Consider the following 55,726-nt stretch of genomic DNA (forward strand, 5'->3'; position numbering starts at 1 on the left):
CTCTCAAACGTCAGGCGCTCGGACCAACTCGGCTCATGAACTTCGCCTCATCGACCACCACGCGGGTGACCTCGCCGGTGCCGATCACCTTGCCGCCGACGTTGCGGGCGCCGACCGTGAAGCGGTGCAGCCGGCCGTCGACGTACGACGCGCTCGCGGTCACCTCGACGTCCTGGCCGACCGCGCTGGCCGCGACGTGCTCGAGCTCGATCCGGGTGCCCACGCTGGTCGATCCCTCCGGCAACGTGGGGTCGATCGCGGCGCAGGTGGCCGCCTCGCACCAGGCGAGCAGCCGGGGCGTGCCGAGCACCGGCAGGCTGCCGGAGCCGACCGCGGCCGCGGTGTCGGCGTCGGTGACGGTGAACGTGAGCGTCGCGTCCATCAGGGCCTGCCCTCGAGCTCCACCCGGAACGCGATCAGGTCGACGCCGGGCACGGGGGACCAGTCGCGCTCGGGGAGCCGAGCGAAACCGAGCCGCTCGTAGACCCGGTGCGCGGACGTCATCTCCGCCAGGCTGGACAGCACGATCGCGTGGGAGCCGGCCTCGCGGAACCGGTCGAAGACCAGCTGCATCAGCGCCTCGCCGACGCCGCGCCGCCGGGCGGCGGGGTCGACCGCGAGCATCCGGAACTCGCCCTCGCCGGGCCGGCCGATCTCGCGCCACGGGGACCCCTCGGGCGTGATCGTCACCGTGCCGACGACCGCGCCGTCGAGCTCGGCGAGCCACAGCTCGGCCTCCCGGTCGCGGGTGGCCGCGTCGCGCAGCTTCGCGATGTAGCCGTCCTCCGGCCCCTCGGTGAACTCCTCGTACGCCGCGACCGTCACCGCGCCGACCGCGTGGTGGTCGGCCGGCGTCGCGCGGCGCAGGCTGACGTCAGACACCGAAGCTGTTCCGGGGGTACGTCGCGTTCACGTCGGTGATGACGTTGACGAGGTACGGCACGCCGGAGGCGAACGCGCGGTCCAGCGCCGGACCGACCTCGCGCGGGTCCGTCACGGTCTCGCCGCCACCGCCGAGCGCGCGCACGACCGCGTCGTACCCGGTCTGGGGCGCCAGGTCCGCGATCACGTCGTACCCGTAGAGCATCTGCATCGGACCCTTCTCGAGGCCCCACGCGGAGTTGTTGCCCATCACCATCACGACCGGCAGGTTGTGGCGCACCAGTGTGTCGACGTCCATCAGCGAGAAGCCCGCGGCGCCGTCGCCGAGGAGCAGCACGACCTGCGCGGAGGGCCGCGCCAGCCGGGCCGCGATCGCCGCGCCGAGTCCGGCGCCGAGGCAGCCGTACGGGCCGGGGTCGAGCCAGCCGCCGGGCCGCTTGGGCTCGACGAACTTGCCGGCGAAGCTGACGAAGTCGCCACCGTCGCCGATGACCACGGCGTCGTCGGCGAGCCGCGGGACCAGCTCTCCGTAGATCCGGGCCGGGTGGATCGGGTCGGCCTCCGCGCCGAGCAGCGCGGCGTCGCGCTGGACGGCGGCCGCGACGGCGCCCTGCAGGTCGCCGGTCCACGCGGACCAGTCCGGAGCCTGCAGCGCGTTCAGCAGCCCGTCGAAGACCGACGTGAGGTCGCCGGACACCGAGCCGGCGAGCGCGGCGTGCGTCGAGACCTGGCCGGGGGAGTCCGCGACGTGCACGACCTTCGCGTCCCCGAACACGCCGTACCCGAGACGGAAGTCCAGGGGCGTGCCGACCACGACGACGAGGTCGGCCTCCTTGAGTGCGTGGCTGCGCGCCTTGGTGACCAGCAGCGGGTGGCCGCCGGGCACGATGCCGCGACCCATCCCGTTGGTGATCGCGGGGATCCTGGCGGTCTCGACGAAGCGGAGCGCGGCCTCCTCGGCCCGGTCGGCCCACACGTCGGTGCCCAGGATCATCACGGGACGTACGGCGGCCGCGAGCAGCCCGGCGACCGTGGCGATCGCGTCGGGGTCGGGGTCGGCGCCGCGCTGCGGGGCGACTGCGGGGAGGGTGCCGGTCGCGGAGTTGAACAGCTCGTCCATCGGCACGTCCACGAAGACCGGGCCGCGGTGCGACGAGCCGGCGGTCACGAACGCCTCGTGCATGCCGTCGAGCACGACGTCCGCGGTCGGGATCGTGCGGGCCAGCTTCGAGACCGGCGCGAAGATCGGGGGCTGGTCCAGCTCCTGCAGCGCACCGGTGCCCCAGCGGCTCTGCGGCGCGCGGCCGCCGACGACCACCATCGGCGAGCCCGCGAACTGTGCCTGCGCGACCGCGCTCAGCCCGTTCGTGGCGCCCGGGCCGGCGGTGAGCACCGCGAGACCGGGCACCCGGGTGAGCTTCCCGGTCGCCTCGGCGGCGAACGCCGCCGTCTGCTCGTGGCGCACGTCGAGCAGCCGCATCGGGGTCTCGGCCTTCACCGCGCCGTCGTACAGCGGGAAGACGTGCGCGCCGGAGAGGGTGAACATGGTCTCGACGCCGTGGGCCTGGGCCACGGAGACGGCGAGCTCGCCGGCGTGACCGGTCAGTTCGGAGGACATGCCCGCAGGTTACTCACCCGTAGGGCGGAGGAAGGCGGCGTTCGACGACTTCAGCGCGTCGACCACGACCAGGAGCAGGTCCGAGCGCATCTGCGGCGGCTGCGAGCCGAGCGAGAGCTGGAGGTAGAGCGCCCGCAGGAAGGCCTCGGCGTTCCCGCCGGCGAGGTACGGGTCGCGCTCGTCGTACGACGCCCGGGTGCTCGCGGACGCGGCGAGCCGGGCGATCCACGGCTCCAGCACCCGCAGCGGCACCACGTTGCGTCGCAGCACGGCCATCGTGGCGTGCGCGAGCCGGTCCGGCTCGCCGCTGGTGAACAGCTGGTCGACCGGCAGCAGCACCCGGTCGGCGACGACGTCGAGGATCACCGTCAGCTCGGGCGTCGCCAGGTGCGGGGAGCCGGCGAGGGTCGCCAGCGTGTCCGCGCCATGGGCCACCGCGTGCGCCCAGCCCTTGCCGGGCACGAACCCGCGCAGGTCGCGCTCGCGCAGCAGCCAGGTCGACAGCCGGTCGCCCCACTCGAGGATCTTGCCGCCCGGCAGCAGCGGACGCCGGTTGTCGCGGGCGATGCACTCGCCGAGCACCAGCGCCGAGAAGCTGCGGCGGAACACGGTGTCGGTGCCCTGCTCGCCGAGGCCGATCCCGAGGCCGATCGCCATCCCGTCGCCGAGCCCGGCGAGGAGGTCGTCGTACACGCCGCGGTCGACCCAGGTCGTCAGCGTCGGGTACGCCGTCCCGTCGCGCTTGGCGGGGTCCGGGTCACCCAGCATCCGGGTCAGCTCGGCCGTCAGGTCGTCGAGCGGGCGGTCCGTCGGGACCGCCAGTCCGTCTGCGTGCACCTGCTGCCAGTACGCCCCGGACATGGCCCCAGCATGCCAAATGCTGCCCACGTGTCCAGAAGGGGAGGGTCAGCACCTAGCCTTGCGAGCGTGCCGACGATGACCGACCTGGTGCGCAGCCACACGGATCTGGACGACGAGGACGTCGCCTGGCTGCAGCTGCTCCAGGCGGACTGGCAGATCATCGCCGACCTGTCGTTCGCGGACCTGGTGCTGTGGCTCCCGGACCGTGAGGGCAAGGGCTTCTGGGCGGCCGGGCAGATGCGGCCGACGACCGGGCCGACGGCGTACGTCGACGACGTCCTGGGCACGTTCGTGCCGATCGGACGCCGGCCGCTGATCGACGCGGCGTACCTCCAGGGCCGGCTGGTCCGCGAGGGCGACCCCGAGTGGCGCGACGACGTGCCGGTGCGCGTCGAGACGATCCCCGTGCGCCGGGCCGGGCGGATCATCGCCGTCGTCGCGCGCAACACGAACCTGCTCGGGGTGCGCACCCCGAGCCGCCTGGAGCTGTCGTACCTCCAGACCGCCGCGGACCTGACCCAGATGATCGCCCACGGGCACTTCCCGGCGGCCGGGCAGCGCAGCGACCACGCGGACACGCCCCGGGTGGGCGACGGCTTCCTGCGCGTCGACAACGTCGGGCGAGTCGTCTACGCGAGCCCGAACGCGCTCTCGGTCTACCGGCGCCTCGGCCTCTCCGGTGACCTGGCCGGCCTGTCGCTGGCCGAGCTGACGCGCGACCTGGTCCCGCCGCGGCGCCGGCCGGACGAGGAGACGCTGAGCGCGGTGCTGGGCGGCCGCGCGCACCGCGACACCGAGATCGGGACCGACACGGTCTCGCTGATCGTGCGCTCGATCCCGCTGCGGCCCGCCGGCGACCACATCGGCGCGCTGATCCTGGTCCGCGACGTCACCGACCTGCGCCGCCGCGACCGGGAGCTGGTCACCAAGGACGCGACGATCCGCGAGATCCACCACCGGGTGAAGAACAACCTCCAGACGGTCGCCGCGCTGCTACGGCTCCAGGCGCGCCGGATGGACTCCGAGAGCGCCCGGCTGGCGCTGGAGGAGGCGGTCCGTCGGGTCGGCTCGATCGCGCTCGTGCACGAGATGCTCAGCCAGTCGGTCGGCGAGCGCGTCGACTTCGACGAGATCGTGGACCCGCTGGGCCGGATGGTCACCGACGTGAGCGACCAGGGCGGCCGGATCCGGGTACGCCGCGACGGCGCGTTCGGCGAGCTGCCCTCGGAGTCGGCGACCGCGCTGGCGATGGTCCTCACCGAGCTGCTGCAGAACGCCGTCGAGCACGGCTACGACCCGGGCGAGCCCGAGCTGGCCGGCGAGATCGTGCTGACCGTGCGCCGGATCGTCGGCCGGCTGCACGTGACCGTCGACGACGACGGCAAGGGGCTGCCCGAGGGCTTCGACCTGGACGGGTCGACGAACCTGGGCCTCTCGATCGTCCGCACGCTCGTGGAGTCGGAGCTGGGCGGCCAGCTGGAGCTGGGCCCGGTGCCGTCAGGGGCGGGGACCCGAGCCGCCCTCGACGTACCGATCGACTAGATCAGCCCGGGATCAGCCGGGATCAGGCGGTGCGGACCCGCGAGCGGGCGTTGCGGCGCTTGAGGGCGCGACGCTCGTCCTCGCCGAGCCCGCCCCACACGCCGTGGTCCTGGCCAGCCTCGAGCGCCCACGCGAGGCACTGCTCGCGCACCTCGCAGCGTCGGCACACCTGCTTGGCCTCCTCGATCTGGAGGATGGCCGGACCGGTGTTGCCGATCGGGAAGAACAGTTCCGGGTCCTCGTCGAGGCACGCAGAACGGTGGCGCCAATCCATGGCTGGGGAATCCCTCTTTCCTACACTTGCGCGGGCAGATCAGGGTCGAATGAAGACCTGCGTTGGAGCTAGATGGCGCCCCGAAGTGGACTCATTCACGAGCGCTCACCAAGCCTCGCAACTATTGGACCGTTAAACAACCCTTTCGATGGTTCTGTTCGTCACAGAGGTTACCGACGGGTTACCGCCCGGTGACCTGGCTCTTCTGGTCTCTTCTAGGCTCCATCCGTGACCGTACGCCCCCTCGACAACCCGGCCCCGCTCGTCGTGGCCGCCTCGCTGACCGCCGTCGAGGGGCTCGTGCTCCTCGGGTACGCCGTGCTCGAGCTGGCCAGCATCTCCTCCGACCGGCTGGCCGTCGCGCTCACGACCTCGGTGTTCTTCGCGGTGTACGGCGCCCTGCTGCTGGCCGCGGCGTGGGCACTGACCCATCGCCAGTCCTGGGCCCGCAGCCCCGTCGTGCTCGCCCAGCTGATCCAGCTCGGCGTGGCGTGGAGCTTCCGGGGCGGGGAGACGACCGCCGTGGCGGTCGCGACCGCCCTGGTCGCGGTCGTGGTGCTGATCGGGCTGTTCGTGCCGGCCAGCATCGCCGCGCTCTCGGACGAGTCGGGTGACGAGCCGGTCTAGCGCGACTCCTCCTCCATCGCGGCGCGCAGCTGCTCCAGGGTGCGGTTGAGCAGCCGGGAGACGTGCATCTGGGAGACGCCGATCTCCTCGGCGATCTGCGACTGGGTCATGTTCTTGAAGAACCGGAGCAGCAGGATCTTCTTCTCCCGCGGCTCGAGGCGGTCGAGCAGCGGCTTGATCGACTCCCGGATCTCGACGTGCTCCAGACCCTCGTCGTCCATCCCGATCGCGTCGAGCATGGTGGCCGTGCTGTCGTCGCCGTTGTCGGTCGCGTCGAGCGACAACGTGGAGTAGGCGTTGCTCGACTCGATGCCCTCGACGATCTCCTCGACCGAGCAGCCGATCGCCTCGGCGAGCTCGCGCGGCGTGGGGGAGCGGCCCAGCGACTGGGTGAGCTCGGCGGTCGCCGAGCCGATCTGCATGCGCAGCTCCTGGAGCCGGCGCGGCACCCGGATCGCCCAGCCCTTGTCGCGGAAGTAGCGCTTGATCTCGCCGATGATCGTCGGGGTCGCGTACGTCGAGAACTCGACGCCGCGCTCGGTGTCGAAGCGGTCGACGGACTTGATCAGGCCGATCGTGCCGACCTGGACGAGGTCCTCGAGCGGCTCGCCGCGGTTGCGGAAGCGCCGGGCGCAGTGCTCGACCAGCGGCAGGTGCAGGTGCACCAGCGCGTCGCGGGCGGCGTCGCGGCTCGCCTCGGAGGCGCCCTCGTCGCGGAAGACCGAGAACAGCTCCGCGCTGCGGGCGCGGGTCAGCTCGACGCCGGTGAGCCCGTCCGGATCGTCGTCCACATCACCCTTCAGCAGTGACATCTCAGCGACCGTCGGTCTGGCCGGGCGCCATGGTGACGCTGACCGTGAACCGACCGTTGCTGCTGTCCGCGGACGCGTCGGTGGCCAGGGTCGCCAGGACCGTCCACGCGAAGCTGTCGTAGCGCGGGTCGACCGGTGCGTCGACCTCCACCCCGACGCTGACCGTCAGGGAGCCCGGGCTCATGAAGAACTGGCACGTCAGGTCGGCGTCCCCGGCCGCGGCGGGCAGCACCATCGCGCTGGCCTCGCTGACCGCGATCCGCAGGTCCTCGATGTCGTCGATCGGGAAGTCCAGGCGCGCGGCCAGGCCCGCCGTCGTGGTCCGCAGCACCGACGCGTAAGCGCTGTCGGCGGGGACCCGCAGCTCGACGTCGGCGCGTCGGCCGTCCTGACCGATCGATGTCATGGGTTCCGTCCTTGAGGGGCTCGGGGTGGGGTGCCGGGAAACAGTATCCGTACCCGGCTCCCGGTCGCCCCTAACTGCCCGGCGAGCCGCTGGGCGCCTTCGCCTCGTCCAGGCGGACGAGGGCCGCGCGCAGCAGCGCGTCGTCCCGGTCGACCGCCGGGACCAGCACCTCGGTGACGACGTCGATGAGGTCGGAGAGGCGTTGGTTGAGCCGCCGCGTCTCCTGGATCTCCAGCTCGAGCTCCACGACGCGGCGCCGCAACGACACCGGTCCCAGGCGCAGCTTCACCTGACGTCGATCGGACCTGTTCATGACCACCTCACTACGAGACGACAGATGCGTGGGTTCTCGCCGTCGAACGGCGCCAGCCCCTTCCCGACCTCGCGGTGCAGGACGGTGCCGCCGGCCGCCTCGATCTCGGCGACGACCTGCTTCGGGTCGAGCAGCGTGCGGTAGTGGAAGGGGAACGCGCGGGCGCGCAGCGTTCCCTGCCACGTGCGGAACTCGAGGTACGTCGTACCGCCGCGACGCTGGACCATCCGGGCCCAGCGCCAGAACGTCTGCCGGGTGTCGGGCTCGATGGCGTCGAGCAGGAAGCGGGCGTAGACCACCTCGGCCCGCCGGGGTGCGTGCGCGAGACGCGCGCCGGTGGTCAGCGCGGAGTGGAGGTCGTTGAGGTTCAGCCAGGTCGGGCGGACCCGGACGCCCTGCTGCCCGGCGAGCCTGCGGCTGAGCTGCAGCGCCCGCGGGCTCCCGTCGAGCGCGGTGACGCGGTGGCCCTGCTGCGCGAAGAACACCGCGTCGCGACCGTTGCCGCAGCCGACGTCCAGCACGCGCTGGTCGGGCTCGAGCCGGTCGGCGACCCAGGTCGCGAACGGGCTCGGCGTGGTGGGCACCCGGTCCAGCGCCCGGGAGATGTAGAAGTCGCCCCAGTACCGGAGGTGCTTGCGGTTGTTGCGCAGCCACCCGTTGAGCCGGCGGACCGTCGCGCGGGTCGGCTCGAACTCGAACGCCGGGTCGGGGACCTGCCAGTTCGGCCCGTACGTCGTCTCCAGGAGCGCCTCGGGCAGGGCCGGCGCGGTGATGCTGCGTCCCTCGAGCGAGACCTTGCCTGCAGGCAGCAGCGCGGAGCGCGGCAGGTCGCCGGCGACGGACGGGACCATGTAGAACCGGTCGTCCACGTGGAACGCCGCGAAGACGTCGATGCCGACCCGGCGGCCGCCGCCGGGGCGGGTCCAGATCTTGAAGTCACCGGCCGACATCCGGGTGATCCGCCAGCCGAGCGACCTCATGGTCTCCGCGGCCCGCCGGTTCTCGCGGATGACGTCGAACGGGTGGGTGTGCCGGCTCAGGTACGACACGTCCGCGTCGCAGTCGTGGCCGATGACGTGCCCGTCGCGGACCGCGCCGAGCAGGCAGCCGAAGGACAGGAACGCGTCGAGCCCGCAGGCCTCGCGCAGGTCGTGCAGCACCTGCTCGACCGAGTCGAGGACGTCCGAGGTCAGGTCGTCGTCAGTCCTGTCGAACATGCGCTGGAGGTGGCCGGCCTTGTCGACGGCGACCGGGTGCCCGCTCTCGTCGACGACGCTGACCGGCCCGGCGCCGGCGCCGAACGCGACCTGTTGCCGGTGCACGGTCTCGCCGCTCGCGTGGCGCACCAGGCTGACGTCGGCCACCCCGTCCAGGTACGGCGCGAGAGCCGTGGGCCAGGGGACCGGGCGCAGGCCGAACCGGGGCCGCTCGCGCTGCGGGTTGAACGACCACACGCGCTCGCCGGCGATCTTCACGTCGACGACGTCCCGGACGCCCGCGGGCACGCGGATGCCGTGACTACTCACCGCGAAGCGGTGGCGCACGGCGGCTCCGCTCAGTGCCGGCCCTCGGGGAAGTGGGCGACGATCCGGGCGACGTGCGGGTCCTCGGTCTTGTAGACCGCAAGCCCGCAGCCCTCCTCGCGGTAGGTCACCGCTCCGCCGAGGTCCTCGATCTCGAGCTCGACGACCATCGGGTCGATGAACTGGCGGAAGTGGTCGTCACCGAACAGGTGCTCCTGCCCGAGGTCCTTGCCGGTGCGGAACTCCAGGAACAGCTCGCCCCCGCCGCCGCGCAGCACGCTCGCGGCCAGCCGGATCAGGTTGGCCCGGCCGGCGTCCTCCAGGGAGTGCACCAGGAACCGGCCGTACACGGCGCGGACGGCGGGGGTCGCGGTGAGCGTTGCCGCGACGCGGGTGACCGCCTCGTCGTCGTACAGGTCGAGGAGGGCGAACTCCGAGCTCAGCCCGCGCGACCGCGCGAGCGCGTTGCCGTTCGCGACCGCGGACTCCGCGAAGTCGAAGCCATGCACCTGGCGGCCGGTGCGGGCGAAGTAGAGCGAGTCGCGCGCGGTCCCGAAGCCGATCTCGACGACCTCGTGGCCGGCGGGCAGCTGCTGGTCGACCCACTCGGCGAACGCCGACGGCTCCTCGGGCACGCGGTCGCGGTCGGCTCCGGCGTAGAAGCCGTTCCAGTAGTCGTGGTGCCGCGGCGCGGTGGTGGGGACGATGGTCGGCTCCTCTGAACAGTGATCGAACTGTTGAACAATATCTCCCAACTTACTCGACTTTGATGACGACGTGCCGGAAATGAGAATCGACCCGCACCGGGACGGCAGGTGGACTAGGACGGCAGGTCGAGGCGGCGCTGCAGTGCGTCGGTGACGGTGAGGGCGTACGTCTCGGTGATGTGCTGGCGGTCCTGGAACACCACGGTCCCGTCGACGGCCATCGGGCAACGGAGGTCGGCGCAGACCAGCCGGGTGGTCCTGATGAACCGCGCCGCCGTTCCGCGCAGTCCCAGCTCCGTGCGGTCGTTGATGTCCTGGGTGCTCTGGCTCAGCGGGACCGTGCACGAGGCCATGGTGGCGTCGTGCTTCGACAGGCACTCGGCCGGGCTGTCCGGGAGGACGACGGTGTCGCCGAGGAACCTGACCTCGTCGGTGACCGTCGCGAGCTCCCCGACCAGGCGACCCACGCCGTCCTGCCACGCGTCCATCGCCGCCGCCTCGTCGAGCACGGTCTCGTGGTCCTCGGCCAGGAACGAGTAGACGGTCTGCGTGGCCGAGCCGACCACGACCACGGTCGGGTCGAGAGCCCGCACCTGGTCGAGGGCCCAGTCGCGCCACTCGTCGCACTGGCGGTAGAACCCGCCCATGTCGCGGTCGTGGATCGCGATGTCGACCGGGCTGCAGCCGAACTTGATGATCGGTACGACCTGGAACCCGGCGCGTTGCCCGATCCGGTCCAGCGCCGGGAGCCACATGTTGGCGTGCGAGTCGCCCAGCAGCACGATCGATCGCGTCGCCGACGGGTCGCCGACCGGGCAGATCGCGCTGCTGCTGTCGTCGGGCTGCGCCGCGCACCTGCGATCGCCGTCCCAGCGGTCGTCGGCGATGGCGGTGAGGTCCTGGGCCAACGGGAACGGCAGCGGTGAGTCGAGGGTCGCCCGGTCCAGCGCCTCGGCGACGCTGTTGTGGGCCACGCTCGTGGTGCGGGGCACGCGCTCGCTCGCCGGCACCAGCGACAGGTCGACGTCACGGTAGCCGGCCGCAGCGGCTTCCTGCTCCTGCTGGATCTGCGCCGTCGTCCAGACGCTGCAGGCCAGGACGACTCCGGCTGCTGCCGGCCAGAGGAGCAGGGTGCGCCGCGGCCGCAGGCGGAGCAGGCGGGCGTGGCGGACCGGGTTCTCGACGGCGTGGTAGGTCGCGACCGCGGCCGCCAGGGCGACCGCCACCACGACCAGGCTCTCGACCAGGCTCAGGCGGTGCCCGGCGTACGCCGCCGCCAGGACGAGCATCGGCCAGTGCCAGAGGTAGAGGGAGTACGACACGTCGCCGAGCCCGCGCAGCGGACGCACGCCGAGGACGCGGGCGGCCCCGGCGGGTGCCCCGCTCGCGCCGGCGACCAGCACCAGGGCGGTGCCGAGGACCGGCAGCAGTGCCGTCCAGCCGGGGAACGCGGTCCGGGCGTCGTAGCCGACCGCGGCCGCGACGATGGCGCCGAGGCCGATCCAGCCCAAGGCGGCGCCGACGCGACGGTGGACCCGCGTCAGCGCGTGGCCGAACAGGGCGAGCAGGGCTCCGACGCCGAGCTCCCAGCCCCGCGCGAAGGTCGAGAAGTAGGCGCTGACGGGCGCGTCGCTGGTCAGGTGGATCGACCACGCGAGCGAGGCCAGGCAGAGGGCGGCGACGATCGCGGTGAGGACGGGAACCCGCCGGCGCACCGACTGGAGCCCGCCGGCGCCGAGCGTGAGCACCAGGATCAGCAGCACGGGCCAGACGAGGTAGAACTGCTCCTCGACCGCGAGCGACCAGAAGTGCTGGACCGGCGACGGCGGCAGGTCCGCCGAGAAGTAGTCGGTGCCCTGGTCGCCGAAGTGGATGTTGGCGGCGAAGAACGCCGACCAGAGCACGTCCTTCCGGATCAGCTCGGCCCGCACGAACGACACGATGAGCGTCGCCGCGACGGCGGTGGTGACCAGGACGACGGTGGCCGCGGGCAGGATCCGTCGCGCCCGTTTCGCGTAGAAGCCGACCAACGACACCCGGCCGGTGACCGTGGCCTCGCGCAGCAGGATCGAGCTGATGAGGTAGCCCGACAGCACGAAGAAGACGTCGACGCCGACGTAGCCGCCCGCGAGCCCGGGCACGCCGGCGTGGTCCAGGACGACCAGCAGGACCGCCAGGCCGCGCAGCCCTTGGATGTCGGCGCGTTCGACGAGCTGGGGCAGGGGTGGGCGTGCCGTTCCAGCCCCCGAGGGCATGCGCATGCTCCGGACTGTAACCCGCGGGTCGGGCCAGGCTTGGAAACGACGAACGACCCGCCCGTTCCTGGGCGGGTCGTTCGGTGGAGCTTGCTCAAGCCTTCTTCGCGGTCGCGACTTCGTTTCGGCGCGAGGTGTGGGACGAAGAAGGGCGTGACGAAGTCACGCCTTCTTCGTCTCCCAGAAGATCTCCGCGATCTCGTCGATCTTCGCGAGCAGCTCGTCGGCCTTCGCGGCGTCGAGCTCACCCTTCGTGCCGGAGGCGCCGGCGAGCTTGGTGGCCTCGTTCACGAGGGTGTGCAGCTGGGGGTACTTCTCGAAGTGCGGCGGCTTGAAGTAGTCGGTCCACAGCACCCACAGGTGGTGCTTGACGAGCTCCGAGCGCTGCTCCTTGATCAGGATGGCGCGGGTGCGGAAGTCGGGGTCGTCGTTGTCCGCGACCTTGCCGATGAGGGCCTTGATCGACTCGGCCTCGATCCGGGCCTGCGCGGGGTCGTAGACGCCGCAGGGAAGGTCGCAGTGAGCGGAAACCTCGAGGGTGGGGGCGAACAGTCGCGCGAACATGCGGGTCCTCTCGTCTTCGGTTGTCTTTCGTGCTGCTGCGACACTACTCCGCGTGGCGACGTGGGGCTTCGCGGTGGTCGGTGGTCGGTCGATGCTCCCGGTCCTGCGCCCCGGCGACCGGCTGCTGGTGTCGTACCGCCGCGCGGTGGAGGAGGGCGACCTGGTGGTCGCCCGGCTCGCCGACGGCACGGTCGCGGTGAAGCGGGCGGTCGAGCGACGTACGACGGCGTCGGGCCGCCCGGCGTGGTGGCTGCTGAGCGAGAACCCGGACGAGGGCGTTGACTCGCGGCACCGCGGGCCGGTGCCCGCGGACGACGTGATGGCAGTCACGCTGGCCAGGGTCTGGCCGCGCCCCCGCAAGCTCTGACCCTGTGCCAGACTGCCGATGAGGGAGACCCCCTGCGGTCCGTCGATCGAATCCGCGCACCACCCCGCGCCCCGATCCGGACCCCTCTTCGCGCACGCTCTCACCCTTGGAAAGCACCCTCCATGTCTGCTCCTCATCCTCATTCCGGCGACCCCGTCTTCGACCTGCACGTCGGAGGCAAGATGGCCGTCGCCGCCACCGTCCCGCTGTCCGGCCGCGACGACCTCTCGCTCGCCTACACCCCGGGTGTCGCCCGGGTGTGCGAGGCGATCGCCGCGGACCCGTCCATGACGCAGCACTACACCTGGGTACCGAACACCGTCGCGGTCGTCAGCGACGGCACCGCGGTGCTCGGGCTCGGCGACATCGGCCCGGCCGCGGCGATGCCGGTGATGGAGGGCAAGGCCGTGCTGTTCAAGCAGTTCGGCGGCGTCGACGCGATCCCGATCTGCATCGACACCACCGACGTCGAGGAGATCATCGAGACCGTCGCCCGGCTGGCGCCGAGCTTCGGCGGCATCAACCTCGAGGACATCTCCGCGCCGCGCTGCTTCGAGATCGAGGACCGGCTCAAGGCGCTGCTCGACATCCCGGTCTTCCACGACGACCAGCACGGCACCGCGGTGGTCGCGCTCGCCGCGCTCTGGAACGCCCTCAAGCTCACCGGCCGCGACGCCGCCACGACGCGGGTCGTGATCTCCGGCGCCGGTGCCGCCGGCGTCGCGATCGCCAAGATCCTGCTCGGCGCGGGCATCGCGGACCTCGCGGTCACCGACCGCAAGGGCGTCGTCCACTCCGGCCGCCACGACCTCACCCCGGTCAAGCGCGAGCTGGCCGAGATGACCGCGGACAAGACCGGCCGGACCGGCACCCTGGCCGACGTGCTCGACGGTGCGGACGTCTACCTCGGCGTCTCCGGTGGCACGGTGCCCGAGGAGGACGTGGCGCGGATGGCCCCGGACGCGATCATCTTCGCGATGGCGAACCCCAACCCGGAGGTCCACCCGGAGGTCGCCCACCGGCACGCTCGCGTGGTCGCCACCGGCCGGTCGGACTTCCCGAACCAGATCAACAACGTGCTGGCGTTCCCCGGGATCTTCCGCGGCGCGTTCGACGTGCACGCCAGTGCGATCACCGAGGGCATGAAGCTCGCCGCGGCCCAGGCGCTCGCCGACCTGGTCGGCGACGACCTGGCCGAGGACATGGTGATCCCGTCGCCGTTCGACCCGCGGGTCGGGCCGGCGGTGGCTGCTGCTGTGGCGGACGCCGCACGGCGGGACGGAGTGGCGCGGCTCTGACGGTGGTGTGGAGGCTCGCTCCGCTCGCACCACGACCACCGGTAGGTTCGGTCGCATGTTCGCCGTCTACGCCGACAGCTTCTCCAAGGACGACCCGCTCGCCGGGCTGCAGGTAGGGGAGCGCCCCGACCCCGACGTGCCCGACGGGTGGACGACCGTCACGGTCAAGGCCGCCTCGCTGAACCACCACGACCTGTTCTCCTTGCGCGGCGTCGGCCTGCGGGAGGAGGCGCTGCCGATGATCCTCGGCTGCGACGCCGCGGGGTACGACGAGGACGGCAACGAGGTCGTCGTGCACGCGGTGATCAGCGACCCGGCGTGGTCCGGCGACGAGACGTTCGACCCGAAGCGGTCGCTGCTCTCCGAGCGCTACCAGGGCACGTTCGCCGACAAGGTCGCCGTACCCCGCTCGAACGTCGTGCCGAAGCCCGCGTCGCTGTCGTTCGAGGAGGCCGCATGCCTCCCGACCGCGTGGCTGACGGCGTACCGGATGCTGTTCACCCGCGGCGAGCTCAAGGCCGGCGAGACCGTGCTGGTGCAGGGCGCCGGCGGCGGTGTCGCGACGGCCGCGATCATCCTCGGCCGCGCGGCCGGGCTGCGGGTGCTGGCGACCAGCCGCGACGAGACGAAGCGTGCTCGCGCGCTGGAGATCGGCGCCCACGAGGTGTTCGAGTCGGGCGCCCGGCTGCCGGTGAAGGTCGACGCGGTCATGGAGACGGTCGGCAAGGCGACCTGGTCGCACTCGATCCGCGCGCTGCGTCCGGGCGGACGGATCGTGACCTCGGGCACGACGTCCGGCCCGAACCTCGACGACGCCGAGCTCACCCGGATCTTCTTCCTCCAGCTCAGCGTGATCGGCTCGACCATGGGCACCCGCGGCGAGCTGGCCTCCCTCGTGTCCCTGCTCGACGCGACCGGTGCGCGGCCGCTGGTCGACCGCACGGTCCCGATGACGGAGGCCCGCGAGGGCTTCGCCGCGATGCTCGACGGCGAGCAGTTCGGCAAGATCGTGTTCACCCGCTGATGGCCCAGCACTCGGCCACCCACCTGGTCACCGGCGCCGGGTCGGGCATCGGCGCGATCGTCGCCGAGCGGCTGCACGCGCGCGGCGACCGGCTGGTGCTGCTCGCGCGGTCCCAGGAGCGGTCGGCCGAGCTGGCCGCGCGGTTCCCCGGGGCCCTGGTGCTGGTCGCCGACCTCGCCTGGCCCGAGTCCGTCGAGTCGCTGACCCTGCCCGACGGGCTCGACTCCGTCGTGCACTCCGCCGGCGTCGTCGAGCTCGGCACGGTCGGTGAGCTGTCGATCGACGACTGGGCGACCCAGCTGCGGGTCAACCTGGTCGCGCCCGCCGCGCTGACCCGGGTTGCGCTGCCCGCCCTCCGCGCTGCCCGCGGCACCGTCGTGTTCGTGAACTCCGGCGCCGGCCTCGCGGCACACCCGGGCTGGTCGGCGTACGCCGCCTCGAAGCACGGGCTCAAGGCGCTCGCCGACTCCCTGCGCGGCGAGGAGCCGGCACTCCGCGTGACCACCGTCTACCCGGGCCGCACCGGCACCCCGATGCAGGCCAAGGTGCACGAGCAGGAGGGCAAGGAGTACGACGCCGCCGCGTGGATCCGTCCCGAGACCGTCGCGGACGCGATCCTGCACGTCCTCGACCTGCCGCGCGACGCGACGATCCCGGACGTGACGGTGCGGCCGACGGCGTAGCCGACCGCCGTAGCCGACCGCCGCAGGTTCACCGCCGCAGGTTCACCATGTTATGTCGGTGATCCGTCACTTCTCATGGCGTGCAGACCATGTGAAGTGCAGGTTCGCCTGCATCACATGGTGAAGCAGCGACGGAGGCGCCCACGGACCAAGGTCACGGCTTCGAGCGCCAGTTCAGCGCGCCGATCAGCACCATCCGCAGCTGGGTGCGCGCCTGCTCGACGAGCTCCTTCTCCGCGTCGGGGCGACCGGCAGCGCCGAGGATCGCCTCGGCGGTGGAGACCATCGCGGTCACGATGAGGTTCGAGAGCACGCGCAGGTCCTCGCCGGACCAGGCGTCGGTGCCGGGCAGCTTGGCCAGGTCGGTGGCGAGCTCGCGCTCGAACAGCTCGATCTGGTGACCGATCGCCTCGCGCACGGCCGGGGGACCGGCGGCGCGCTCGCGGGCGATGAACAGGAAGTGTGCGCGGTCCTGGTGCACGTGCGCGACCAGCACGGAGACCGAGCGGTCGACGACGTCGGAGAGCGCCGGGTCGCCGCGGCGCAGGTCGCGCATCATCGTGCGCAGCGACACGAACGACTCGTCGACCAGGGCCAGCCCGAGCGCCTCGATCGAGTCGAAGTGCCGGTAGAACGCGGTCGGCACGATGCCGACCTCCTTGGCGACCTGCCGCAGCGACAGCACCGCCAGCGTGCTCTCGTCCGACAGCTCGAGCGCCGCGTCGAGGATCGCGCGCCGGGTGCGCTCCTTCTGCTCGACGCGGGTGCTCATGCGCTCAGCGTAGACCTGGAGCACGGCTGTGCTCCGACTCACGAACGCGGGTCTTGACCGTACCGACGGTATGCGGGCATCGTTTGAGTGTACGAACGTGCACTGAAAGGAAGGAGTGGCCATGAACCGGATCCTCCGATCCCGGGCGGTCGCGGCGCTCACGTCGCCGCACGGCGTGGACCGCTACCTCGAGCAGCTGAACCCGATGTGGGCCGCGCACGAGGTACGCGCCCGCGTCGTCTCCATCCACCGCGAGGTCGACGTCGCCGGGCACCCGGCCGTCGCCACGCTCACCCTCCAGCCCACCTCGACCTGGCAGGGCCACCGCGCCGGCCAGCACGTCCAGGTCGGCGTCGAGGTCGACGGCGCCCGGCGTACGACGCGGGTGTTCTCGATCTCCAGCCCCGAGTCCCGCACCGGCGACCGGTTCACGATCACGCTCCGCGCCAACCCGGACGCCCCCGAACGGCAGGGTGTCTCCCGGTTCCTCGTGGAGCGCGCCCGGCCCGGCCAGATGCTGCACCTGTCGCAGGCCGCGGGCGAGTTCGTGCTCCCGGACCACGTGCCCGAGCACCTGCTGATGATCAGCGGCGGCTCCGGCATCACCCCGGTGATGTCGATGCTGCGCACGCTGCAGCGCCGCACGCACCGGGGCCGGGTCACGTTCCTGCACTACGCGCAGAGCCCCGAGCACCAGATCTTCGCGGCCGAGCTCGACGACATCCGTCGCTCGGGCCACGGCATCGACGTGCACCTGCTGCATCCCGAGCTCGGCGACCCCAACCTGTCGCCGGCGTTCCTGGAGCGGCTCGTGCCGGGCTACCGCGAGGTGCCGACGTGGGCCTGTGGGCCGGCGCCGATGGTCGAGGCCGTGCGAGCGGCGTACGACGGCTCGGACGCGCTCCGGGTCGAGTACTTCAAGCCGCCGCTGACCAGGAGTGACGGAGCCACGGGGGCGGGCGGCGGCGACGTCGCGTTCGAGCGCTCGGGCGTGAGTGGTGAGAACACCGGCGCCACCCTGCTGGAGCAGGCCGAGGCGCTGGGGCTGAAGCCGGAGTACGGCTGCCGGATGGGGATCTGCTTCTCGTGCACGTCCCGCAAGACCGAGGGCACCGTCCGCAACGTGCTGACCGGTGTCGAGTCCTCGCTCCCTGGCGAGGACATCCAGATCTGTGTCAACGCTCCCGTCGGCGACTGCGCCGTGGAGCTCTAGGAGGACACCATGAACACGACGACGCTCACCGACGAACAGCTCGAGAGGTTCGGCGAGGAGATGGACGCGATCCGCCGGCGCATCATCGCCGACCTCGGCGACGAGGACGCGGCGTACATCCGCAAGGTCGTGAAGTCCAAGAACGGCTTCGAGATCGCCGGCCGCGCGCTGTTCTACCTGCCGCCGGCCTGGCCCCTCGCGGTCGCCGCGCTGTCGATCAGCAAGATCCTCGACAACATGGAGATCGGCCACAACGTCATGCACGGCCAGTACGACTGGATGGGCGACCCGGCGCTGAGCTCGCGGATGTATGAGTGGGACAACGTGTGCCCCAGTGAGCAGTGGAAGCACAGTCACAACTACATCCACCACACGTACACGAACGTCCTCGGCAAGGACCGCGACATCGGGTACGGCATCCTCCGGATGGACGAGGACCAGAAGTGGCACCCGTACTACCTGGGCAACCCGGTGTACGCGCTCCTGCTGATGATCTTCTTCGAGTGGGGCGTCGCGATGCACGACCTCGAGGTCGAGAACCTCGTCAAGGGTCGCCGCACGATGGCGGAGAACAAGGCGCTGCACGCGGGGATCATGCGGAAGGTGAAGCGCCAGGCGCTCAAGGACTACGTGCTGTTCCCGGCGCTCACCGGGCCGTTCTTCCCGCTGACCCTGGCCGGCAACGCGACCGCGAACCTGGTCCGCAACATCTGGGCGTTCAACATCATCTTCTGCGGTCACTTCCCTGCGGGCGTCGCGACGTTCAGCCAGGAGGAGTGCGAGGACGAGACCCGCGGCCACTGGTACTACCGCCAGCTGCTCGGCTCCGCGAACATCACCGGCGGGAAGCTCTTCCATGTGATGACCGGCAACCTGTCGCACCAGATCGAGCACCACCTGTTCCCGGACCTGCCGGCCCGCCGGTACCCCCAGATCGCCGAGGAGGTCCGCGAGATCTGCGAGCGGTACGGCCTCGCCTACAACACCGGCCCGCTGGGCAAGCAGCTCGGCAGCGTGGCCCGCAAGATCTGCCGGATGGCGCTGCCCGATCGACCGCGACGTACGCCGGAGCCGGTTGTCGCGGAGCCCGTTGCCGCCTGAGGATGGACGACATGAAGGACGAGCTGACTCGGGCAGAGATCCGCAAGGACGCCGTGCAGGGCACCGTCGAGGCTGCAGCGTCCGCGGTCGGGCAGGTCGCCACGATCGTCACCGGCGCCGTCCGCGACGTCGCTGGTGCGGTCGGTGGCTTCGCCACCGAGGTCTTCGAGATCCGTGACGCCGCCCGCCGGGCGGCCGCGGAGCACGCCGTCGATGACGAACTGCCCGCAGCCGACCCGGACCAGGGCGGGGACTAGCAGCGCACGTCGACCTGGAAGCCGGTGGTGGTGCCGGACAGGGAGTTCTCGAGGGCGTTCGCCAGCTCGGTGAGGTCGATGCCCTTCTCCTCGAGCAGGTCGGCGAGGCCGCCCTCCTGGATCGCCTCGGTGAGCTCCTCCTCGTCCATCTCGAGCAGGCTGCTGAGGACGTCGAGCGTGGTGCTCTGGTCCTCGGTCAGGTTGCCCGACATCACGCCGCTCGGCGGCGGGCCCGGCGGGGGACCACCAGGCCCGCCCGGGCCACCCGGGCCGTGAGCGCCGGTCTCGGACGCGATCCTGGTGACGATCTCGCGGAGGTCGGAGCGATCCTTGAGGTCGGCCGGCGCGCCCCCCTCGAGCGCGGTCAGCAGGTCCTCGGAGGACACGCCCTTCTGCTCGGCGAGGTCCAGGAGCGACGTACCGGACGTCACGGCCGCGGCGATGTCGTCGGCGGCCATGCCCAGGACGTCGGCGACCGCGTCGAACGCGCCCTTGCCGCGCGGGGGCTGCGCGCTCGTCGTGGCTGTCAGTGCTGAGGCGGAGGCGATGCTCCCGATGGTGTTGGTCATGCCGGACTCGTCGTCCGGGGCCGGCTCGGGCTGAACGGATGACACGGTATTCACAGCAACCAGGCCCCGATTCACAGCGTCCTGACAGGCGGCGGACCGGTGTAGTCCACCGGTGCCAACCGCGGCATTTCCTCCTACGGTCCGTTCCATGTACGGACGGGTGCTGGCGGCCGGCGTGGTGCTGGCCCTGTCGCTCGCGGGCTGCGCCGCGACCGGCGGGTCGCAGGGTGACCGGGGGAGCCGGCCGAGCGCGGCCCGGACGAAGCCGGTGTCGGCCCAGAAGTCCGGGACGCGCACGGTGAGGAAGCGCGAGTCGATCCCCAACGGCACGCAGACCCACCGGACGACGAGGCTCGACAGGGGCGAGCGCCGAGTGACCCGGCGCGGCCACGATGGCCTGCGCGTCACGACCTGGCGGGTGACGACGAAGAACGGCAAGGTCACCGATCGCGTCAAGGTGAGATCGGTGGTGGTCCGCAAGCCGGTGCCGCGGGTGGTCTTCGTGGGCACGTACGCCGCGCCCGCGCTCGCCGGGGGCTGCGACCCGAACTACTCCAGCGGCTGCGTGCCGGTGGCCAGCGACGTGGACTGCGCCGGCGGCAGCGGGGACGGGCCGGCGTACGTCTCCGGCACGGTCCGGGTCGTCGGCAACGACCCCTACGGCCTCGACGCGGACGACGACGGCTGGGGCTGCAACTAGGGCATGTCGCCCACGTCGGTGGCCTGCTACGCGCCGCTCGCGACGGCCCCGCGTGAGAGACCTGCCCTAGACGAGCCTGGCCAGCTTCTGCGGCGCGCAGAACCGGTACGACTCGGTGAGCAGCTCGGCGACCTCGGTCCAGTCGGTGTCGTCGTCGATCACCAGGCCGACGATCGTGGGAGACCACGGCGGTTGGTAGAACGGCAGCCCGGCATGGGTGAGGGCGAGCAGCTCGTCACCGGTCGCCCGGAAGGTCAGCACGGTCCGCTCGGTGTCGTCGCCGGTGATGTCGCGGTACGACGACTCGTAGCCGCGCTGCGCGACCATCACGTGCGCGAACGTCTTCTTGCGGATCCGCCAGCGGACGCCGGTCCAGGCATCCTCCTCGTAGGCCTCGGGCAGCGCCGTGGCGATCGCCCGCAGCCGGAGGACGATCTCCTCCGCGGGCTGGATCCGGTCAGCGCCCACTCAGCCGAAGGACATCTTGAAGTCGGCCTGGCGGAACGACGCGAGCTGCCGGGCGCCCTGCATCCAGCCGAGCGGGCCGTCGACCGCGAAGTCCCACCGGCCGCGGCACGGGAGTGCCTTCGACGAGCCCTGGAGGATCGCGGTGCGCTCCTCGCCGTCGGTGTCGTCGATGCCGGGCTGCCAGGTGCCGCCCTTGAACGGCAGCCGCACCATCGCCTTCGAGACGTCGGTGAACGACGCGCTCGCGATCGGCCGGCGGTCGAACGACGCCGACCACTCGGTCGTCGAGATCGGGCCGCGGCGCTGGGTGTCGAGCTCGAAGTCGCAGAGGCCCTTGGGGATCGCCCACAGCTCGCGGCCCCCGGCGACCGACGCGGGTGAGTCGACCCAGATGTCGGTGATGCTGACCCGCCGGCCGTAGGAGTCGGTGTCCGCGAGCCGCGCGACGAGCAGCTCGGAGTAGGTCAGCGGGCTGCCGGGCTCGTAGCTGACGAACGCCGCGCCGTAGATGCCCGCGGGACGCAGGTCGTCGACGGGGGTCTTCAGCTTGAAGATCGAGAGCCAGAGCTGGCCGACCATCGCCCAAGGTGTCGCCGGGTAGGCGACGTCGCCGTTCGGGCCGGTCGAGGTGATCCACTCGGTCTGGGTCATGGCGGCATCCTGCCCTACGGCGGGTCTCCACAAAAGTGTCAGTCAACTGACACAATCGCCCGCATGCCGACCCAGCGCATCACCGACCGCGTCGCCACCTCCGAGCCTCGCTTCGTGGAGTACCCGAAGCCCGGCCCGGACGCCCCGAACGTCCTCGTCGTCGTGCTCGACGACATCGGGTTCGCCCAGCTCGGCTGCTTCGGCGCCGGGTTCGACACCCCGAACATCGACCGGGTCGCGGCCGGCGGCCTGCGCTACAACCGGTTCCACGTGACCGCGGTGTGCTCGGCGACCCGAGCGGCGCTGCTCACCGGGCGCAACCACCACGCCGTGGGCATGGGCGTCACCGAGGAGGCCGCGCTCGGCTTCCCCGGCTACACCGGCCGGATCCCGTCGAGCGCCGCCACGATGGCGCGCACGTTGCGCGACAACGGCTACAACACGATGGCGGTCGGCAAGTGGCACCTCACGCCGCAGGTCGAGTACTCCTCGGCCGGCCCGTTCGAGCGCTGGCCGCTGGGCATGGGCTTCGAGCGGTACTACGGCTTCCTCGGCGCCGAGACCAGCCAGTGGGCGCCGGAGCTGGTCCGCGACAACACCCCGATCGACCCGCCGCGCACGCCGGAGGAGGGCTACCACCTCACCGAGGACCTGGTGGACCAGTCGATCCGGATGATCCAGGACCAGCAGCAGGCCGAGTCCCGCAAGCCGTTCTTCTGCTACCTCGCCCTGGGGGCCGCGCACGCGCCGCACCAGGTCCCGCCCGAGTGGATCGAGCCGTACGTCGGGCAGTTCGACGACGGCTGGGAGGCCTGGCGGCAGCGCGCCTTCGACCGGCAGGTCGCGGAGGGCGTCGTACCTCCCGGCACGACGCTGACCGAGCGGCCGCCGTGGGTGCCCGCGTGGGATGACCTCTCGGCCGACGAGCGCCGGCTGTTCGCGCGCTACATGGAGGTGTTCGCGGGCTTCGTCACCCACACCGACCACCACCTCGGGCGGCTGTTCGACCACCTCGAGGAGCGCGGGCTCGCCGATGACACCCTGGTGATGATCCTGTCGGACAACGGCGCCAGCGCCGAGGGCGGGCCGACCGGCACGATCAACGAGGCGGCCGGCTGGCTGGAGCTCAACGAGGACGTCGAGACGGCGCTCGAGCAGATCGACACGATCGGCGGCCTCGAGGCCAACAACCACTACCCGTGGGGCTGGGCCTGGGCCGGCAACGCGCCGCTGCGGCTCTGGAAGCGCTACTCCTGGCTCGGTGGCGTGCGGACGCCGCTCGTGGTCCGCTGGGGAGACCGGCTGGCCGAGCCCGGTGGGGTGCGCCAGCAGTTCTGCCACGCGACCGATCTCTACGCCACCGTCCTGGACGCCGCCGGCATCGAGGCGCCGGCGAACGTGGACGGCGTCGCGCAGCAGCCGGTGGACGGCGCGTCGCTGATCGACAGCTTCCGCGACCCCGCGGCCGCCGAGCACCGGACCCAGCAGTACTTCGAGATGATGGGCTCGCGCGGGATCTACCACGACGGCTGGAAGGCCGTGACCGACCACGTCGCCAACCAGTTCGGCGAGCGCGCCCACGTGCAGGGCAGCCACGACTTCGACACCGACCGCTGGTCGCTGTTCCGGCTGGCCGACGACTTCTCGGAGGCGTACGACGTCGCGGCCGAGCACCCGGACGTCGTACGCCGGCTCGAGGGCCTCTGGTGGGCCGAGGCGGGACGGAACAACGTGCTTCCGCTGTTCGAGTTCCCCGGTTCGATGGCGCACATGCACCCCGGTGCGTACCCGCTCGCGGAGGCCGGGGTGTACCGCCCCGGCGGCAGCCCGGTGCCCGTGCCCCAGCTGCCGAGCCAGGTCGGCGGCTTCGTGCTGACCGCGCACGTCGACGTGCCCGAGGGCGGCGCCAGCGGGATCCTCACGGCGCTCGGCGACCGCCACGGCGGCTGGGCGTTCTACCTGCTCGACGGTCGCCCGGTCGCGACGTTCGCGCTGCTCGACGGCGAGCGCCGGGTGGCCGCGGCGGACCCGGTGCCGGCCGGGTCGCACGTGGTCGAGCTCCACTACCGCCCGGGCCGCGACGCCCGCGGCGTGATCCTCGTCGACGGCGTGGAGGTGGCGCAGGGACCCGTCCCCGGGCTGGTGTTCTTCCCGAACGTCTCGACCGCAGCCGGTGGCCTCCTGGTGGGCCGCGACCGGGGGATCGCCGTCAGCCGGGACTACCGGCCGCCGTTCGAGTTCACCGGTACCCTCGACCGCGTGGAGCTGCGCAGCGGCGCGCCGGACGCGCGCCCCGAGTCGGCGACGGCGATCCAGGCGGCCGTCGCCAGTGACTGAGACCGTCCCTGGGCCTGGCAGGCGCGAGCAGCGCAAGGACGACACCCGCCGGGCCCTGGAGGAGGCGGCGCTCCGCCGCTTCGCCACGGACGGGTACGACGCCACCTCGGTCGACGCGATCGCCGCCGACGCCGGGGTCTCGGCGCGCACGTTCTTCCGCTACTTCCCGGCCAAGGACGACGTCTTCGACATGGGCCGCGAGGTCCGGCAGGCCGAGCTCCGCTCCGCGATCCGCGCCCGGCGCGACCTCACCGACGGCGAGGTCGTCCGCGAGGCGGTGCTGGTGATGGCCCGCGGCTTCGCCGAGGACCGCGACCGGGTGCTGCTGCGCCAGGGCGCCGCCGCGAGCTCCGTGGTGCTGCGCGGGCGGATCTTCGACACGTTCCTGTCGTGGGAGTTCCTCGTCGCACGCGAGCTCGGCGGTACGCCGGAGGCCGAGGCGCTGGCCGCGGCGGGCATCGCGGTGTTCCGCGCGGCCGCGGCCCGCTGGGTCCACGAGGGCGGTTCGCTCCCGGACCGGGTGGCGGCGGGCTTCGACGCCCTCGGCGTGCTCTAGCTAGTCCTCGGGGTCGTCGAGCCGCGCGAGCCAGGTCGCGAACCGCTCGACGGCGGTCTCGAACTCCGGGTGCGAGTCGACGAAGCCCTGCAGCTGCTCGGCCACCCACGCGAGGGTGACCTCCTCGTCACCCCGGCGCTTCTCGAGCTCCTCGATACCGCGGTCGGTGAAGTACATCTCGACGTCGCCTCTCAGCTCAGGTGGGTCTCGACAGGATCGACCACCGGTGGTCGATCCTGTCGAGACCCCGTCACCACGATCAGCTGAAGGCCCGCGCCAGCAGGTCCTTCTGCTCCTCGGTGTGGCGCTTGACGGTGCCGACCGAGGGGGAGGAGGACTCCGGGCGGCCGATGAGCTCGACCTGGGCGTCGGCGTGCGGCCAGACGTTGACCGCGTAGTGCGGCCACGGGCCCATGTTCGCCGGCTCGTCCTGCACCCAGCGCACGGCCTTGAGCTTCGGGAACCGCGCGATCTCGGCGCGGATCTCGTCCTCGGGCCGCGGGTAGAGCTGCTCGATCCGCGCGATCGCGAAGCGGCCGGCGTCCTCGTGCTTGGCGCGCTCGACCATCAGGTCCCACGTCACCCGGCCCGAGCACAGCAGCAGCGTGTCGACCTCGTTCGGGTCGGCGGTCGCGTCGCTGATGAACGGGCGGAACGTCCCGGTGGTGAACTCCTCCGGGGTGGACGCCGCCTCCTTGCGCTTGAGCATCGACTTCGGCGTGAAGACGATGAGCGGCTTGTGGTCCTCGCCGAGCGAGTGCTGCCGCAGCAGGTGGAAGTACGACGCGGGCGTCGACGGCTGCGCCACGGTGAACGCCTCGTCGGCGGCCATCGTCATGAACCGCTCGATGCGCGCCGAGGAGTGGTCCGGTCCCTGGCCCTCGTAGCCGTGGGGGAGCAGCAGCACGACGCCGGACTGCTGGCGCCACTTCGTCTCACCCGAGGTGATGAACTCGTCGATCACCGTCTGGGCGCCGTTGACGAAGTCGCCGAACTGCGCCTCCCACAGGACCAGCGCGTCGGGACGCGCCACGGAGTAGCCGTACTCGAAGCCGAGGGCGGCGTACTCCGACAGCAGCGAGTCGTAGACGTAGAACTTCGCCTGGTCCTCGGTGAGCGAGGTCAGCGGCGTCCACTCGTCGGCGTTGGTCCGGTCGATGATCGTCGCGAAGCGGGACACGAACGTGCCGCGGCGCGAGTCCTGGCCGGCCAGGCGGACCGGGCGGCCCTCCATCAGCAGCGAGCCGAACGCGAGGATCTCGCCGGTGCCCCAGTCGATCGGGCCGTCGGCGATCGCGGCGGAACGACGCTGCAGCTGCGGCATCACCTTCGGGTGGACGGTGAAGCCGTCCGGCGGCGTGACGTAGGCGTCGGCGATCCGCTTCATGACCTCGCCCGAGATCGCGGTGCGGGTCTCGCCGGTCGGCTTGTCCGGGTAGTCCGGGATCGTCGTCCACTCGGACGGCTGCGTGCTGGCCTCGCGCACCTCCGTGAAGACCCGCTCCAGCTGCTGCTGGTAGTCGCGCAGGACCTGCTCGGCCTCCTCGATCGTGATGTCGCCACGACCGATGAGGGACTCGGTGTAGAGCTTGCGGACCGAGCGCTTCTGCTCGATGAGGTCGTACATCAGCGGCTGCGTGTACGACGGGTCGTCGCCCTCGTTGTGACCGCGGCGGCGGTAGCAGACCAGGTCGATGACGACGTCCTTGTTGAACGCCTGGCGGTACTCGAACGCCAGCCGGGCCACGCGGATGCACGCCTCGGGGTCGTCGCCGTTCACGTGGAAGATCGGCGCCTGCACCATCCGGGCGACGTCGGTGCAGTACAGCGACGAGCGCGACGAGCCCGGGGAGGTCGTGAAGCCGACCTGGTTGTTCACGACCACGTGGATCGTGCCGCCGGTGCGGTAGCCGCGCAGCTGCGAGAGGTTCAGCGTCTCCGCGACCACGCCCTGGCCGGCGAACGCGGCGTCACCGTGGACCAGCAGCGGGAGCACGGGGTACTCCGCGCCCCTGTCGAGGACGTCCTGCTTCGCGCGGGCGATGCCCTCCACGACCGGGTCGACGGCCTCGAGGTGCGACGGGTTCGCGGCGATCGAGACCTTGATCCGGTCCTTCGAGCCCGCCTCGAACTCGCCCTCGGCGCCGAGGTGGTACTTCACGTCGCCGGAGCCCTGGACGGTGCGCGGGTCGATGTTGCCCTCGAACTCCCGGAAGATCTGGGAGTACTTCTTGCCCACGATGTTCGCGAGCACGTTGAGCCGGCCGCGGTGCGCCATGCCCATGGTGACCTCGTCGAGCCCGGCCTCGGCGGCCGCCTCGCAGATCTCGTCGATGACCGGGATCGTGGTCTCGCCACCCTCGAGGGAGAAGCGCTTCTGGCCGACGAACTTGGTCTGCAGGAACGTCTCGAACGCCTCGGCCTGGTTGAGCTTCAGCAGGATCCGCAGCTGCTCCTCGCGGGGCGGCTTGGTGTGTGGCTGCTCGACGCGCTCCTGGATCCAGCGGCGCTGCTCCGGGTCCATGATGTGCATGTACTCGATGCCGGTGGTGCGGCAGTACGAGTCGCGCAGGATCCCGAGGATGCCGCGCAGCTTCATGAAGCGACGGCCCTCACCACCGAACGAGCCGGTCGCGAACTCGCGGTCGAGGTCCCACAGGGTCAGCCCGTGCGACTCGACCTCGAGGTCGGGGTGGCTGCGCTGGCGGTACTCGAGCGGGTCGGTGTCGGCCATCATGTGGCCGCGCACGCGGTAGGCGTGGATCAGCTCGAGGATCCGGGCCTGCTTGCTGATCTCGTCGTCGTGCGACGTCGAGATGTCGGCGGCCCAGCGGATCGGCTCGTAGGGGATCCGCAGCGAGCGGAAGATCTCGTCGTAGAAGTCGTCCTGGCCGAGCAGCAGCTGGTGGACCCGCTTGAGGAACTCGCCGGACTGCGCGCCCTGGATGACGCGGTGGTCGTACGTCGAGGTCAGGGTCATGACCTTGCTGATCGCGTTGCGCGCGATCGCGTCGTCCGACGCGCCCTGCCACTCCGGCGGGTACTCCATCGCGCCGACGCCGATGATCGCGCCCTGGCCGGTCATCAGGCGGGGGACCGAGTGGCTGGTGCCGATGCCGCCGGGGTTGGTCAGCGAGATCGTGGTGCCCTGGAAGTCCTCGATCGTCAGCTTGTTGTCGCGAGCCTTGCGGACGATCTCCTCGTAGGCGGTCCAGAAGCCGGCGAAGTCCATGGACTCGGCGGCCTTGATGCTCGGGACCAGCAGCTGGCGCGAGCCGTCCGGCTTCGGGACGTCGATCGCGAGGCCGAGGTTGATGTGCGCGGGCGTCACGAGGTTCGGCTTGCCGTCGACGACCTCGAACCCGACGTTCATCTCCGGCATCGAGCGCACCGCCTTGACCAGCGCGTAGCCGATCAGGTGGGTGAACGAGACCTTGCCGCCGCGGGCGCGGGCGAGGTGGTTGTTGATGACCGTGCGGTTGTCCCACAGCAGCTTCACCGGGACCGAGCGCACCGACGTGGCGGTCGGCACGGACAGCGAGCTGTCCATGTTCTGCGCGGTGCGGGCCGGGGCGCCACGGAGCACGGTGTACGTCGGCTCGTCCTTGGCCGGCGCCGGGGCGGCCGGCTTCGACTCCTTGGGCATCGGGCTCGAGGTGCCCTTGGCCGGCTCGGCGGCCTTCGTCTCGGGGCGCGGCTTCGCGACCGGGGCGGGCGTCGGCGTCGGGTCCTTGTGCTCGACCTGCTGCGGCTTGGCCGGCGCGGGAGCGGCAGGAGCGGCGGGTGCGGCGGCCTTCGCGGCCGGTGCGGCGGTGCCGTTGGTCGTGCCGGCCGTCGTACCAGCCGTCGTACCGGCGGCCTGGCCGTTGCTCTGGAAGTACTTCACCCAGGTGGGATCCACGCTGCCTGGATCACGCTGGTACTGGTCGTACATCTCCTCCACGAGCCACTCGTTGGCGCCGAATTCGGCGGAGGGGGTGTTGGACTGGTTGCCTGGGGAATGCGGCACGGCTTGTTTCGCCTCTTCCGGTACGTGCGCGGGGGAGTTTCAGTCGTCAAGGCTAGACCCCCACCCCAGCAAATGCAGGGCCAAGGGTCTCAATTCGGCGTGGTGTGCCGCGAGCCACACAGATGTCACGTTCAATGCCGGGAACGACGACGGCAGTAGGGGAGTCTCGGACCGATGAGAAGTACCGCTCGACGAGTGACGGGTGCCACAGTGCTCGCGCTCGTCCTGACCCTCGCCGCGGGTGCCTGCAGCGGCTCCGAGGACAGCCCGGACGAGCCGGCGGCGGTCCCGCCGTCGGCCACGCCGGCCGAGCCGCCGGTCGAGACGAAGGTGCTGGTCGGCAAGCTCACCGGACGCCTCCCGAAGGCCGAGCGCGTCAAGGTCGTCACCGAGATCGGGGCGGTCGTGGAGGGCTGGACGCAGGCGGCGTACGTCGGCGGCGACTACCCCCGCCGCGACTTCGCCGACTCGTGGCCCGGCTTCACCGCCGGCGCCCGGGCGCTCGCCAGGAAGGACCAGGCCCTGATGAGCAACCAGGACGTCGGCACCCGGATCGACGGCGTCGAGGTGAGGCGCAGCCGGGTCGTGCTCGACGTGCTGTCGGTCGAGCAGCTCGCGCGGGCGGTGACCGCCCGGGTCCTGCTCGAGTTCCGCACCACCGGGTCGGTGGAGAAGAAGGTCCGGGTCCAGGGGCGGCTCTATCTCACCCACGAGGACGCCGGCTGGCAGGTCTTCGGCTACGACATGACGAAGGGAGCGGTGTGATGCTCCGGAGGATCCTCCGTCTGGGCGCGATCGCGCTCTCGTTCCTCGTGCTGGCCGTGGTCGTGCCGGACTCGGCGGTGAAGAGCACCGAGTTCACGCTGGTGAAGCTCGACCGCGCCGACGGCGTGGACGTCGACCCGAACCTCATCTGGATCCTCGCGGTCGGCTCCGACGCCCGACCGGGTGAGGACATGCACCGCGTCCGCGGCGACGCCCTCCAGCTGGTCGGAATGGACACCCGCACCGGCGCGGCCACCGCGATCGGCATCCCCCGCGACTCCTGGGTCCCGGTCTCCGGGCACGGCTACGACAAGATCAACGCCGCCCTCTACTACGGCGGCCCGCAGCTCCTCGGCGAGACGGTCGGCAACCTCGTCGGCATCCAGCCCGACTACGTCTTCGTGAGCCGGTTCAAGTACTTCCAGGCGATGATCGACGAGATCGGCGGCATCACCGTCCGCAACCCGGTCGCGTTCGACGACCCCTACCTCAAGGCCAAGGGGTTCCCGGCCGGCAAGATCCACCTCGGCGGGTACGACGCGATGGCGTTCGCCCGGATCCGCCACAACCTGATCCGGGGCGACTTCGACCGGTCGGCCAACCAGCAGCGGGTGCTGCGCGGCATCCAGGCGCGGATCCACGAGCGCGCAGCGGCGCCGGGCTTCATCGACCGCGGCGTCCTGACCGTGATGCAGCACCTGTCGACGAACCTCTCCCCGGCGGAGCTCTACAAGCTCGCCCAGGCGGTCGCGCACGTGGAGCCCGGCAAGGTCACCACCTGCGTGGTGCAGGGCAGCATCGGCAACGTGGGCGGCGCCAGCGTGGTGCTCCCGTTCACCGAGCAGGCACGCAGCTACGGCGACCAGGCGCGCAAGGACGCGACGATCGAGCGCTGCTAGCGGAGACGCGTCAGCGGATCCGCTGATGGTGGTCGAGCGAGCGGCGCCGACCGAGCTCGCGAGGTCGCGACCCGCGTGTCGAGACCCAGTCGGTGAACGCGGGCGCTCGGGTGCGGGGGTCTCGACAGGCTCGACCGACGAAGAGGGCGCCCCCGGAAGGATTCGAACCTTCGACTCCTGGTACCGGAAACCAGTGCTCTATCCCCTGAGCTACGGAGGCATGCGGTCCGCGGTGTGGAGCCACCACGGACTGCGGATCGAACCCTACAGCGCCCCCCGGGCAGCGGCGAATCGGGTCCAGCGTCCATGGCGGCGATATCGGTTCAGCCGACCGGGTGGGTCGCCGATACCCTTGGCCGGTGACTCCTGAGCAGCTCTCCACCGCGATCGTCAACGTGCTGACGACGCTGTCCACCGAGGGTGCGATCACCCTGCCGGACGGCGTCCCGACGACGGTGACGGTGGAGCGACCCCGGCAGAAGGGGCACGGCGACTACGCGACCAACGTCGCGATGCAGCTGGCCAAGAAGGCCGGGATGAACCCGCGGGAGTTCGCCACGCTCGTGCAGCAGGGGCTCGAGGCCACCGACGGCATCGCCGGCGTCGAGATCGCCGGGCCGGGCTTCCTCAACATCACGGTGGCGGCGGGCGCGCAGGGCGCGGTCGCGGGCCAGATCGTCGAGGCGGGAGCGGCGTACGGCGCCAACGACGCGTTCGCGGGGGAGAAGGTCAACCTCGAGTTCGTGTCCGCCAACCCGACCGGCCCGATCCACATCGGTGGCGTCCGCTGGGCGGCCGTCGGCGACGCACTCGGCCGGATCATGGAGAAGGCCGGCGCCGACGTCACCCGCGAGTACTACTTCAACGACCACGGCGCCCAGATCGACCGGTTCAGCCGGTCGCTGCTCGCCAGCGCCAAGGGTGAGCCGGCGCCCGAGGACGGCTACGGCGGCGACTACATCCACGAGATCGCTGCGGCGGTCGTCGCGAAGGCGCCGCAGGTCAAGGACCTCACCGACGAGGAGGCGCAGGAGGTCTTCCGCGCCGAGGGCGTCGAGATGATGTTCGAGGAGATCAAGAAGAGCCTCCACGAGTTCGGCGTCGACTTCGACGTCTACTTCCACGAGAACAACCTGCACCGCAGCGGCGCCGTCGACCGCGCGGTCGCGCGGCTCACCGAGCTCGGCAACACCTACGAGAAGGACGGCGCGATCTGGCTGAGCACCGAGAAGTTCGGTGACGACAAGGACCGCGTGATCATCAAGTCCGACGGCACCGGCGCCTACCTGTCGGGCGACCTGGCGTACTACCTCGACAAGCGGGAGCGCGGCTTCGACCGCTGCTTCATCATGCTCGGCGCCGACCACCACGGGTACGTCGGCCGGATGATGGCGATGTGCGCCGCGTTCGGCGACGAGCCGGGCAAGAACCTCGAGATCCTCATCGGCCAGATGGTGAACCTGCTCCGCGACGGCGAGCCCGTGCGGATGTCCAAGCGGGCGGGCACGGTCGTGACCATCGACGACCTCGTCGACGCGATCGGCGTCGACGCGGCGCGCTACGCGCTCACCCGCTACAGCTCGGACTCGAACATCGACCTCGACCTCGACCTGTGGGCGAGCCAGTCGAACGACAACCCGGTCTACTACGTGCAGTACGGCCACGCCCGCTCCTGCCGGATGATCGCCAACGCGACCGACCTCGGGATGACGCTGCCGCAGGACTTCGACCCGTCGCTGCTGTCCCACGACAAGGAGGGCGAGCTGCTCCGCGCGCTCGCCGAGTTCCCGCGGGTGGTCGCGAGCGCCGCCGAGCTGCGCGAGCCGCACCGCGTCGCGCGCTACCTCGAGGACACGACCTCGGTCTTCAACCGGTGGTACGACACCAAGGAGTGCCGGATGCTCCCGCAGGGCGACGAGCCGGTCGCGCCGATCAACGAGGCGCGCCTGGTGCTCACCGTCGCGGCTCAGACCGTCCTCGCGAACGGCCTCCACCTGCTCGGTGTCTCCTCCCCGGAGCGGATGTGACGTCACCCCACGGCGCTCGTCGCCTGCCCCGCTCCGCTCCTCCGTCGACCAACGCCGCAGGGACCCCGCGATGACCCACGAAGCCGGCTGGGCGCACGCGCCCGGCGCCCTCCGTGGTCCTGCCTGGCTGCAGGCGCCCCACGATCCCAACGCCCTGGTGCCGCACCTGTGGTCGACGACCGCCGAGAAGGTCGACGGTGAGCTGCACGTCGGCGGGCTGGCGGTCCCCGAGCTGGTCGCCAACGTGAACACCCCGGCGTACGTCCTCGACGAGGCCGACTTCCGGGCCCGGGCCCGCGCGTTCCGCGACGCGTTCTCCGACTACGACGTCTTCTACGCCGGCAAGGCCTTCCTCTGCACCGCGGTCGCGAGGTGGGTGCACGAGGAGGGGCTCAGCCTCGACGTCTGCTCGAACGGCGAGCTCACCGTCGCGCTGCGCGCCGGCGTCGACCCCGCCAGGATCGGCTACCACGGCAACAACAAGACGCTGATGGAGCTGCGTCGCGCGGTGTCGGTGGGCGTCGGCCGGATCGTCGTCGACTCGTTCGACGAGATCGAGCGGCTGGCGTCGATCACCGCCGACGGGATGACCTCGAAGGTGATGATCCGCGTCACCGCCGGCGTCGAGGCGCACACCCACGAGTACATCGCGACCGCGCACGAGGACCAGAAGTTCGGCTTCTCGATCACCAACGGCCAGGCCATGGAGGCGGTACGCCGCGTCCTCGCCGTGCCCGGTCTCGAGCTGCTCGGCCTGCACTCCCACATCGGCAGCCAGATCTTCGACTCGTCGGGCTTCGAGGTCGCGGCCCGGCGGGTGCTCGCGCTGCAGGCGCGGATCTCCGAGGAGCTCAACGTCACGCTGCCCGAGATGGACCTCGGCGGCGGCTTCGGCATCGCGTACACGACGCAGGACGACCCGTCCGACCCGGCTCAGCTCGCCACCGAGATGAGCAAGATCGTCGAGCACGAGTGCCGCGGCCTCGGGATCCCCGAGCCGCGGCTGTCGATCGAGCCCGGCCGCGCCATCGTCGGCCCGGCGATGTGCACCGTCTACACCGTCGGCACCGTGAAGCCGGTGCAGCTCGACGGGGGAGCGGTGCGCACCTACGTCTCGGTCGACGGCGGGATGAGCGACAACATCCGCACCGCGCTGTACGACGCCGACTACTCCTGCACGCTCGCCTCGCGCTCCTCGGACGCGGCGCCCGTGCTCTCGCGGGTGGTCGGCAAGCACTGCGAGGCCGGCGACATCGTGGTCAAGGACGAGTTCCTGCCCGGCGACGTGCGTCCGGGCGACCTGCTCGCGGTCCCGGGCACCGGCGCCTACTGTCGCTCGATGGCCTCGAACTACAACCACGCCCTCCGGCCGCCGGTGGTCGCGGTACGGGACGGAGTCGCGCGCGTCGTCGTACGACGAGAGACTGAGGACGACCTGTTGGCAACGGACATGGGTGATGATCAGTAATGGAGAGCGACAAGCCCCTCAAGGTGGCGGTGCTGGGCTGCGGCTCGGTCGGCTCGCAGGTGGTCCGCCTGCTCGGTGAGCAGGCCGGCGACCTGGCTGCCCGCGTGGGCGCGCCGGTCGAGCTGGTCGGGGTCGGCGTACGCCGGCTGGACGCGCCGCGCGACGTCGAGGTGCCCGACGGGCTGCTGACGACGGACTCCATGGCGCTGGTCACGCGCGACGACGTCGACCTGGTCATCGAGGTGATCGGCGGCATCGAGCCGGCCCGCGGCCTGATCCTCGCCGCGCTCGAGAGCGGCAAGTCCGTGGTCACCGCCAACAAGGCGCTGCTCGCGGAGGACGGCCCGACGCTGTTCGAGGCGGCCGAGAAGGCCGGCCGCGACCTCTACTACGAGGCCGCCGTCGCCGGCGCGATCCCGATCCTGCGGCCGCTGCGCGAGTCCCTGGCGGGCGACAAGGTCACCCGCGTGCTCGGCATCGTCAACGGCACCACGAACTTCATCCTCGACAAGATGGACACCTCCGGAGCCGGCTTCGCCGAGGCGCTCGAGGAGGCCCAGGAGCTCGGGTACGCCGAGGCCGACCCGACCGCCGACGTCGAGGGCTTCGACGCCGCCGCGAAGGCCGCGATCCTCGCCTCGCTCGCGTTCCACTCCCGCGTCACCGCGGCCGACGTCTACCGCGAGGGCATCACCGAGGTCACGGCCGCCGACGTGCAGTCGGCCGTCGAGATGAACAGCGTCGTGAAGCTGCTCGCGATCTGCGAGCTCAGAGCCGGATCCGGGGGAGAGGACGCGGTCGCCGTCCGGGTGCACCCGGCGATGATTCCCCGGTCGCACCCGCTCGCCTCGGTCCGCGAGGCGTACAACGCGGTGTTCGTCGAGTCCGAGGCCGCCGGCCAGCTGATGTTCTACGGCCCGGGCGCAGGCGGGGCGCCGACCGCGTCCGCCGTGCTCGGTGACCTGGTGACGGTCGCCCGCAACCGGCTCGCGGACACCCGCGGCGCCGGTGAGTCGGCGTACGCCGACCGGGCGGTCCTGCCGATGGGGGACACCGTCACCCGCTACCACGTCGCGATCGACGTCGACGACCGCGCCGGCGTGCTGGCCGCGGTCGCCACGGCGTTCGCCGAGAACGGCGTCTCGATCCAGACCGTCCGCCAGGAGGGCCGCGACGCCGACGCGCAGCTCGTCGTCGTCTCGCACGAGGCGACCGACGCGCAGCTGGCCGCGACGGTCGACCACCTGCGCGGCATGGACATCGTCCGCGAGGTCACCTCGGTGATGCGCGTTGAAGGAGCATCGGAGTGAGTAGAACCCACCAGTGGCGCGGGGTCATCGACGAGTACCGCGAGCTGCTGCAGATCCCCGAGGGCACGGTCGCGGTCACGCTCCGTGAGGGCGGCACCCCGCTGGTGTTCTCCGAGTGGCTGTCCGGGCTGACCGGAGCCGACGTCTGGCTGAAGGTCGAGGGCAACAACCCGACCGGGTCCTTCAAGGACCGCGGCATGGCCGCCGCGATCTCGGTCGCCAAGCACGACGGCGCCCAGGCGGTCGTGTGCGCGTCGACCGGCAACACCTCCGCGTCGATGGCGGCGTATGCCGCGAAGGCCGGCCTCAAGCCGCTCGTGCTGGTCCCCGAGGGCAAGATCGCGGCCGGCAAGATGGCCCAAGCGATCCTGCACGGCGCCCAGGTGATCATGGTGCGCGGCAACTTCGACGACTGCCTGGCGATGGCCAAGGGCCTCGCGTGGGACTACCCGGTCGCGCTCGTGAACTCGGTCAACCCGGTCCGGCTCGAGGGCCAGAAGACCGCGGCGTTCGAGATCGTCGACTTCCTCGGCGACGCCCCCGACTACCACCTCCTGCCGGTCGGCAACGCCGGCAACATCTCGGCGTACTGGCTGGGCTACACGCAGTACTTCGACCTCGGGGCAGCCACCAAGACCCCCGTGATGCGCGGCTTCCAGGCCGAGGGCGCGGCACCGCTGGTCACCGGCGAGCCGTTCCCCGACCCGGAGACCCGCGCCACCGCGATCCGGATCGGCAACCCCGCCTCGTGGAAGCTCGCCGAGGCGGCGCGCGACGAGTCCGGCGGCCGGTTCGCCTCGGTCACGGACGCCCAGATCCTGGCCGCGCAGCGCGAGCTGGCGTCCCGCGACGGCGTCTTCGTCGAGCCGGGGTCCGCCGCGAGCGTGGCCGGTCTCCTCCAGGAGATCGCCGCCGGCGAGTCCTACCGTGGCGCGACGGTCGCGGTCACGGTGACCGGGCACGGCCTCAAGGACACCGTCACCGCGCTCGAGGGCTTCACGGAGAGCGGCGGCACCATCGTCGACGTCGTCGTGGACGCCGACGTGGCCGCTGCCGCGGCCGCCGCCGGGCTGGCATGAGAGCCAGAAATGGCTAGGTACGTCGAGGGCCCGGTCCGGGTCTCGGTGCCGGCGACGTCGGCGAACCTCGGCCCCGGCTTCGACTCGCTCGGCCTCGCCCTGACGATGCGCGACGAGCTGGAGGCGGAGGTGACCGGCTCCGGCCTGGTCGTCGAGGTCGACGGCTCCGGCGCCGACGGCGTACCCCGCGACGAGTCGCACCTCGTGGTCCGCTCGATGCGCGAGGCGTTCGACGCCATGGGTGCCCAGCCTCCCGGCCTGCGGCTCTCCTGCACCAACGTGATCCCGCACGCCCGCGGTCTCGGGTCGTCCTCGGCCGCGATCGTGGCCGGCGTGGTGCTCGCCCGGGCGCTGGTCGCCGGCGGGTCGCTGCTGATGGACGACGACGCGGCGTTCGCGCTCACCGCCCGGATCGAGGGCCACCCGGACAACGTCGCCCCGGCGTTCTACGGCGGCTTCCAGATCTCCGGCCGCGAGGGCGACTTCTACTCCGTCGGCTCGCCGGTCGACCCGCGCATCGAGGTCGTCGTGTTCGTCCCGCCGACCCCGGTCTCCACCGAGGTCGCCCGCGGGCTGCTGCCGGGCGACGTGCCCCACGCCGACGCGGCCGCCGACGCGGGCCGTACGGCGCTGCTGGTGGCGGCGCTCGCCGGCCAGCCCGAGCACCTCTGGCGCGGCACCCGCGACTTCCTCCACCAGGGCTACCGCCGACCGGCCATGCCGGACTCGCTCGCGTTCATCGACGCGCTGCGCGCCGACGGGGTCGCCGCGACGGTGTCGGGAGCCGGGCCGACGGTGCTCGCGTTCACCGACGCCTCCGGAGCGGCGGCGCTCGCCGCGCGCTGTCCGGAGGGTTGGGTCGCCCACCACCTGCACGTCGACCGCGACGGCGCGCGGGTCCTGTGACCGGACGCACGCGCCGAGGTGTATCTTGGCGGTGCGCCGGAACTCTTCCGCGCGAACTCTTCCTCTGATCGGTGCGACTCGGTCGCATGCCCTCATCAAGGGCGAGGAAGCCATGACCAGCAGCCGACGGCGATCGCTCGTGCGGCACTGATACGTGGGAAGGACCTCACGTGACGGACACCATCGAAGCCCCCGCTGGCGACGCCGACAAGGGCGCCAAGAAGCGCGGCGGTGGGCTCAACTCCATGCTGCTCGCCGACCTCAAGGCGATGGCCGGCGGCATGGGCATCTCGGGCGCCGGCTCGATGAAGAAGGCGCAGCTGGTGGAGGCCATCAAGGCCCGCCAGAGCGGCGGCGGCGGCCAGGAGAAGGCTGCTCCGGAGAAGCCGCGCCAGGAGAAGGCTCCCCAGGAGAAGGCTCCGCAGGAGCGGGCGCCGGAGAAGCCGAAGGCCGAGGACCAGCCGCAGGCTGATGACAAGCCGGCGGAGAAGCAGAAGAAGCCGCGCCAGGACAAGCAGCAGCGGCAGGAGAAGCAGGCCCAGCAGGCCAAGGAGCAGCAGGGCCGGGAGCAGGAGCCCGAGCAGGGCGAGCGCGACCAGCAGCGCGAGCGGAACAAGGACCAGAACAAGGACCAGAGCCGCGAGCAGGGCCAGCAGAGCCAGAACCGCCAGCAGAGCCAGCAGCAGAACCGCCAGCAGAACCAGGGTCAGCAGAGCCAGGCCCAGCAGAACCAGGGCCAGCAGAACCAGCAGAACCAGGCCCAGGAGGGCGAGGAGGGCCAGGGCGAGGGCAGCCGTCGCAACCGGCGCCGCCGTGGCCGCGACCGGGACCGCTCCGGCGTCCCCAGCGTGAGCGGCGGGGGGCGCAACGAGCCCGACACCACGATCCTCGAGGACGACGTGCTCGTCCCCGCGGCCGGCATCCTCGACGTGCTCGACAACTACGCGTTCGTCCGGACCAGCGGCTACCTGCCCGGCACCGACGACGTCTACGTCTCGCTGTCGATGGTCCGCAAGTTCGGCCTGCGTCGCGGCGACGCGATCGTCGGCCAGGTGCGCCAGCCGCGCGAGGGCGAGCGCAAGGAGAAGTTCAACCCGATGGTCCGCATCGACGCCGTGAACGGCGCCGACCCCGAGACCGCCAAGCACCGGGTGGACTTCTCGAAGCTCACCCCGCTGTACCCGACCGAGCGGCTGCGCCTGGAGACCACGCCCGACAACCTGATCGGCCGCGTGATCGACATCGCCGCGCCGGTCGGCAAGGGCCAGCGCGGCCTGATCGTGTCCCCGGCCAAGGCCGGCAAGACGATGATCCTGCAGTCGATCGCGGCCTCGATCGCGGCGAACAACCCCGAGTGCCACCTGATGGTCGTGCTCGTGGACGAGCGCCCGGAGGAGGTCACCGACTTCCAGCGCTCGGTGAAGGGCGAGGTCATCTCCTCGACGTTCGACCGGCCCGCGAGCGACCACACGATGGTCGCCGAGCTCGCCATCGAGCGCGCCAAGCGCCTCGTCGAGCTCGGCCACGACGTGGTCGTGCTGCTCGACGGCATCACCCGGCTCGGCCGCGCCTACAACCTGGCCGCGCCGGCCAGCGGCCGGATCCTGTCCGGCGGCGTGGACTCCGCGGCGCTGTACCCGCCGAAGAAGTTCTTCGGCGCGGCCCGCAACATCGAGAACGGCGGCTCGCTGACCATCCTCGCCACCGCGCTCATCGAGAGCGGCTCGAAGATGGACGAGGTGATCTTCGAGGAGTTCAAGGGCACCGGGAACATGGAGATCCGGCTGCGCCGCGACTTCGCCGACAAGCGGCTGTTCCCGGCGATCGACGCCGTCCAGTCCGGCACCCGCCGGGAGGAGCTGCTGCTCAGCCCGGAGGAGCTCGCGATCGTCTGGAAGCTGCGCCGGGTGCTCTCGGGCCTCGACGGCCAGCAGGCGCTCGAGCTGCTGCTGGAGCGGCTGAAGAAGTCGCAGAACAACGTCGAGTTCCTGATGCAGATCCAGAAGACCACGCCTACGGCGCCGACCGGTCGGGACGACTGACCGTATCGAGGTCCGAGGTTGACCTGCCGGTCCGGCCGATGCCGGATAGGCTGCGCACGCACATGCCTGAAGGGAAGGGGAACCCGTTGGCTCGGATCCTGGTCGCGGACGACGACGTCGACATCCGTGAGCTCGTGGAGTTCAAGCTGTCGACGCTCGGACACGACGTCGTAGCGGTGTCGGACGGAGCGGCGGCGGTCGAGGCCTGCCAGGCCCAACGTCCCGACCTCGCGGTGCTCGACGTGATGATGCCGGGCGTCTCGGGCCTGGACGCGATCCGTGCGATCCGTGCCGATCCGGCGCTGGCTGACCTCCCGGTCATCCTGCTCACGGCGCGGGCCCAGGAGTCCGACGTCGAGACCGGGTTCGACTCCGGGGCGGACGACTACATCACGAAGCCGTTCAGCCCGCGCGAGCTCGCCTCGCGCGTGCAGGCGCTGCTCTCGCGCTCCACCTGAGCGATTCCCGAGATACGACGCTGGTGACGGCGGTACCCTCGCCGCAGGGGGCGGTGCGGGGGTGCACTGTCGGAGTGCGTGCTCACGGGCGCGCCCGGGGGATGTGACGAACGATGAGTGGAGGCCGGCCGGTCGCGCGACTGGTCCAACCCGTGATCGTGCGGGTGTCGGTGATGGCCGCCCTGATGGCGGTGATCGCGGTCACCGGTGTCGTGCTGTCCACGAACGCCGTCAACTACCTGACCCACGACCTGCAGCCCGCGGCCGCGGCCAACCAGCAGGTCTACCAGGACCTCACCGACATGTCCGCGGCGACCGCGGCCTGGTCGGGATCGGGCCAGGAGAGTGCCGCCGACGCCTACGAGCAGGCGCTGCTCCGGCTGCCGGCCGACCAGCAGGCGGTACGCCGCTTCGCCGAGGGTGACAACGAGCTCGAGATGCTCGTCGTCCGCCAGGAGCGCGCCGCCGCGCGCTGGATCGACAGCTACGCCCAGCCGGTGATGGACGCCGAGCCGGGCACGGCACCGACCGCGCAGCAGGCGAAGGCCGGCACCGACGCCTTCGACCAGATCCGCAGCGCGCACCAGGCCACGACCCAGGCCTTCGACAGCCGGGTCCGGCAGGCCAGCGCCGACGCGTCGTTCCGCCTCAAGGGGACGGTGCTCGCGGTCGTGCTGCTCGCGCTCGCCGCCTGGTACGTCATCGCGCAGTCGCGCCGCAAGCTGCTCGCCGAGCTCTCCGAGCCGCTGCTGGCCCTCGAGCAGGTCGTCCACCGGATGGCCAAGGGCGAGCACGACGTGCGCGCCGACCTCCAGGGCCCCAAGGAGGTTCGCGCGGTCGCCCTGGCGCTCAACGAGTTCGCCGACGGTACGGCGCGGGCGCGGGCGGTCGAGGGCCGGATCCAGAACGAGCTGCGGTCCCTGGACACCGCCCGCGACGACTTCGTCTCGAACGTCTCGCACGAGCTGCGCACGCCGCTCACCACGATCAGCGGCTACCTCGAGCTGGTGGCCGACGAGTTCGAGGACCAGATGCAGCCGCGGCACGAGCGGATGCTCGAGGCCACCCGCCGCAACGTGACCCGGCTCAAGCTGCTCATCGACGACCTGCTGGCGCTGTCCAAGGCCGAGGCGCGGGCCACCGAGATGGAGCCGATCGACCTCGCCCAGCTCGTCCGGGAGGTGGTCACGGACGTGCGGATCACCGCGGCCCGGCGCTCGATCAGGATCGACGTCGCGATGCCCGACGCCGTCGTACCCGTGCTCGGCGACCGGGCGATGCTGCACCGGGCGTTCCTCAACGTCGTCACCAACGCCGTGAAGTTCAGCCACGAGAGCGGGACCGTCGAGGTCGTGCTCACCCAGAACGGCCATCAGGTCGAGGTCTCGGTCACCGACCACGGCATCGGCATCCCTGCGGCGGAGATCGACCGGCTCGGCACCCGCTTCTTCCGGGCGTCCAACGCGATCCACAACGAGATCGCCGGCACCGGTCTGGGCCTGCGGATCATGCAGACGATCGTCGACAAGCACTCCGGCGACGTGGTCATCGACTCCGAGGAGGGCACCGGCACCACGGTGACCGTGCGGCTGGAGCACCACGCCGATGGGCTGCCCGCCCCGATGCCGCACGAGCTGATCGCGGAGGAGGACCGGCTCGCGGCGGAGGAGCTCGCCGAGGCGAGCGGGCTCACCCTCGGCGGCGACCTGGACGGCGACGGTCCGCGGATCGTGCCGGCCTTCACGCGCCGCTCCTAGGCCCCGCCTGTCGGCCGAGCTCGCCGAGACCCGGTGGGTTCGAGGCTCAGGCGCCAGAGCGCCGTCGCACCTCGACCACCGGGAACAACCTCGATTACCGCGGCGTTGAGTCTCGTGCCAGAATTACTGGCTGGCTCCGGTTCACGCCTTCTCAGTGGGAGAGGCGACCCGGCGGCCGAGGAGAGGACACCATGAAGAAGGACATCCACCCGGAGTACGTCGAGACCCAGGTGACCTGCACCTGTGGCGCGTCGTTCACCACCCGCAGCACCGCGACCTCCGGCTCGATCCACGCCGACGTCTGCTCGCAGTGCCACCCGTTCTACACCGGCAAGCAGAAGATCCTCGACACCGGCGGCCGCGTCGCCCGCTTCGAGGCCCGCTACGCCAAGAAGGCCGACGCCTCCAAGTAGCTCCGACCGAGCGCCGGTTCCCGCCACGTGCGGGGACCGGCGCTCGTTCTATGTCCCGGCTCCTAGGCGCGCTTGAGCGACAAGGACCGGGCCGGGAGGTTGAGGGAGCCGGCGCCGGCCGGAGCGAAGCGACGGGCTGCGCGGCTCGTCTCGAAACCTAAGCACGTCTACGAGGAGCACTGATGTTCGAGGCCGTTGAGGGGATGCTCGCCGAGCACGCCGACATCGAGGCGCGGCTGGCCGAGCCGGAGACGCACGCCGACCCCCGGCTCGCCAAGAAGCTGAACCAGCGCTACTCCACGCTGTCGTCGATCATCGGCGCCTGGCGCGACTGGCAGCAGCTCGGTGACGACATCGAGGCGGCCCGCGAGCTCGCGTCCGAGGACGCGGCGTTCGCCGAGGAGGCCGACGCCCTGACCGCGCGGCTCCCCGAGGCCGAGGAGAAGCTGCGCCGGCTGCTCGTGCCCCGCGACGAGGCCGACGAGAAGGACGCCATCCTCGAGCTGAAGTCGGGGGAGGGCGGCGAGGAGTCCGCGCTGTTCGCCGGCGACCTGCTGCGCATGTACACCCGGTACGCCGAGGCGCGCGGCTGGAAGGTCGAGATCCTCGACGCCGCCGACTCCGACCTCGGCGGCTACAAGTCCGTCACCGTCGCGGTGAAGGCCAAGGGCGCCTCCGAGCCGGGGACGGCGCCGTACGCGCTGCTGAAGTTCGAGGGCGGCGTGCACCGCGTGCAGCGGGTGCCGGTCACCGAGTCGCAGGGCCGGGTGCACACCAGCGCCGCCGGGGTGCTCGTGTTCCCCGAGGCCGAGCAGGTCGACGTCACCATCGACGAGAACGACCTGCGCATCGACGTGTACCGCAGCAGCGGGCCCGGCGGGCAGAGCGTCAACACCACCGACTCCGCCGTCCGGATCACCCACGTCCCCACGGGCATCGTCGCCAGCTGCCAGAACGAGAAGTCGCAGCTCCAGAACAAGGAGCAGGCGATGCGGATCCTGCGCGCCCGGCTGCTCCAGGCCGCCCAGGACGCGGCCGACGCCGAGGCCGGCGAGGCGCGCCGCAGCCAGGTCCGCACCGTCGACCGCTCCGAGCGGATCCGCACCTACAACTACCCGGAGAACCGGATCTCCGACCACCGCACCGGCTACAAGGCCTACAACCTCGACCAGGTGCTCGACGGCGACCTCCAGCCGGTCCTCGACTCCTGCATCGAGGCCGACCTGGCCGCGAAGCTCGAGGCGCTCGAGTCGTGACGAGCCGGCGGGCCGTGCTCTCGGCGGCCGTCGACCTGCTGCGCGACGCCGGCGTCGCGAGCCCCGAGCACGACGCCGCCGAGCTGCTCGCGCACGTGCTGGGTACGACGCGGTCGCAGCTGCCGCTGGTCGACGAGGTGCCCGCCGAGGCGCTCGCGTCGTACGACGACCTCATCACCCGGCGCGCGGCCCGCGAGCCGCTCCAGCACCTGACCGGTACGGCGTACTTCCGCCACGTCGAGCTCGCCGTCGGCCCCGGAGTCTTCGTGCCCCGGCCCGAGACCGAGCTGCTGGCCGGCTGGGCGATCGAGGTCGCTCCGCGGGGCGGCGTCGCCGTCGACCTCTGCACGGGCTCCGGGGCGGTCGCGAAGGCGCTCGCCGATGAGCGCCCCGACCTGCACGTCCATGCGGTCGAGCTGGACGAGCCGGCGCACCGCTGGGCGGAGCGCAACCTCGAGGGCACCGGGGTCGACCTGCGCCAGGGCGACTTCGCGACCGCCTTCGACGACCTGCTCGGCGCCGTCGACCTGATCACCTGCAACCCGCCGTACATCCCGCTCGAGGCCTGGGAGTCGGTCGCGCCCGAGGCTCGTGACCACGACCCGCACCTCGCGCTGTTCTCCGGCGCGGACGGTCTGGACGCGATCCGCGTGCTCGAGCGTCGGGCCGCGCTGCTGCTGCGGGTCGGGGGAGTGGTCGGCTTCGAGCACGCCGACGTCCAGGGCGAGTCCGCTCCCGCCGTGTTCGCGGCCACCGGCCGGTGGGCCGACGTGCGCGACCACGCCGACCTCGCGGGCCGAGCGCGCTTCACGACCGCGCGACTGGCACGATGACCCCCGAAGGCGGAGACGGAGGCACTGTGAGCGAGCGTTACCCCACCGGCACCGACGACGAGCGGGAGGCCGCGATCGAGGCGGCCAGCCTGGCCGTCCAGCGCGGCGAGCTCGTCGTGCTGCCGACGGACACCGTGTACGGCATCGGTGCCGACGCCTTCGACCCCGCCGCCGTCCGCGGGCTGCTGGCCGCCAAGGGCCGCGGTCGCGAGATGCCCCCGCCGGTGCTGATCAGCGCCGCGACCACGCTCGACGCCCTGGCGATCAAGGTGCCGGGCTACGCACGCGCGCTGGTCGAGGCGTTCTGGCCCGGCCCGCTCACGCTGGTGTGCCACCAGCAGACGTCGCTGCAGTGGGACCTCGGCGACACCCGCGGCACCGTCGCCGTCCGGATGCCCGACCACGAGGTCGCCCGCGAGATCCTCGAGCGCACCGGCCCGCTGGCGGTCAGCTCGGCCAACAAGACCGGGATGCCGGCCGCGACCGACGCCGACCAGGCGATCGACATGCTCGGCGAGGACGTCGCCGTCGTGGTCGACGCGGGGGAGTCGCCCGGCGGCGAGGCCTCCACCATCGTCGACGTGACCGGCGACCAGGGGCGGGTGCTGCGCGTCGGCGCCCTCTCGCTGGAGCAGCTCAACGAGGTCCTCGAGCCGCTCGGCGCGACCCTGACCGACGAGGGCTAGGGCCGTGCCAGTTCGACCCACGCCCTCCTGCGCGCCGCCCGGGACGCACGCTCGCTGCGTCGCCGTTGCTCGAAATACGGTCAGGTATGCCGTTCGCTCCGGCGCCTCGCGATCGCACGCCCCGGACGACGCTCGCGACGGCCGAGATCGGAGTGGCGCGGCCCGTGCGTGAGTACCTCCTCGTCTTCCTCGTCGCCGCCGCGACGACCTACCTGCTCACGGTCATCGCGCGGGAGATCGCTCTGCGCACCGGCGCGGTCGCCAAGGTGCGCGACCGCGACGTGCACGCGGTCCCGATCCCCTACCTCGGTGGGCTGGCGATGCTCGGCGGGCTGACGGCGGCGTACCTCGTCGCCCGCGAGCTGCCGTTCCTCAGCGCCAGCGGGAGCGGGACGCTGGTGTTCCACGACGCCGCGATCGTGCTGATCGCCGGGGCGTTGATCTGTGCGGTCGGCGTGCTCGACGACCTGTTCGAGATCGACGCGCTCACCAAGCTCGGGGGACAGGTGCTCGCCGCCGGGTTCCTGATCGCGTTCGGGATCCAGTACGTCTTCTTCGCCGGCCGCGACGGCACCCAGTTCACCCTCGACCCCGCCCAGGGCGCCCTGCTCACCGGGTTCGTCGTGGTGGCGACCGTGAACGCGGTGAACTTCGTCGACGGCCTCGACGGTCTCGCGGCCGGGGTCGTCGCGATCGGCGCACTGGCGTTCTTCGTCTTCTGCTACCAGCTGGGCAAGATCAACGGGCTGACGCTGGCGACCACCGGCGCCCTGCTGAGCATCTCGCTCGCGGGCGCCTGCATCGGGTTCCTCCCGCACAACTTCCACCAGGCGCGGCTGTTCATGGGTGACAGCGGCTCGATGCTGATCGGTCTGGTGCTGTCGGCCAGCGCGGTCACCCTCACCGGTCAGTTCACGCCCGACCAGCTCAGCGAGAGCGGCGGCAACTCGCGAGCCAGCCTGCTGGTGATGCTGCTCCCGCTCGTGCTGCCGCTGTCGATCCTGATCATCCCGATGCTCGACCTGGTCCTCGCGGTCGTACGGCGCACGCGGGCCGGTCGCTCGCCGTTCGCGCCCGACAAGCAGCACCTGCACCACCGGCTGCTGGAGATCGGTCACTCCCACCGCCGGGCGGTGCTGATCATGTGGATGTGGGCCGCGCTGGTCGCGTTCGGCACGGTGTTGATCAGCCTGTACCCGGACGAGGCGTGGATGTGGGCCTCGGTCTCGGGGATGGCCGTCGCGACCGTCGCGATGACGTTCGTGCTGCCCAAGCTGCACGCGCCGCACAGCGCCTCCACCGGCCCGTCCTGACCCTGGCGGGAGGGCCTGTCGCGAGGCGCCAGGACGTCGTACCGTCGCTTTGGAACGTTCCGTTTTCGACCACGTCGGACCTTGTGCTAGTTTTCACAAGCGTCCTCCAGCACCACCCAGGACGCTGCTCCATCGCCCACCAGGACGGCCGCCCCGATGACGACCGAGACCACTCGCGCACCCCGTGACCGCAACGCGGTCGCGCTCGTGCGAACGGCGTCGGCCACCTTGGGTCTGGGCCTGCTGGTCACGCTCGTCGGCGCGCTCGTCGACGGCTCCGCCGCGGCGTACGGCGCCCTCGTCGGCACCCTCATCGTGGTCGGTGTCTTCGGGTTCGGCACGCTGACCGTCAACACCGTGGCGCGGCTGATGCCGACCGCGGCGCTGCTGTTCGCGATGCTGACCTACACCCTCCAGGTCCTCGCGATGGGCCTGATCTTCGCGGCGCTCTCCGGCTCGGGCCTGCTCGACGAGACCATCTCCCGGCAGTGGCTGGGCGGCACGGTGATCGTCGGCACGCTGGGCTGGCTGACGGTGCAGATCGTGCTCTTCACGGACCGCCGGATCCCGATCTACGACCTGCCCGAGCCGGTGGCCCCCGTCGTGGCGGCCGGCACCCGTGAGGGGGGTGAACGATGACCCGAGCCGACTGCTATTGTCCGGGGCGCAATGAGTCAGCAGGATCCGTCGGCTGCGCCTCACGACGATCGTCCCAGGGGCGACCCGTGGCACGCGTTCGGGTACATCGTCTCGGGGGTCGCGCTCTACGGATTCCTGGGATGGCTGCTGGACCGGTGGCTCGACACCGACTTCATCGTCGCGATCGGGATCATCTTCGGCGCGGGACTCGGCATCTACCTGACGTTCAGCCGCTTCAACCGCGCACTGCCCCCTGACAGCTCGCACGACCAGCACGAAGAGAACTAGAGGAGAATCGGTGACCTACGCAGCCGTGGTGCGCAGCGAGGGCTTCACGCCGCCCTCGCCGGCAGACTTCGACCTGCCGGCGATCGGTGGCGGCCACGAGACCTTCACGATGTTCGGGCAGGAGTTCGTGCTCGGCGTCACCAAGCCGATGCTCCAGATCGTGCTCGCCGCGGTCATCGTCTTCGTCTTCTTCTGGGCGGCCTCGCGGCGCCGGTCGATGGTGCCCGGCCGCCTGCAGTTCGTGGGGGAGGGCGCCTACGGGTTCGTCCGGAACTCCGTGGGCCGCGAGATCATCGGTGGACACGACTTCGCGAAGTACGTCCCGTACCTCTTCGCGCTGTTCTTCTTCATCCTGGTCAACAACCTCTTCGCGACCATCCCGTTCCTGCAGTTCCCCACGTTCTCGCGCTCGGGCATGGTCTACAGCCTCGCGATCCTGAGCTGGGTGATCTACAACGGCGCCGGCATCAAGAAGCACGGGTTCGCCGGCTACATCAAGCTGCAGACGGTGCCGCCGGGCATCGGTGGCCCGATGCTCCTGCTGCTCGTGCCGCTGGAGTTCATGTCGAACATCCTGGTCCGGCCGGTCACCCTGGCCCTCCGTCTGTTCTGCAACATGTTCGCCGGCCACCTGCTGCTCATCCTCTTCGCGCTCGGCGGCCAGTACCTCATCACCGAGATGGGTGGCGCCTACATCGGCGTCGGCCTCCTCGCCTGGGTGCTCTTCATCGCCGTCGCGCTGCTCGAGGTGCTGATCCAGTTCCTGCAGGCCTACGTCTTCGTCCTGCTGAACGCGATGTACATCTCCGGCGCCATCGCCGACGAGCACTGAGCCTCTCCCAGCACCACCCCAGATCCACCCAGATCAACCCCAGATCAACCCGAGATCAACCCAGCTTCTCTACCCACCTGAAGTAGTAACAACCGAAAGGAAACTGCCGTGGACGGCAACCTCAACATGATCGGTTACGGCCTGGCTGCGATCGGCCCCGGCGTCGGTATCGGTCTGATCTTCGCCGCCTACATCAGCGGTGTGGCCCGTCAGCCGGAGGCCCAGAGCCGCCTGCAGTCGATCGCGATCCTGGGCTTCGCGCTCGCCGAGGCGCTCGCGATCATCGGTATCGCCCTCGCGTTCGTTCTCTGACCGGTCCGACCGGCTTCTGACGTAGGACCCCGGAAGGACCTGCCATGCAAGCACTGATCGCGCCGCTCGTGGTGCGCGCGGCCGAGGAGGCCGAGGAGCACGAGCTCAACCCGCTCCTCCCGCACCTCGTCGAGATCGGCCTCTCCCTGGTCGTCTTCGGCATCCTCTTCTTCGCCGTGAAGAAGTTCGTCGTACCGAACTTCGAGACGACCTTCGAAGAGCGCACCAAGGCCATCGAGGGTGGCCTCGAGGCCGCCGAGACCAAGCAGGCGGAGGCGGACGCCAAGCTCGCCGAGCTCGAGCAGCAGCTCGCCGACGCCCGGCACGAGGCCGCTCGCATCCGCGAGGAGGCTCGTGAGCACGGCGCCGCGATCGTCGCGGAGATGCGGGAGCAGGCCCAGGCCGAGGCGAGCCGCATCGTCGAGCACGGCAAGACGCAGATCGAGGCGGAGCGCCAGCAGGCGATCACCTCGCTGCGGGCCGAGGTCGGCACCCTGGCGACCAGCCTCGCCGGCCGGATCGTGGGCGAGAGCCTCGACGACGACGAGCGCTCGTCGCGCGTGGTCGACCGGTTCCTCGCCGACCTCGAGACCATCGAGGCGTCGCAGGCCGCGGGCAACGGGGCGAGCTGATGGTTCAGCCCCTGAGCTCCCTGCGTGGCTCCTCCGCGGAGGCGCTGCAGGTTCTCGGTGCGCGCGTCGACAAGGACGGCATCACGCTCGAGCAGTTCGCGGAGCTCGGCCAGGACCTCTTCCGTCTCGCCGAGCTGCTCCGCAGCGAGCCGGCCCTGCGCCGTACGTTGACCGACGTGTCGACGCCGGCGCAGGCCAAGGCCGCGCTCGTGCACGGGCTGCTCGACGGCAAGGCCGGCACGGCTGCGGTCGACGTCCTCGCCGAGGGAGCGGGGCTGCGCTGGCTCGCCGCCCGGGACCTCGCCGACACGCTCGAGCACCTCGGTGTGATCGCCGTCGTCCGGTCCGCCGGTCGCAACGCGGCGTCGCGGCTGTCCGACGAGCTCTTCATCGCCGGCCAGGTCGTCAACGACAACGCCGACCTGCGCATCGCGCTCTCGGACCCCGCGCGTTCGCGCGAGGACAAGGTGGGCCTGCTCCGGCAGCTGCTCGAGGGCAAGGCGCTGCCGGCCACGATCGCGCTCGTCGAGCAGGCGCTCGCGGGCTCGTTCCGGTCGGTCCACGCCGCGATCACCGAGTTCCAGAAGGTCGCCGCGGCGACCCAGGGCGAGGGCGTCGCGCTGGTGCGCACCGCCCGGGAGCTCTCGGCCGCCGAGCACAGCCGCCTCGCGGAGGCGCTCAGCACCCAGTACGGCCGGCCCGTGCACCTGAACATCGAGGTCGAGCCCGAGCTGCTCGGCGGACTGCGGGTCGAGATCGGTGACGACGTCATCGACGGCACCGTGGCCGCCCGCCTCGACAACGCCCGACGCAAGCTGGCCGGCTGACGCCACCAGCCCCACGTACGCAGAACACACACAGCCAGACCAACGGCAGAGCCCAAGAGAGTAGGGACGCAGATATGACGGAGCTTTCGATCCGTCCGGACGAGATCCGGGACGCGCTGCAGCGGTTCGTCTCCGAGTACCAGCCCGACGCCGCCTCCAAGGAGGAGGTCGGCACGGTCGCGACTGCCGGCGACGGCATCGCGCGCGTCAGCGGCCTGCCCTCGGCGATGGCCAACGAGCTGCTCGAGTTCGAGGACGGCACGCTGGGCATCGCGCTCAACCTGGACACCCGGGAGATCGGTGTCGTCGTCCTCGGTGACTTCGACAAGATCGAGGAGGGCCAGACGGTCCGCCGCACCGGCGAGATCCTCTCGGTCCCGGTCGGCGACGCCTACCTCGGCCGTGTCGTCGACCCGCTCGGCACGCCGATCGACGGGCTCGGCGACATCGAGACCAGCGAGCGCCGCGCCCTGGAGCTCCAGGCGCCGACCGTGGTGCAGCGCAAGTCGGTCCACGAGCCGCTCGCCACCGGCATCAAGGCCATCGACTCGATGACCCCGATCGGTCGCGGTCAGCGACAGCTGATCATCGGCGACCGCGCGACCGGCAAGACCACGATCGCGATCGACACGATCATCAACCAGAAGCAGAACTGGGACTCCGGTGACCCGGAGAAGCAGGTGCGCTGCATCTACGTCGCGATCGGTCAGAAGGGCTCGACCATCGCCTCCGTGCGCGGCGCCCTCGAGGCGGCCGGCGCGCTGGAGTACACCACGATCGTCGCCTCCCCGGCGTCCGACAGCGCGGGCTTCAAGTACCTCGCGCCGTACACCGGCTCGGCGATCGGTCAGCACTGGATGTACGACGGCAAGCACGTCCTCATCGTGTTCGACGACCTGACCAAGCAGGCCGAGGCCTACCGCGCCGTGTCGCTGCTGCTGCGCCGCCCGCCGGGCCGTGAGGCCTACCCGGGCGACGTCTTCTACCTGCACAGCCGGCTGCTCGAGCGTTGCGCGAAGCTCTCCGACGACCTCGGCGCGGGCTCGATGACCGGTCTGCCGATCATCGAGACCAAGGCCAACGACGTCTCGGCGTTCATCCCGACCAACGTCATCTCGATCACCGACGGCCAGATCTTCCTGCAGTCGGACCTGTTCGCGGCCAACCAGCGCCCGGCGATCGACGTCGGTGTCTCGGTGTCCCGCGTGGGTGGTGCCGCGATGACCAAGGCGATGAAGGCCGTCACGGGCTCGCTCAAGGTCGACCTCGCGCAGTTCCGCGCGATGGAGGCGTTCGCGATGTTCGCCTCCGACCTCGACGCGGCCTCGCGCCAGCAGCTCGACCGTGGCCAGCGCCTGATGGCGCTGCTCAAGCAGTCCGCCTACTCGCCGTACACCCTCGAGGACATGACCGTCTCGCTGTGGCTCGGCACCAGCGGTCGCCTGGACAAGGTGCCCACGGGTGACGTCATCCGCTTCGAGCAGGAGTTCCTGGACTACCTGAAGCGCTCGCACGCCGGCATCCTCGGCGGCATCCGCGAGACGCAGAAGTTCGAGGACGAAGAGTCGCTCGTGGCTGCGTACGACTCCTTCCTCGACCAGTTCGAGACCTCTGACGGCGGTTCGATCAAGGTGGGCCACGAGGCCCCGGTCGAGGCGCTGGAGGACGAGGAGCAGGAGCAGATCGTCAAGCAGAAGCGGGGCTGATCCCAGATGGCCGTATCGCTGCGTGAGTACCGCGCGCGGATCAAGTCGACAGAGTCGATGAAGAAGATCACGCGTGCCATGGAGCTCATTGCTGCGTCCCGCATCATCAAGGCGCAGCAGCGGGCGCAGTCCGCTGCGCCGTACGCCCGGGAGCTCACCCGTGCGATCTCGGCCGTGGCGACGTTCTCGAACGTCGACCACGCCCTGACCACGGAGCCCGAGAACCCGAAGCGCGCCGCGGTCCTGATCGTGACGAGCGACCGGGGTCTGGCCGGTGCCTACTCCTCGAGCGTGCTCAAGGAGGCCGAGCGGCTCATCGAGATGCTGCGCGGCGATGGCAAGGACGTCTCCGTGTTCGTCGCCGGTCGCAAGGGCGAGGCGTACTTCAAGTTCCGCGGCCGCCCGGTCGTGAGCTCGTGGACCGGCTTCTCCGACCAGCCGTCGCACCAGGCGGCCTCGGAGATCGGCGCGGCGCTGATCGACTCGTTCCTCGCCGAGGGCGAGGAGGGCGTGGACGAGGTGCACGTCGTGTTCACCCGGTTCCGCTCGATGCTCGTGCAGGAGCCCACCGCGGTGCGGCTGCTGCCGCTCGAGGTCGTCGAGGGCGAGGAGAAGCCCGAGGCCGCCGACGCGCTGCCGCTCTACGAGTTCGAGCCGTCGGCCGAGGCGGTGCTGGACGCCCTGCTCCCGCGCTACGTCGAGAGCCGGATCTTCTTCGCTCTGCTGCAGGCAGCCGCTTCCGAGCTGGCCGCCCGCCAGAAGGCGATGAAGTCCGCGACCGACAACGCCGAAGAGCTGATCAAGAAGTACACGCGAATCGCCAACCAGGCCCGCCAGGCCGGCATTACCCAGGAAATCAGCGAGATCGTCGGAGGCGTCAACGCGCTCGCCGACGCCCAAGCCGGGAGTGAGTGAAAGACATGACTGCAACGATCGAAGAGACCCAGGAGACCGGCGCCAGGGGCGTCGGCCGCATCGCCCGGGTGATCGGCCCGGTGGTGGACATCGAGTTCCCCGTGGACTCGATGCCCGAGATCTACAACAAGCTCGAGGTCGACGTCACGCTGTCGGGCGAGACCGCGACGCTGCCGCTCGAGGTCGCTCAGCACATCGGTGACGGCATGGTCCGCGCGATCTCGCTGAAGCCGACCGACGGCCTGGTCCGCGGCGCGCAGGTGACCGACACGGGCAACCCGATCATGGTGCCGGTCGGCGACGCGACGCTGGGCAAGGTGTTCAACACAACCGGCGACGTGCTCAACCTGGCCGAGGGCGAGACCTTCGAGGTCAACGAGCGCTGGGGCATCCACCGCAAGGCGCCGGCCTTCGACCAGCTGGAGTCGAAGACCCAGATGTTCGAGACCGGCATCAAGGTCATCGACCTGCTCACGCCGTACGTGCAGGGCGGCAAGATCGGCCTGTTCGGTGGCGCCGGCGTCGGCAAGACCGTGCTCATCCAGGAGATGATCGCGCGTGTGGCCCGCGACCACGGTGGTGTGTCGGTGTTCGCCGGTGTCGGCGAGCGCACCCGTGAGGGCAACGACCTCATGGTCGAGATGGAGGAGGCCGGCGTTCTCGGCCAGACCGCCCTCGTCTTCGGCCAGATGGACGAGCCGCCGGGCACCCGCCTCCGGGTCGCGCTGTCCGCCCTGACGATGGCGGAGTACTTCCGCGACGTGCAGCAACAGGACGTGCTCCTCTTCATCGACAACATCTTCCGGTTCACCCAGGCCGGCTCCGAGGTGTCCACGCTGCTCGGCCGCATGCCGTCCGCGGTGGGCTACCAGCCGAACCTCGCCGACGAGATGGGTGTGCTCCAGGAGCGGATCACCTCGACCCGTGGTCACTCGATCACCTCGATGCAGGCGATCTACGTGCCGGCCGACGACTACACCGACCCGGCCCCGGCGACCACGTTCGCGCACCTGGACGCCACCACGGAGCTGTCGCGTGAGATCGCGTCGCTGGGTATCTACCCGGCCGTGGACCCGCTGACCTCGACGTCGCGCATTCTCGACCCGCAGTACATCGGTCAGGAGCACTACAGCTGCGCGATCCGGGTCAAGCAGATCCTGCAGCGCAACAAGGAGCTCCAGGACATCATCGCGATCCTCGGCGTCGACGAGCTCTCCGAAGAGGACCGGATCATCGTGTCCCGGGCGCGCCGCATCCAGCGCTTCCTGTCGCAGAACACCTACGTGGCCAAGCAGTTCACCGGCATCGAGGGCTCCACGGTCCCCGTCGTCGACACCATCGAGGCGTTCAACAAGATCGCGGACGGCGAGTACGACCACGTGGCCGAGCAGGCCTTCTTCATGTGCGGCGGTCTGGACGACGTCGAGCAGAAGTGGGCCGAGATCCAGAAGAGCCTCTGATGGCTGAGAACGGCGCGCTCCATGTCGAGCTGGTCGCCCCGGACCGCACGGTGTGGTCCGGGGAGGCCGACATGGTCATCGCACGGACCATCGAGGGCGACATCGGTGTCCTGCGGGGCCACGCTCCGCTGCTCTCGCTGCTGAGCGACGCCGTCGTCGAGATCTCCACCGCGGACCGCGGCGTCGTCGTGGCCGTGGTCGACGGTGGGTTCCTCTCGGTCGCCAACGACCGGGTGTCGATCCTGTCCGACCACGCCGAGCTGCCCGACGAGATCGACGTCGACCGGGCCCGCACGGAGCTGGAGGAGGCGCGCGGTCTCGTCGGTGCCAACGACGACGCCGAGCGCCGGCTGCGCCGGGCCGAGGCCCGCATCCGCGCGGTCGAGAAGACCTCCTGACAGACCGGTCTCCGGTCCTGAACACGCGCCCGCTAGGGTGAGCGCACTCCTGCGGAGGCAGGGGAGGACGGAGTTCGTGGATGCCGGTATGGCAGTGGCTGCTCGACGCGGTCGGTGTCCTGCTTGCCCTCGTCCTGATCTACGGCGCCGGCCTCATCGTCCGGCGCCGTTGGGTCTCTCGCCACGGTGGGACATTCGAGCTCAGCTGCCGCGTCCGGTCCGGAAGGACCGGACGCGGTTGGCTTCTCGGCCTCGGCCGCTACTCCGGTGAGACCCTGGAGTGGTTCCGCTACTTCTCGCTCTCCCCGCGTCCGAAGCTGACGCTGGAGCGCTCCCGGCTGACGTACGTCGGCCGTCGTGACCCCGAGGGCGCCGAGCAGATGTCGCTCTACCCCGATCACGTGGTGATCACCTGCACCACCCCGGACGGCCAGGTCGAGCTGGCCATGTCGCCCGCCTCGCTCATGGGGTTCCAGTCGTGGCTCGAGGCGGGTCCGCCGGGGACGGACTGGACCCGGCCGCCGAGTCGGTAGCTGCGAGGTCGTAGCCGCGCGGTGGCGCGGTTCCGGATGCGGCCCACGCCCTGGCGAGCGTGCTGCCTCGCTGCCTTCGGCGTCGCGGGCCTCGCCCCGGTCGCTACCTCGCCGCGTCTCCGCTTCGCTCCCGCCGCGCCTCGGTTCGACGCTCTTTGGGGCTTCGCCCCGCGCCGCCTTCGGCGGCTGCGTGGGGCGGCTCCGTGTTCTCGGTTGTCACCTTCATGAAGGGTGATGGATGTTGCAGGTGCCGTTGGTCGAGCCTGTCGAGACCCCCGCACCCGAGCGCCTGCCTCGGGTGCGGGGGTCTCGACGACGCTCGCTGGCGCTCGCTGCTCGACCAGCGGGTCAGGCGGTGGGCTCGCCGTTCTCGAAGAGGCGCGGGACTGCGTGGTTGGCCTGGAAGACGCCGTGGGGGTCGACGGCGCTGCGGATGCCGGTCAGCTGGGTCCAGACGTCGTCGGCGTAGATGGAGCGGGCGTCGACGGGGCCCTCGGCGAAGTTGCCGTACTGGCGGCCGTTGTCGAACGGCGCCAGCGCCTCGTTGAAGCGGGCGGCGTCGGCGTGGACCTGGGCGCCCATCTCCGGGGACATGGCCATGCCCGCGGCGAAGCTGACGAACTGTGCGTCCAGCTTGTTGACGACGCCGCCGCCCTCGTGCGGGCGGGCGAGGGCGCCGCCGAGCTGGCGCAGCTCGGCCATGAGCAGCGAGGTCTGGGCGTCCGGGCCGGCCTCGGCGATGAAGGCGTCGACCGCGGCGTCGGGGAACGACCCGAGCATCGCGCTGCTCGAGATCCCGGGGGCGCCACCCTCGGGGTCCATGTGGAGGCGGACCAGCGACTTGGCGGGCACCCGGAGGAAGGTGTCCATGAACGGCTTCAGCGCGCGCAGGTGGGCGACCAGCTCCTCGCCGCGGGCGTCGGAGCCGAGCACGGCGCCGTCGATGACGACGAGCTCCTGGTTGCGGAGGAACTCCGGCAGGTCGGGCAGGTCGGGCAGGCGCATGGCCCGGAACGACGTGGTGATCTCGTCCGGAGCGTCGGGGGCCCAGGCGGCCCACGCGCGGAGGACGGGCTCGATGTCGCGCAGGCTCCACAGCATCATGCCGGCGTACGCCGTCTCGATGTCGAACATCTTGAACTCGAGGGCGGTGACGACGCCGAAGCTGCCGCCGCCGCCGCGGACGGCCCAGAAGAGCTCGGCGTTGGTGGTGGCGTCGGCGCGCACGAGGGTGCCGTCGGCGATCACGATCTCGACCGCGGTGATGCTGCTGGCGGCGAGGCCGTGCTGACGGGCGTACCAGCCGATGCCGCCGCCGAGGGAGTACCCGGCGATGCCGACGTCGGGGGAGGAGCCGTGGAGGACGGCCTTGCCGTGGGCGGCCGCGGCGTCGACGGCCGGCTCCCAGATCGCGCCGCCCTCGACGCGGACGATGCCGCGGGCCGGGTCGGCGATGGCGGTGGCCATCTCGGAGGTGCGGAGGATGACGGTGTCGTCGAGGCCCTGGGCGGCGAGCGGGCCGGCGTTGTGGCCGGTGCTCTGCGGAGCGACGCGGAGGCCGGCGTTGGCGGCGACGCGGACGA

At 71.2% G+C, this 55,726-nt stretch carries 57 protein-coding genes and 1 tRNA gene (1 of these 58 only partly in view); 38 read left to right on the forward strand and 20 right to left on the reverse strand.

Annotated features, from left to right (window positions below):
• Positions 1–10 precede the first annotated feature (10 nt).
• From MJ604_RS09980 to MJ604_RS09995, 4 genes are read right to left on the reverse strand one after another with little or no spacing between them, the layout of a single operon-like run.
• Complete coding sequence (locus tag MJ604_RS09980; RefSeq protein ID WP_243058192.1) at positions 11–382, reverse strand: thioesterase family protein; 372 nt, start codon at positions 380–382, stop codon at positions 11–13.
• Complete coding sequence (locus MJ604_RS09985; RefSeq protein ID WP_243058193.1) at positions 382–882, reverse strand: GNAT family N-acetyltransferase; 501 nt, start codon at positions 880–882, stop codon at positions 382–384. The genes MJ604_RS09980 and MJ604_RS09985 overlap by 1 nt, the downstream gene beginning before the upstream one ends.
• On the reverse strand, positions 875–2,500 hold the full coding sequence (locus MJ604_RS09990; RefSeq protein ID WP_243058194.1) for an acetolactate synthase: 1,626 nt from the start codon (positions 2,498–2,500) through the stop codon (positions 875–877). The genes MJ604_RS09985 and MJ604_RS09990 overlap by 8 nt, the downstream gene beginning before the upstream one ends.
• Before the next feature lie 9 nt (positions 2,501–2,509).
• Positions 2,510–3,361, reverse strand: coding sequence for a DUF2785 domain-containing protein (locus MJ604_RS09995; protein ID WP_243058195.1), 852 nt, complete (start codon positions 3,359–3,361; stop codon positions 2,510–2,512).
• Between the two features lie 75 nt (positions 3,362–3,436).
• Between MJ604_RS09995 and MJ604_RS10000 the strand changes: the two genes are divergently transcribed.
• Entirely contained in the window at positions 3,437–4,903 is a 1,467-nt protein-coding gene (locus MJ604_RS10000; protein ID WP_279235750.1) for a PAS domain-containing sensor histidine kinase, read from the forward strand.
• Positions 4,904–4,925: 22 nt separating this feature from the next.
• Here MJ604_RS10000 and MJ604_RS10005 read toward each other — a convergent pair whose 3' ends face one another.
• Positions 4,926–5,177, reverse strand: coding sequence for a WhiB family transcriptional regulator (locus MJ604_RS10005; RefSeq protein WP_243058197.1), 252 nt, complete (start codon positions 5,175–5,177; stop codon positions 4,926–4,928).
• A 228-nt stretch (positions 5,178–5,405) separates the two neighbouring features.
• On the opposite strand from MJ604_RS10005, the gene MJ604_RS10010 reads away from it, so the two are divergent.
• On the forward strand, positions 5,406–5,804 hold the full coding sequence (locus MJ604_RS10010) for a hypothetical protein (RefSeq protein ID WP_243058198.1): 399 nt from the start codon (positions 5,406–5,408) through the stop codon (positions 5,802–5,804).
• Here MJ604_RS10010 and MJ604_RS10015 read toward each other — a convergent pair.
• The 7 genes from MJ604_RS10015 to sodN all read right to left on the reverse strand — a co-directional run bounded on the left by MJ604_RS10015 (position 5,801) and on the right by sodN (position 12,384).
• On the reverse strand, positions 5,801–6,616 hold the full coding sequence (locus MJ604_RS10015) for an RNA polymerase sigma factor SigF (RefSeq protein WP_243058199.1): 816 nt from the start codon (positions 6,614–6,616) through the stop codon (positions 5,801–5,803). The two genes, MJ604_RS10010 and MJ604_RS10015, sit on opposite strands and share 4 nt — an antisense overlap.
• Position 6,617: 1 nt before the next feature.
• A complete protein-coding gene (locus MJ604_RS10020; RefSeq protein ID WP_243058200.1) occupies positions 6,618–7,022 on the reverse strand; it encodes an anti-sigma factor in 405 nt (134 codons plus the stop codon).
• A 70-nt stretch (positions 7,023–7,092) separates the two neighbouring features.
• Positions 7,093–7,311, reverse strand: coding sequence for a DUF6752 domain-containing protein (locus tag MJ604_RS10025; protein WP_243058201.1), 219 nt, complete (start codon positions 7,309–7,311; stop codon positions 7,093–7,095).
• Positions 7,312–7,331: 20 nt separating this feature from the next.
• Entirely contained in the window at positions 7,332–8,879 is a 1,548-nt protein-coding gene (locus MJ604_RS24230; protein ID WP_243058202.1) for a bifunctional 2-polyprenyl-6-hydroxyphenol methylase/3-demethylubiquinol 3-O-methyltransferase UbiG, read from the reverse strand.
• 11 nt (positions 8,880–8,890) lie between these two features.
• Positions 8,891–9,613: a bifunctional 2-polyprenyl-6-hydroxyphenol methylase/3-demethylubiquinol 3-O-methyltransferase UbiG gene (locus MJ604_RS10035; RefSeq protein WP_243058203.1), complete on the reverse strand. Its 723-nt coding sequence runs from the start codon at positions 9,611–9,613 to the stop codon at positions 8,891–8,893.
• A gap of 65 nt (positions 9,614–9,678) precedes the next feature.
• Positions 9,679–11,826, reverse strand: coding sequence for an acyltransferase family protein (locus tag MJ604_RS10040; protein ID WP_243058204.1), 2,148 nt, complete (start codon positions 11,824–11,826; stop codon positions 9,679–9,681).
• A gap of 156 nt (positions 11,827–11,982) precedes the next feature.
• Positions 11,983–12,384 (reverse strand): superoxide dismutase, Ni, encoded by a 402-nt coding sequence (sodN, locus tag MJ604_RS10045; RefSeq protein WP_243058205.1) that lies wholly within the window; start codon positions 12,382–12,384, stop codon positions 11,983–11,985.
• On the opposite strand from sodN, the gene MJ604_RS10050 reads away from it, so the two are divergent.
• From MJ604_RS10050 to MJ604_RS10065, 4 genes are all read left to right on the forward strand, one after another.
• Entirely contained in the window at positions 12,383–12,751 is a 369-nt protein-coding gene (locus MJ604_RS10050) for a S24/S26 family peptidase (RefSeq protein ID WP_279235681.1), read from the forward strand. The two genes, sodN and MJ604_RS10050, sit on opposite strands and share 2 nt — an antisense overlap.
• Before the next feature lie 122 nt (positions 12,752–12,873).
• On the forward strand, positions 12,874–14,049 hold the full coding sequence (locus tag MJ604_RS10055; protein WP_243058207.1) for an NADP-dependent malic enzyme: 1,176 nt from the start codon (positions 12,874–12,876) through the stop codon (positions 14,047–14,049).
• Positions 14,050–14,104: 55 nt separating this feature from the next.
• Positions 14,105–15,073 (forward strand): zinc-binding dehydrogenase, encoded by a 969-nt coding sequence (locus tag MJ604_RS10060; RefSeq protein WP_243058208.1) that lies wholly within the window; start codon positions 14,105–14,107, stop codon positions 15,071–15,073.
• Positions 15,073–15,756, forward strand: a complete 684-nt coding sequence (locus tag MJ604_RS10065) for an SDR family oxidoreductase (RefSeq protein WP_243058209.1) — start codon at positions 15,073–15,075, stop codon at positions 15,754–15,756. The genes MJ604_RS10060 and MJ604_RS10065 overlap by 1 nt, the downstream gene beginning before the upstream one ends.
• 154 nt (positions 15,757–15,910) lie before the next feature.
• Here MJ604_RS10065 and MJ604_RS10070 read toward each other — a convergent pair whose 3' ends face one another.
• Complete coding sequence (locus MJ604_RS10070; RefSeq protein ID WP_243058210.1) at positions 15,911–16,528, reverse strand: TetR family transcriptional regulator; 618 nt, start codon at positions 16,526–16,528, stop codon at positions 15,911–15,913.
• Between the two features lie 121 nt (positions 16,529–16,649).
• Between MJ604_RS10070 and MJ604_RS10075 the strand changes: the two genes are divergently transcribed.
• Genes MJ604_RS10075 through MJ604_RS10085 form a run of 3 tightly spaced genes read left to right on the forward strand, consistent with a single transcriptional unit; the run spans position 16,650 to position 19,099 of the window.
• Positions 16,650–17,741, forward strand: coding sequence for a ferredoxin reductase (locus tag MJ604_RS10075; protein WP_243058211.1), 1,092 nt, complete (start codon positions 16,650–16,652; stop codon positions 17,739–17,741).
• A gap of 9 nt (positions 17,742–17,750) precedes the next feature.
• A complete protein-coding gene (locus MJ604_RS10080) occupies positions 17,751–18,842 on the forward strand; it encodes an acyl-CoA desaturase (RefSeq protein ID WP_243058212.1) in 1,092 nt (363 codons plus the stop codon).
• 11 nt (positions 18,843–18,853) lie between these two features.
• Complete coding sequence (locus MJ604_RS10085) at positions 18,854–19,099, forward strand: hypothetical protein (protein WP_243058213.1); 246 nt, start codon at positions 18,854–18,856, stop codon at positions 19,097–19,099.
• On the opposite strand, the gene MJ604_RS10090 is transcribed toward MJ604_RS10085, so the two are convergent.
• Positions 19,096–19,668: a hypothetical protein gene (locus MJ604_RS10090; protein WP_243058214.1), complete on the reverse strand. Its 573-nt coding sequence runs from the start codon at positions 19,666–19,668 to the stop codon at positions 19,096–19,098. The genes MJ604_RS10085 and MJ604_RS10090 overlap by 4 nt on opposite strands.
• Positions 19,669–19,816: 148 nt before the next feature.
• On the opposite strand from MJ604_RS10090, the gene MJ604_RS10095 reads away from it, so the two are divergent.
• Positions 19,817–20,368: a G5 domain-containing protein gene (locus MJ604_RS10095; RefSeq protein WP_243058215.1), complete on the forward strand. Its 552-nt coding sequence runs from the start codon at positions 19,817–19,819 to the stop codon at positions 20,366–20,368.
• A 66-nt stretch (positions 20,369–20,434) separates the two neighbouring features.
• Here MJ604_RS10095 and MJ604_RS10100 read toward each other — a convergent pair whose 3' ends face one another.
• Entirely contained in the window at positions 20,435–20,836 is a 402-nt protein-coding gene (locus MJ604_RS10100) for an MmcQ/YjbR family DNA-binding protein (RefSeq protein ID WP_243058216.1), read from the reverse strand.
• Positions 20,837–21,487: an acetoacetate decarboxylase family protein gene (locus MJ604_RS10105; RefSeq protein ID WP_243058217.1), complete on the reverse strand. Its 651-nt coding sequence runs from the start codon at positions 21,485–21,487 to the stop codon at positions 20,837–20,839.
• A gap of 63 nt (positions 21,488–21,550) precedes the next feature.
• On the opposite strand from MJ604_RS10105, the gene MJ604_RS23840 reads away from it, so the two are divergent.
• Together MJ604_RS23840 and MJ604_RS10115 are read left to right on the forward strand one after the other, a co-directional pair.
• Entirely contained in the window at positions 21,551–23,824 is a 2,274-nt protein-coding gene (locus MJ604_RS23840; RefSeq protein WP_279235683.1) for an arylsulfatase, read from the forward strand.
• Complete coding sequence (locus MJ604_RS10115) at positions 23,817–24,380, forward strand: TetR family transcriptional regulator (RefSeq protein ID WP_243058218.1); 564 nt, start codon at positions 23,817–23,819, stop codon at positions 24,378–24,380. The genes MJ604_RS23840 and MJ604_RS10115 overlap by 8 nt, the downstream gene beginning before the upstream one ends.
• On the opposite strand, the gene MJ604_RS10120 is transcribed toward MJ604_RS10115, so the two are convergent.
• Positions 24,381–24,557, reverse strand: a complete 177-nt coding sequence (locus MJ604_RS10120; protein WP_243058219.1) for a DUF6104 family protein — start codon at positions 24,555–24,557, stop codon at positions 24,381–24,383. It lies immediately after the preceding gene.
• 82 nt (positions 24,558–24,639) lie between these two features.
• Positions 24,640–28,389, reverse strand: a complete 3,750-nt coding sequence (locus tag MJ604_RS10125; protein ID WP_243058220.1) for a multifunctional oxoglutarate decarboxylase/oxoglutarate dehydrogenase thiamine pyrophosphate-binding subunit/dihydrolipoyllysine-residue succinyltransferase subunit — start codon at positions 28,387–28,389, stop codon at positions 24,640–24,642.
• A 195-nt stretch (positions 28,390–28,584) separates the two neighbouring features.
• Here MJ604_RS10125 and MJ604_RS10130 point away from each other — a divergent pair, with 195 nt between their 5' ends.
• Positions 28,585–29,154 carry a hypothetical protein gene (locus tag MJ604_RS10130; protein ID WP_243058221.1) on the forward strand — a complete coding sequence of 190 codons (570 nt, stop codon included), beginning with the start codon at positions 28,585–28,587 and terminating at the stop codon, positions 29,152–29,154.
• The gene (locus MJ604_RS10135; protein ID WP_243058222.1) at positions 29,154–30,053 is read left to right on the forward strand and encodes an LCP family protein; all 900 of its coding nucleotides are present in this window, start codon (positions 29,154–29,156) and stop codon (positions 30,051–30,053) included. Before MJ604_RS10130 ends, MJ604_RS10135 begins: the two co-directional genes overlap by 1 nt.
• Before the next feature lie 147 nt (positions 30,054–30,200).
• On the opposite strand, the gene MJ604_RS10140 is transcribed toward MJ604_RS10135, so the two are convergent.
• Positions 30,201–30,273, reverse strand: a tRNA-Arg gene (locus MJ604_RS10140).
• A 139-nt stretch (positions 30,274–30,412) separates the two neighbouring features.
• Between MJ604_RS10140 and argS the strand changes: the two genes are divergently transcribed.
• The 24 genes from argS (at position 30,413) to MJ604_RS10260 (ending at position 54,143) form a co-directional block, all read left to right on the forward strand.
• Positions 30,413–32,080, forward strand: coding sequence for an arginine--tRNA ligase (gene argS, locus MJ604_RS10145; RefSeq protein WP_243058223.1), 1,668 nt, complete (start codon positions 30,413–30,415; stop codon positions 32,078–32,080).
• A gap of 70 nt (positions 32,081–32,150) precedes the next feature.
• Complete coding sequence (gene lysA, locus MJ604_RS10150; RefSeq protein ID WP_243058224.1) at positions 32,151–33,548, forward strand: diaminopimelate decarboxylase; 1,398 nt, start codon at positions 32,151–32,153, stop codon at positions 33,546–33,548.
• Positions 33,548–34,858: a homoserine dehydrogenase gene (locus tag MJ604_RS10155; RefSeq protein ID WP_243058225.1), complete on the forward strand. Its 1,311-nt coding sequence runs from the start codon at positions 33,548–33,550 to the stop codon at positions 34,856–34,858. Before lysA ends, MJ604_RS10155 begins: the two co-directional genes overlap by 1 nt.
• Positions 34,849–35,937 (forward strand): threonine synthase, encoded by a 1,089-nt coding sequence (gene thrC, locus MJ604_RS10160; RefSeq protein WP_243058258.1) that lies wholly within the window; start codon positions 34,849–34,851, stop codon positions 35,935–35,937. The genes MJ604_RS10155 and thrC overlap by 10 nt, the downstream gene beginning before the upstream one ends.
• A 9-nt stretch (positions 35,938–35,946) precedes the next feature.
• Positions 35,947–36,843 (forward strand): homoserine kinase, encoded by an 897-nt coding sequence (gene thrB / locus MJ604_RS10165; protein ID WP_243058226.1) that lies wholly within the window; start codon positions 35,947–35,949, stop codon positions 36,841–36,843.
• 170 nt (positions 36,844–37,013) lie between these two features.
• On the forward strand, positions 37,014–38,885 hold the full coding sequence (gene rho, locus MJ604_RS10170; protein ID WP_374458343.1) for a transcription termination factor Rho: 1,872 nt from the start codon (positions 37,014–37,016) through the stop codon (positions 38,883–38,885).
• Between the two features lie 62 nt (positions 38,886–38,947).
• Positions 38,948–39,343 carry a response regulator transcription factor gene (locus tag MJ604_RS10175; protein ID WP_243058227.1) on the forward strand — a complete coding sequence of 132 codons (396 nt, stop codon included), beginning with the start codon at positions 38,948–38,950 and terminating at the stop codon, positions 39,341–39,343.
• 113 nt (positions 39,344–39,456) lie between these two features.
• On the forward strand, positions 39,457–41,100 hold the full coding sequence (locus MJ604_RS10180; RefSeq protein WP_243058228.1) for a cell wall metabolism sensor histidine kinase WalK: 1,644 nt from the start codon (positions 39,457–39,459) through the stop codon (positions 41,098–41,100).
• Positions 41,101–41,291: 191 nt separating this feature from the next.
• Positions 41,292–41,513: a 50S ribosomal protein L31 gene (gene rpmE / locus MJ604_RS10185; RefSeq protein ID WP_243058229.1), complete on the forward strand. Its 222-nt coding sequence runs from the start codon at positions 41,292–41,294 to the stop codon at positions 41,511–41,513.
• A 182-nt stretch (positions 41,514–41,695) separates the two neighbouring features.
• Complete coding sequence (gene prfA, locus MJ604_RS10190) at positions 41,696–42,769, forward strand: peptide chain release factor 1 (protein WP_243058230.1); 1,074 nt, start codon at positions 41,696–41,698, stop codon at positions 42,767–42,769.
• Entirely contained in the window at positions 42,766–43,602 is an 837-nt protein-coding gene (prmC, locus tag MJ604_RS10195; protein WP_243058231.1) for a peptide chain release factor N(5)-glutamine methyltransferase, read from the forward strand. The genes prfA and prmC overlap by 4 nt, the downstream gene beginning before the upstream one ends.
• A 26-nt stretch (positions 43,603–43,628) precedes the next feature.
• Positions 43,629–44,288, forward strand: a complete 660-nt coding sequence (locus MJ604_RS10200; RefSeq protein WP_243058232.1) for an L-threonylcarbamoyladenylate synthase — start codon at positions 43,629–43,631, stop codon at positions 44,286–44,288.
• Between the two features lie 164 nt (positions 44,289–44,452).
• Positions 44,453–45,601 carry a glycosyltransferase family 4 protein gene (locus tag MJ604_RS10205; RefSeq protein ID WP_243058233.1) on the forward strand — a complete coding sequence of 383 codons (1,149 nt, stop codon included), beginning with the start codon at positions 44,453–44,455 and terminating at the stop codon, positions 45,599–45,601.
• 156 nt (positions 45,602–45,757) lie between these two features.
• Positions 45,758–46,240: a hypothetical protein gene (locus tag MJ604_RS10210; RefSeq protein WP_243058234.1), complete on the forward strand. Its 483-nt coding sequence runs from the start codon at positions 45,758–45,760 to the stop codon at positions 46,238–46,240.
• A gap of 30 nt (positions 46,241–46,270) precedes the next feature.
• Complete coding sequence (locus tag MJ604_RS10215; protein ID WP_243058235.1) at positions 46,271–46,528, forward strand: AtpZ/AtpI family protein; 258 nt, start codon at positions 46,271–46,273, stop codon at positions 46,526–46,528.
• Between the two features lie 10 nt (positions 46,529–46,538).
• Positions 46,539–47,360 (forward strand): F0F1 ATP synthase subunit A, encoded by an 822-nt coding sequence (gene atpB / locus MJ604_RS10220; RefSeq protein ID WP_243058236.1) that lies wholly within the window; start codon positions 46,539–46,541, stop codon positions 47,358–47,360.
• Positions 47,361–47,486: 126 nt separating this feature from the next.
• A complete protein-coding gene (gene atpE, locus MJ604_RS10225; protein ID WP_082550515.1) occupies positions 47,487–47,672 on the forward strand; it encodes an ATP synthase F0 subunit C in 186 nt (61 codons plus the stop codon).
• A gap of 44 nt (positions 47,673–47,716) precedes the next feature.
• A complete protein-coding gene (locus MJ604_RS10230; RefSeq protein WP_243058237.1) occupies positions 47,717–48,304 on the forward strand; it encodes a F0F1 ATP synthase subunit B in 588 nt (195 codons plus the stop codon).
• Positions 48,304–49,131, forward strand: a complete 828-nt coding sequence (locus tag MJ604_RS10235) for a F0F1 ATP synthase subunit delta (RefSeq protein WP_243058238.1) — start codon at positions 48,304–48,306, stop codon at positions 49,129–49,131. Before MJ604_RS10230 ends, MJ604_RS10235 begins: the two co-directional genes overlap by 1 nt.
• Positions 49,132–49,205: 74 nt before the next feature.
• On the forward strand, positions 49,206–50,837 hold the full coding sequence (gene atpA / locus MJ604_RS10240; protein WP_243058239.1) for a F0F1 ATP synthase subunit alpha: 1,632 nt from the start codon (positions 49,206–49,208) through the stop codon (positions 50,835–50,837).
• Between the two features lie 6 nt (positions 50,838–50,843).
• Positions 50,844–51,752, forward strand: coding sequence for a F0F1 ATP synthase subunit gamma (locus tag MJ604_RS10245; protein ID WP_243058240.1), 909 nt, complete (start codon positions 50,844–50,846; stop codon positions 51,750–51,752).
• Positions 51,753–51,757: 5 nt separating this feature from the next.
• Positions 51,758–53,212 (forward strand): F0F1 ATP synthase subunit beta, encoded by a 1,455-nt coding sequence (atpD, locus tag MJ604_RS10250; RefSeq protein WP_243058241.1) that lies wholly within the window; start codon positions 51,758–51,760, stop codon positions 53,210–53,212.
• A complete protein-coding gene (locus tag MJ604_RS10255; protein WP_243058242.1) occupies positions 53,212–53,610 on the forward strand; it encodes a F0F1 ATP synthase subunit epsilon in 399 nt (132 codons plus the stop codon). Before atpD ends, MJ604_RS10255 begins: the two co-directional genes overlap by 1 nt.
• A gap of 80 nt (positions 53,611–53,690) precedes the next feature.
• The gene (locus MJ604_RS10260) at positions 53,691–54,143 is read left to right on the forward strand and encodes a DUF2550 domain-containing protein (protein ID WP_243058243.1); all 453 of its coding nucleotides are present in this window, start codon (positions 53,691–53,693) and stop codon (positions 54,141–54,143) included.
• A 348-nt stretch (positions 54,144–54,491) separates the two neighbouring features.
• Here the strand turns inward: MJ604_RS10260 and MJ604_RS10265 are convergent, their stop codons facing one another.
• Positions 54,492–55,726, reverse strand: the 3' portion of a protein-coding gene (locus MJ604_RS10265; protein ID WP_243058244.1) for an FAD-binding oxidoreductase. 193 nt of this gene lie beyond the right edge of the window; 1,235 of the gene's 1,428 nt are visible here — the last part of the coding sequence; the start codon falls outside the window, past its right edge; it ends in the stop codon at positions 54,492–54,494.

It is taken from the genome of Nocardioides sp. SR21, assembly GCF_022761125.1.
Lineage (GTDB): Bacteria > Actinomycetota > Actinomycetes > Propionibacteriales > Nocardioidaceae > Nocardioides.

Coding starts and splice junctions, on each gene's coding strand:
- MJ604_RS09980 (WP_243058192.1), bottom strand. CDS start 382: ATGGACGCGACGCTCACGTTCACCGTCACCGACGCCGACACCGCGGCC.
- MJ604_RS09990 (WP_243058194.1), bottom strand. CDS start 2,500: ATGTCCTCCGAACTGACCGGTCACGCCGGCGAGCTCGCCGTCTCCGTG.
- MJ604_RS09995 (WP_243058195.1), bottom strand. CDS start 3,361: ATGTCCGGGGCGTACTGGCAGCAGGTGCACGCAGACGGACTGGCGGTC.
- MJ604_RS10000 (WP_279235750.1), top strand. CDS start 3,437: ATGACCGACCTGGTGCGCAGCCACACGGATCTGGACGACGAGGACGTC.
- MJ604_RS10005 (WP_243058197.1), bottom strand. CDS start 5,177: ATGGATTGGCGCCACCGTTCTGCGTGCCTCGACGAGGACCCGGAACTG.
- MJ604_RS10015 (WP_243058199.1), bottom strand. CDS start 6,616: ATGTCACTGCTGAAGGGTGATGTGGACGACGATCCGGACGGGCTCACC.
- MJ604_RS10020 (WP_243058200.1), bottom strand. CDS start 7,022: ATGACATCGATCGGTCAGGACGGCCGACGCGCCGACGTCGAGCTGCGG.
- MJ604_RS10040 (WP_243058204.1), bottom strand. CDS start 11,826: ATGCGCATGCCCTCGGGGGCTGGAACGGCACGCCCACCCCTGCCCCAG.
- MJ604_RS10050 (WP_279235681.1), top strand. CDS start 12,383: ATGCGGGTCCTCTCGTCTTCGGTTGTCTTTCGTGCTGCTGCGACACTA.
- sodN (WP_243058205.1), bottom strand. CDS start 12,384: ATGTTCGCGCGACTGTTCGCCCCCACCCTCGAGGTTTCCGCTCACTGC.
- MJ604_RS10055 (WP_243058207.1), top strand. CDS start 12,874: ATGTCTGCTCCTCATCCTCATTCCGGCGACCCCGTCTTCGACCTGCAC.
- MJ604_RS10060 (WP_243058208.1), top strand. CDS start 14,105: ATGTTCGCCGTCTACGCCGACAGCTTCTCCAAGGACGACCCGCTCGCC.
- MJ604_RS10065 (WP_243058209.1), top strand. CDS start 15,073: ATGGCCCAGCACTCGGCCACCCACCTGGTCACCGGCGCCGGGTCGGGC.
- MJ604_RS10070 (WP_243058210.1), bottom strand. CDS start 16,528: ATGAGCACCCGCGTCGAGCAGAAGGAGCGCACCCGGCGCGCGATCCTC.
- MJ604_RS10075 (WP_243058211.1), top strand. CDS start 16,650: ATGAACCGGATCCTCCGATCCCGGGCGGTCGCGGCGCTCACGTCGCCG.
- MJ604_RS10080 (WP_243058212.1), top strand. CDS start 17,751: ATGAACACGACGACGCTCACCGACGAACAGCTCGAGAGGTTCGGCGAG.
- MJ604_RS10085 (WP_243058213.1), top strand. CDS start 18,854: ATGAAGGACGAGCTGACTCGGGCAGAGATCCGCAAGGACGCCGTGCAG.
- MJ604_RS10090 (WP_243058214.1), bottom strand. CDS start 19,668: ATGACCAACACCATCGGGAGCATCGCCTCCGCCTCAGCACTGACAGCC.
- MJ604_RS10095 (WP_243058215.1), top strand. CDS start 19,817: ATGTACGGACGGGTGCTGGCGGCCGGCGTGGTGCTGGCCCTGTCGCTC.
- MJ604_RS10105 (WP_243058217.1), bottom strand. CDS start 21,487: ATGACCCAGACCGAGTGGATCACCTCGACCGGCCCGAACGGCGACGTC.
- MJ604_RS23840 (WP_279235683.1), top strand. CDS start 21,551: ATGCCGACCCAGCGCATCACCGACCGCGTCGCCACCTCCGAGCCTCGC.
- MJ604_RS10120 (WP_243058219.1), bottom strand. CDS start 24,557: ATGTACTTCACCGACCGCGGTATCGAGGAGCTCGAGAAGCGCCGGGGT.
- MJ604_RS10135 (WP_243058222.1), top strand. CDS start 29,154: ATGCTCCGGAGGATCCTCCGTCTGGGCGCGATCGCGCTCTCGTTCCTC.
- lysA (WP_243058224.1), top strand. CDS start 32,151: ATGACCCACGAAGCCGGCTGGGCGCACGCGCCCGGCGCCCTCCGTGGT.
- MJ604_RS10155 (WP_243058225.1), top strand. CDS start 33,548: ATGGAGAGCGACAAGCCCCTCAAGGTGGCGGTGCTGGGCTGCGGCTCG.
- thrB (WP_243058226.1), top strand. CDS start 35,947: ATGGCTAGGTACGTCGAGGGCCCGGTCCGGGTCTCGGTGCCGGCGACG.
- MJ604_RS10175 (WP_243058227.1), top strand. CDS start 38,948: ATGCCTGAAGGGAAGGGGAACCCGTTGGCTCGGATCCTGGTCGCGGAC.
- MJ604_RS10180 (WP_243058228.1), top strand. CDS start 39,457: ATGAGTGGAGGCCGGCCGGTCGCGCGACTGGTCCAACCCGTGATCGTG.
- rpmE (WP_243058229.1), top strand. CDS start 41,292: ATGAAGAAGGACATCCACCCGGAGTACGTCGAGACCCAGGTGACCTGC.
- prfA (WP_243058230.1), top strand. CDS start 41,696: ATGTTCGAGGCCGTTGAGGGGATGCTCGCCGAGCACGCCGACATCGAG.
- MJ604_RS10210 (WP_243058234.1), top strand. CDS start 45,758: ATGACGACCGAGACCACTCGCGCACCCCGTGACCGCAACGCGGTCGCG.
- MJ604_RS10215 (WP_243058235.1), top strand. CDS start 46,271: ATGAGTCAGCAGGATCCGTCGGCTGCGCCTCACGACGATCGTCCCAGG.
- atpE (WP_082550515.1), top strand. CDS start 47,487: ATGATCGGTTACGGCCTGGCTGCGATCGGCCCCGGCGTCGGTATCGGT.
- MJ604_RS10230 (WP_243058237.1), top strand. CDS start 47,717: ATGCAAGCACTGATCGCGCCGCTCGTGGTGCGCGCGGCCGAGGAGGCC.
- MJ604_RS10235 (WP_243058238.1), top strand. CDS start 48,304: ATGGTTCAGCCCCTGAGCTCCCTGCGTGGCTCCTCCGCGGAGGCGCTG.
- atpA (WP_243058239.1), top strand. CDS start 49,206: ATGACGGAGCTTTCGATCCGTCCGGACGAGATCCGGGACGCGCTGCAG.
- MJ604_RS10245 (WP_243058240.1), top strand. CDS start 50,844: ATGGCCGTATCGCTGCGTGAGTACCGCGCGCGGATCAAGTCGACAGAG.
- atpD (WP_243058241.1), top strand. CDS start 51,758: ATGACTGCAACGATCGAAGAGACCCAGGAGACCGGCGCCAGGGGCGTC.
- MJ604_RS10255 (WP_243058242.1), top strand. CDS start 53,212: ATGGCTGAGAACGGCGCGCTCCATGTCGAGCTGGTCGCCCCGGACCGC.
- MJ604_RS10260 (WP_243058243.1), top strand. CDS start 53,691: ATGCCGGTATGGCAGTGGCTGCTCGACGCGGTCGGTGTCCTGCTTGCC.